The organism is Agreia sp. VKM Ac-1783 (assembly GCF_900177765.1).
Taxonomy (GTDB): Bacteria; Actinomycetota; Actinomycetes; order Actinomycetales; family Microbacteriaceae; genus Agreia.
This window is the reverse complement of the sequence record NZ_FXWI01000004.1, coordinates 282,246-326,477: the sequence shown is the minus strand read 5'-3', so window position 1 is coordinate 326,477 and position 44,232 is coordinate 282,246. Positions and strand designations below refer to the sequence as shown.

The window sequence follows — 44,232 nt, the reverse complement described above, 5'->3', positions numbered from 1 at the left end:
GGGGTGAGGCCGAGGCTGGTGAGAGCGGCGGCGAAGCCCGAGTCGAGGAGGACGGCGGTGTCGACACCGGAGAGGCTGGGGATCGACGCGACCGGAGTCGGGGTCGACTCGGCAGACGAGGTGGGCGACGACGAGGTCGACTCCGTCGACTCAGACGTCGTCGAGCAGGCGGCCAGGGAGAAGGCGAGGAGACCGGCAGCGGCGAGGCTGATCGAGGTCTTGGCGAGTGAGCGCATGAGGTGGGTTTCCTTTGCTGGGGAGTTGTTGCGGACACATGTAGTTCGCCACCCCTCGACAATCGGTTTGGTCGGTGCGCGCAGGCTCTAGGCGGGTTGCTTCGCGGCGAGCCAGTTCGTGATCGTGCTGGCGACGAGATCCAGGTCTGATTCGAGGAGGAAGTGCCCGCCATCGATGAGCTCGATCCGAGCATCCGGCGCGTCGCGGAGGAAAGCCTGGGCGCCGGCGGCGCCGAAGATCTCGTCGTTGCGTCCCCAGATCGCGAGCACGGGAACCTGCGAGGTGCGGAGCCATTCGTGGACGGCGGGGTAGAGATCCCTATTGGTCGCGTAGTCGCGGAAGAGCGTCAGCTGCACCTCGTCTTGGCCCACCCGGGCGAGGAGCGCGAGGTCGTGTTCCCACGCATCCGGATCGACGGTCGACGGATCGGGTACGCCGTGGGTGTACTGCCATTCGACGGCCGTCCGACCCAGGGCCGGACGAAGCGCATCACGCGTCTCGGCGGTGCGCTCCGCGGCATCGGCCCAGATCGGATCCCAGAAATCGGAGACGAATCCCTCTTCGTAGGCATTGCCGTTCTGCGTGATGACGCCGACGACCGCTGCGGGATCATTCAGTGCCAGGCGCCATCCGATGGGTGCGCCGTAGTCCTGCACGTAGATCGTGTATCGCGTGATGCCGAGGGCGCTCAGGAACCGGCCGGTCACCTCGGCCAGCGCGGCGAAGGTGTACTCGAAGTCGTCGACGGATGGCGCGGACGATCTACCGAAGCCGATGTGGTCGGGCGCGATGACGCGGTAATGCTCGGCCAGCCGGGGGATGAGGTGTCGGAACATGTGGGAGCTGCTCGGGTATCCGTGAAGAAGCACGAGCACGGGAGCGTCGGCAGGGCCGGCTTCGCGCCAGAAGACGTCGAGCCCGTCGAGAGAAATAGTGCGGTGATGGACGGTGACCATGACTAACCCCTTAAGTTTGTTTTACTGGTTAGTGAGACGGTAGCATGAACGGGAGCCGCCAGACGAAGCACGAGATCGAGGAGCCATGGACCGGGACGAGGAACTGCTGTTGGCTGTTTTGAACAGCGCGCCCGTGGTCGACGGACGACCGCTCGACGGCCTGGACGGCACAGCTGGGCACGAGCTCGCGCGCCGCTGGGGTGGAACCGGAACGGCAGAGGAGATCGCGCAGCTACGGCGCGCACGCGACGCGATCCAGTCGGTGATCCGCGAAAGCGACCCAGCGGCCCTCAACGAACTGGCCAGCCTCATCGACGGCACCGTGCGCACCCCGCGCGTGACCCGAGACGGCGTGGTGTGGGAGCTCGACTCCCCGACGGAAAGCAGTCTTCCCCTGCACACCGTTCTCGCGTGGTCGACCGTGACGACGCAGCTCGGTGACCGACTTCGTGCGTGCGCGAACGACGAGTGCAACCTGTTCCTCGTCGACCACAGCAGACCCGGCACGGCGAAATGGTGCTCGATGGCGACGTGCGGCAACCGCATGAAGGCGCGCACGCACGCGAGTCGGTCGCGCTCCTGAGGTGAGCCGCGGGCTAATCGATCGACGCGGAGGACGCCGGTGAGGATGCGCGGCGGCGACGCAGGTAGATGGCGCAGGCGGCCGCCGTGAGCAGCGCGACCGCGGCCCAGAAGAGAGCGAGATTGAGCCCGTAGTCGAGCGGCAGGATCGTGGGGTTCTTGGTGCCGATGGACTTCTTGTAGATCTCGGGTAGCACCAGCATGCTCATGATCGCGCCCACTACGACGCCGCCCTGGACGATGGCGAGCACGCCGAAGGGTATGCGGCGACCGGCGCGGCGCATCCAGACGTCGAGCAGCAGAAGCAGCGGCGACAGGATGCCGTCGTGCACGATGATGGCGGCGCCGATCCAGACGATCACGCCCAGGATCTGGTCGGGGCGCTCCTTCTGCACCATGATCAGGGCACCGAGGAACAGTCCGGCGAGGCCGATCACGATCAGGATGACGCGTGTGATCTTCATGCCTCGACCTCCAGCTTGCTCAGCCACTTGGTCTGCAGAACGCCCGGCCGGCCGGGAGCGATCATGCGCGCGGGGTAGCCGTGGTCGATGTCGAGGGTGTCGCCGTTGACCTCGAGCGCGACGAGGGTCGAGGCATCGAAGGCGTACTCCGGGCCCATCTGGGTGACCCGGTAGCCGCCCTTCTTCTCGAGGCTCGTGAGCTTGAGTCCCTGCGCGGTGTCGGCTCCGACCTTGTTCAGCAGCTCACGCAGACGTACGCCCTTCCAGGTGGCCATCTGGCTCCAGCCCTCGACGCACGAGATGGGAAGCTCGACGGTGGTCTGGGGCAGCGCCAGCAGTTCGGCGCGGGTCAGCGAGACCGTGCGCGGGCCGTTCGAGATGGTGAGTGCCCAGTCGGGAGACACCGCCGTGTCGAGAACCTGCGCGGCCTTCGCGGTGCGGTTCACCGGCAGGGCGTTCGGCCCGGTTCCCTTCACGCGCGGCGCGAAGATGTTGAACGGGCTGAGGGCCGCGAATGACTGGCCGGCCGTGAGCGCCACGACCGTGGCCGTGGAGACGCCGACCGCGGTCACGAATCCACGACGGCTCACCGCGGGCTCGGCTGACGGCGCGCCGTCGATCCAGCGGAAGATGCGACCCGTGATGCCGCCGACCGGAGCCGATTCGGCGACGGGAGCAGCGGCATCCGGAGCAGTTTCGCCCGATGTCTCGCCACCCGCTGTCTCGCCGCGCAACTCGCGCGTGCCCTCGGAATTGCGTGTCCAAAAGCGGGCGATCATGGGCAGCTTCACCGCGATGTGGATGGCCAGCGACCCGATGACGACGAACGAGAGCGCCCAGTGCACCTCGCGGAAGCCGAACTTCCACGGATACCACTGGTACGTGTTGAGCAGGCCGATGGTGATCTGCACGAGCGAGGCGCCCACGAACAGGGCGATGGATGCGCGCTCGAGCAGGTGCAGGGGGCTCTTCACCGGCGGCGTCTGGAACAGCTGCGGATAGATCGTGTAGAGCTTGCCGAGGATCAGTGGAAAGCAGGCGATTCCGGCGGCGATGTGGATGCCCTGGGTCACCTGATAGAGCTGAGCCGGCACCGTGGAGAATCGCATCCACGGCTCGGGCTCCTGCAGAAAGTGGCTGTAGAGGCCGGTGCCGAAGCAGAGCAGAAACGCGATCGCGAGAAGGCGGCCGATGACGACGGCCATGCGCGGGTTACGCGGGGGCGCGGAGAGAGCCTGCTGCGTGTACGCGAGAAGGCGTCTCACGGTGTCGGCCTAGGCTCGGCGGTCGAGCTGCAGGTCGCGCACGCCGGCTCTGACGCTGACGCGGTCGAAGACCTCGGCGAAGCGCCCGTCGGGGGCGATCGCGGCGACTTCGCGGGCGTCGTCGATGGAGTCGACATCGTTGATCTCGGCCAGCAGCTTGACCCGGAGTTCGGCCTCGAGCAGGCGCTCGAGCTGGTCGCGACCCGTCTCGGCCTCGGACATGGCCACTCCGCGGATCAGGGAGCCATCGGGCTCGCGCATGCCGAGAGCCCAGAATCCGCCATCGCTCGCGAAGCCGAACCACGCGTCGATGTCGTCGTGCCACCGGGTGAGCGCCGGCTCGAGCAGCTCGCGGGTGACCTGCGGTGTGTCCATGCCGATCATCAGCAGGGGGCCGTCGACCGAGTCGAACAGGTAGCCCAGTCGCTCGTCGAGCGTTCCCTCGTTCTGCTGCAGAACCTCGAAACCGTCGGCTTCGGCGGGCGGGTTCTGGCCGTCGAAGAACAGGATGCGCCGGTCGGCGGGGATGGCCGACACGACGTCGAGCGTGTCGCCCAGGCTCGCCGATGCGATCTCAGCGGCCTCCTCGAGCGAGAACGGCGGGTGCAACCGCGTCTTCACGCGCCCGGGTATGCACTCCTTGGCGATGACTGCGATGGTGAGCATGAGGCCTCCTGGCTTGGTCTCCGGTTGGTCTCTGTAGCGAGGCACGTTATCGAGCGACCCTTACTGGTCACTGTATGTACTTCGTCGCGAAGGCCCGATCGGATTCCTTTCGCCGATGATGTGCGCTATGTGGCGTCTCGGTCGTACTGCAGGTCGAGGAACGTCGGGCCGGGATCGTGCCGTGGTCTGACGCGGCTCGGATTCACGATTCGTAGAGTGACATCATGCCCGGAGACACCTCAACTCACCCGTCGACCACGCCCCGCACACCGGAAGACAGAGGGCGGCGTCGACGTCGCGCGGGGATCATCGTGGGCGTCGCCCTGGTCGGTGTGGCCGCCCTGGGAGTCGGGGGCATCGTCGCGGCCGCTCCTCTGCTGCGCACATACGGCATCTACGTCGCGCCGCCGTCGCCTCAGCAGTACGCGGAGTATGCGCTCGACGACATGCGCCACGGGCTCGAGGCGACGCCGGACCGGTATGACGCGGTGCGGGCCGAGACTCTTTCCGAGGTGGCGAACGCCACTGACTACGCAGACACCTACGACGCGCTCGCCACAGCGGCCACCGAGCTGGGCGGCCCGCACACGACGTTCGCCGATCCGGCGAAGGCCGCCGAGATGTTCGGCCCGTCGTCGGGCAGCACGTCGGCGAACCAGCTGCCGACGGTCTCGAGTGCCGACGGCGTCACGACCATTCGGCTTCCGACGCTGATCGGCGGCGGCACCGGGAGCGACTCCTTCGGCCAGAAGTACATCGACACCGTCGTCTCCGCGATCGGCACGGCGGCCCCGACCACCTCGGCCTGGGTCGTCGATCTGCGAGACAATCACGGCGGCAACGTCTGGCCGATGCTCGCTGCCGTGGCACCTCTTCTCGACGACGGCACCGTCGAGACGTTCGAATCCGTCGACGCCTCGACCGTCATCTCCGTCGACGGAGGCGCGGTCTCCTCCGGCGGCACACAGCAGAGCGAGGCGAGCGCCCCTCAACCGAAGGTCGACGGCCCGGTCGCGGTGGTGGTCAACGGCATGACCGGCAGCTCAGCGGAGGCGGTCGCGATCGCGTTCATCGGCCAGGCGAACGTGCGCGTCTTCGGGCAGCCGAGCTACGGCTTCAGCACGGCGAATCAGCCGTTCAGGCTCTACGACGGAGCGGTGGTGAACCTCACCGTGGCGGTCGACGCCGACCGCACCGGCAAGCGCTACGGCGTGCCCATCGAACCGGACGAGGCCGTCGACGACGATCAACTCGACGCCGCGATCGGCGCGTGGCTGGCGACGCGGGGGTAGTCCTCTGACGGAGCGTCAGCCTCGGCGTTTCACCTCGCGCAGCAACTTCGACATGTCCTTGACGGCGATGTAGGTTCCGCGGATCGTTCCCGTGACCTTCGATCGGCCGACCCGCGGGCTGTATGGGGTGTCGAACTCCTCGATGCGCCACCCTGCGGCGGATGCCTTCAGCAGCATCTCGAGCGGATAGCCGCTTCGCCGATCTGTCAGGTCGAGTGACAGAAGACCCTCGCGGCGTGCGGCACGCATGGGCCCGAGATCCTTGATCGCGATGTGCGCCCGACGCTTGATCAGAAACGAGAGCGCACGGTTGGCGAAGCGCGCGTGCAGGGGCCACGCCCCTGCGGTGGTCGGGATGCGGCGGCCGAGCACCAGGTCGGCTCGATCGGCCGTGATCCGCTCGACGAGGGTAGGCAGCTCCGCCGGATCCATGGATGCGTCGGCGTCGCAGAACGCGACGATCGGCGCGGTCGCGGCGAGCAGGCCGGTGTGCGCTGCGGCTCCGAAGCCGCGGCGGGACTCGGCGACCACCGTGGCGCCGGCCGCGCGCGCGATGTCGGCCGAGGCATCCGTCGAGCCGTTGTCGACGACGATCGCGCGATAGCCCTCCGGCAGCCGCGACAGCACCCAGGGCAGCGCCTCGGCCTCGTTGAGGCAGGGCAGCACCACATCGACGAGGGCGGTGTCGGTCACGAGCGGCCCGAGCGCAGCGGGGCGGTGGCGAACTCGGCCATGCCGGCGTCGAAGTCGACGGCCGCGCGCCAGCCGAGCTCGCGGGCGATCTTGTCGCTCGATGCGGTGATGTGACGCACATCGCCGAGGCGGAATTCGCCCGTGACGACGGGGTCGGCTCCACTGGAGGCGCGCGCGATGGCTGCGGCCATGTCGCCGATGGTGTGAACGACACCGCTGCCCACGTTGTAGGCCGCGAATGACGAAGACTCGACCGAGGCTGTTGCGTCGAGGGCCGCGAGGTTTGCCGCCGCCACGTCGCTCACGTGCACGAAGTCGCGCCGCTGGGCGCCGTCTTCGAAGACCCGGGGAGCCTCGCCGCGAGCGAGCGCTGAGCGGAACAGGGAGGCCACGCCGGCGTACGGGGTGTTCTGCGGCATCCCCGGCCCGTAGACGTTGTGATAGCGCAGCGCAATCGCCCTGCCGCCTGCCGAACGCGCCCACGATGAGGCGAGGTGTTCTTGGCCGAGCTTCGTCGACGCGTAGACGTTGCGCGGATCGAGCGGCGCATCCTCGGCGATGAGCTCGGGAATCAGAGCGGTACCGGTGGCCGGGTCGAGGGGCTCGAAGAACCCAGCCTCGAGATCGGTGACCCTCCGAGCGGGTGGACGCACCTTCTCGCCGGCCTCGTTTCGGTAGCTGCCCTCTCCGTAGACCACCATCGACGAGGCCACGACGAAGCGATCGATGCCCGCGCGGGTCATGGCGGCGAGCAGCACGGCGGTGCCCAGTTCGTTCGACGACACGTAGTCGGGGGCATCGTAGAAGTCGACGCCGAGCCCCACTTTGCCGGCCTGATGGCAGACGGCGTCGATGCCCTCGAGTGAGCGCGCCACTGTCTCCTCGTCGCGCACGTCGCCGAACGCGAACTCCGCACGATCGTCGAGCGTGGGGGCCGCCTCGTGCACATCGGCCCGCAGCGAATCGAGGATGCGCACCGACCATCCGGCATCCAGGGCCTGGCGCACGATCTCGCTGCCGATGAACCCGGCGCCGCCGGTGACGAGCAGATGCGGCATGTGGTGACCCCCAAAGACGTGGATGTTCAGCCTAACCGCCGGTATGCATCCAGGCGGTTCCTCGGGCGCGCAGGCCCAGGGTGAGGGCCCGCGCGCTCATGTAGCCGAAGCCGAAGGCGAGCCACAGCCAGACGAGGCCGGCAGTGCCATCGGGGCCGAACAGGGCGACGAGCAGCAGTAGCGGCGCGTAGACCACCACCGTCGCGAGCCCGGCGAGGGCGAGATAGCGGGCATCGCCCGCGCCGATCAACACACCATCGAGAACGAAGACGTAGCCGGCGAGGGGTACCCCGATCGCCATCACGAGTACGACCACAACGAGCGCTTGGTGCACATCGCGGCTCGACGAGAAGATCGGGCCGAGAAAGGGTGCGACGGCGGCGAGAACGATACCGAGCACGAGGCCGGACCCGATTCCCCACAGCACAAGGCGACGCATCACGCCTCGCACGCGCGAGACATCCTGTGCCCCGAGCCCGTGACCCACGAGAGCCTGCCCCGCGATCGCCAGGGCATCGAGAATGAACGCCAGAGTGAAGAAGAGTGTCGACGCGATCTGGAAGGTCGCGAGCTCGACGACGCCGAGATCGGATGCGACGACCACCGTCGCCAGCAGGGCCGCGCGCAGGCTCGCCGTGCGCAGAAAGAGCCAGCCGCCGGATGCCGCGGCGCCGGTGACGCCCGCCAGCCCGGGACGCAGGCTGACGCCGTTGCTTCGGGACGCTCGCACGGCGATCACGAGATACACGGCGGCCATCGCCCACTGGGCCACGACGGTTCCCGCGGCCGAACCCGCTATCCCGAACCCGAGGCCGTAGATGAAGAGGGCATTGAGCGCCGCGTTTGCTGCAAAGCCGCTCACCGCGACGATGAGCGGGGTCTTTGTGTCTTGCAATCCGCGCAGCAGCCCCGTGGCCGCGATCACGAGCAGCATGGCGGGCAGGCCAGCGAGTGAGACCGTCAGGTAGATGACGGCCTGCTCCTCGACCGCCGGTGTCGCTCCGAAGAGCTGCACGAGTGGCCTGGCTGCGACGGTGCCGACGGCCACGAGCACGACTCCGAGCAGCAGCGCAAGCCAGAGACCGTCGATGCCGGCACGGATGGCGCCGGGCCTGTCACCGGCGCCGAGTCGGCGCGCGACCGCCGGAGTCGTGGCGTAGGCGAGAAAGATGAGGAGGCCGATCGCGGTCTGGAGCATGGCGCTCGCGATGCTGAGACCGGCGAGCGGCGTCTCTCCCAGATGCCCGACGAGGGCGGTGTCTGTGAGCAGAAACAGCGGCTCGGCGACGAGGGCGCCGAGGGCCGGAATGGCGAGACGCAGAATGTCACGATCCAGAGCCTTCACCCTGCGAGCCTAGCTAGGCTTGCCCAATGACGACTTCCGGCATCGATCTGAACGAACTCGACCCCTCCATCCGCCCCCAGGACGACCTGTTCAGGCACGTCAACGGCAAGTGGATCGCCCGCACGGTCATTCCCGACGACCGAGCCAGAGACGGCTCGTTCTACCAGTTGCATGAAGAGGCCGAGAAGGCCGTGCGCGACATCATCATCGAGGCGCAAGATGCCGAGCCCGGCACCGAGGAGCGCACCTTCGGCGACCTCTACGCCAGCTTCCTCGATGAGGAGCGAGTCGAAGAGCTGGGCGCCACCCCGATCGAGGCCCAGCTCGCCGATGCCGCCCGCGTCTCGAGTGTGCGCGAGTTGCTCGAGACGGCCGCGCACCTCGAACGCCAGGGAGTGGGCGGGTTCTTCCGCCTCTTCGTCGACAACGACCCGGGCAACCCCGAGCGCTACCTCGTATTCCTCGAGCAGGGCGGCATCTCGCTGCCCGACGAGAGCTACTTCCGCGAAGAGAAGTTCGCCGACATCCGGGCCGCATACCTCAAGCACATCGAGCGGATGTTCGCGCTCGCGGGCCTCTCGGAGCCTGGCGTTCGCGCCCAGCGCGTGTTCGACCTCGAGACCGCGATCGCGGCCACCCACTGGGACAACGTGCGGACCCGAGACGCGCAGGCCACCTACAACCTCGTGTCGTGGAACGACTTCGCGTCGTCGGCCCCGTCCGTCGATCTCGAGCTGTGGCGCTCGGCACTCGGTGCCCCGGAGGGCGTCTTCGACGAGCTCGTTGTGCGCGAGCCCTCGTTCGTCTCCGGCATCGCCGAGCTGCTCACCGAAGACCGGCTCGACGCCTGGCGTGACTGGCTGTCGTGGCAGGTCGTGCACGGCGCAGCGGCCTACCTGCCCGCCGCCTTCGTCAACGAGAACTTCGACTTCTATGGCCGCACGCTCACGGGAACGCCGACGATGCGTGCCCGCTGGAAGCGCGGAGTCTCTCTCGTCGAGGGCGCCATGGGCGAGGCGGTCGGCCGCATCTATGTCGACCGTCACTTTCCGCCGACGGCCAAGGCGGCCATGGACGTGCTGGTCGCCAATCTCATCGAGGCGTATCGCGCATCCATCACCGACCTCGAGTGGATGACGCCCGAGACGCGCGAGCGCGCTCTCGACAAGCTCGACAAGTTCACGCCCAAGATCGGCTTCCCGGTGAAATGGAGGGACTACTCGACTCTTGCCATCGATGCGAAGGACCTGGCGGGCAACATCCGGGCCACGAGCGAGTTCGAGTTCCAGCGCGAGCTGGGCAAGATCGGCAAGCCCCTCGACCGCGACGAGTGGTTCATGACACCGCAGACCATTAACGCGTACTACAACCCCGGTTTCAACGAGATCGTCTTTCCGGCGGCCATCCTGCAGTACCCCTTCTTCGACGAGAGCCGGGATGCCGCGGCCAACTACGGCGCGATCGGCGCGGTCATCGGCCACGAGATCGGGCACGGATTCGACGACCAGGGCTCACGCTTCGATGGCGACGGCCGGCTCACCGATTGGTGGACCGAGGCCGACCGCGAGGCCTTCGAGAAGCGCACCTCGTCGCTGATCGATCAGTACAACGCTCTCGCCCCGGCGCAGGTTCCCGACCAGCACGTGAACGGTGCGCTGACGATCGGTGAGAACATCGGCGATCTGGGTGGCCTGAGCATCGCGTGGGACGCGTACTTGCTGTCGCTCGACGGCGAAGAGCCTCCGGTGATCGACGGACTGACCGGCGTTCAGCGCTTCTTCTTGTCGTGGGCGCAGGCCTGGCAGCAGAAGTCGCGCGACGAGGAGGTCATTCGCCTGCTCTCGATCGACCCGCACTCGCCGAACGAGTTCCGCTGCAACCAGATCGTGCGCAACATCGACGAGTTCTACGAGGCGTTCGGGGTGACCGAGTCGGATGCTCTGTGGCTGGCTCCCGAGGAGCGCGTCACGATCTGGTAGTTCGCACACGCTGGAAACGGCGGCGGAGCTCCACCGCGCCTCGAAGGCCACCCGGTGGCCGGTGCACGATCGAAAGAGTGATGCGCCGCGACGTACTCTATGGGATCCGCCGATTTCGGAGCACGAAGATCACCGTTGCGGGGCCGTTGGCAGATCGGTCCGGTCATCTCGTGGAGCGGCAGCTCACTGCGTCGGCACAGGAATATCTCTGGCTTGCGGACATCACCTATAGCGGCACTTTCGCCGCCTGGGTTTACGCCGCGTTCGATGATGGCGACGTCTGGTGTAAACGAATCAAATCGGCCCCGACTCGCACCTGAATCGGATCCCCTCCGAACGAAGCGCGTTTCGTGCGGCGACAATTGCAAGTCGCCCGCTCGAAGCTCGCCGAGTTGCTTGAAAAACCGTGCGGGAGGGCGCTGCGGGGGCGGTGATGACGTGGGTATCGACGAGTTTCTCGGACCTCATGATTAGGTCGGGCAGGATCGCCACAGCATGGCCCGTTGCGATTAATCGCTGGTGCACGACGAGGTCGTCAGATTCGAAGCGAACGAGTGGTTCAAAACCGTGCTGTCGGCATAATGATTCTGCCCACGCGCGGGCTGGCTTACCTGAAGGCTCCATTACCCAGGGCAGTCCCTCAAGGTCTTCGAAGTTCGCCGCGTCCGACTTCAGGCCGGACGGGCAGTAAGCGCGCATCTGGTCTTTCAAGAAGTCCAGACGGTCAACTGCAGGACTAAGGGAGAGTTCCTGGCCCTCGTATTCTTCTCCGAGGACAAGGTCGTAATCGTGAGCGAGCAATGCGTTGATAGCGAGATCGGGCTGCAGCACCCTGAACCTCACAATGAGTTCAGGATGAAGCCGCCTGAGATCTGCCAACAGAGCAGGTATTAAAGTAAGGGCCGCCGTCTGGAAAGTCGCTATCTTGATTTCACCTCGTACCTGATCTGCGCTTGCAAGGTCTGTCTCTGCTTCTTCGACAAGTCGGAGAATTCGCGCCGCATGAGCTGCGAGGACTTCACCTTGCGGAGTGAGTCGTATTCCTCGCCCTGCAGGCTCGAATAGGCGCGAACCGGCTTCGGTCTCGAGCTGCGCTAATTGTTGGCTGACGGCAGATGGGCTGTACGCGAGCGCTTCCGCCACTTGTGTGACGGTTCCCCGAAGTTTGAATTGGTTGAGCAGGTGCAGACGATGGGTACTCAGCACGCTTCTCCTTCGTTCAGTTTTCCTTACAGGATAAGCACATAACTGTGCGCTGGACGCAAATACACAACTGACTGAAACTGGATGAACGATCCCGCGGCCCCCGATTCATCGGACTGTGGGCTGGTCGTGAATCAGAGGAAGAGTCATGGATACCCAGTTTCGATACCTGTCCGAGGCTGATGTGACCGAATGCGGCGTATTGGACACGGCATCGTGCATAGACACGATCGAAGAGATATTTGGCCTTCTAAACAGTGGCGATTATTTGATGGGCGGCCCGCACGGAAATAGCCATGGGCTGGGCCTGCAATTTCCCGAACTATCAAAGTTCCCAGCGATGCCTCTGGCTGGACCTGACCGTCGCTTCGTTACGATGCCGGGGTATGTCGGCGGTCGTTTCAATGTAAGCGGCAATAAGTGGTACGGCTCCAATGCGGCAAATCGGACTCTTGGACTGCCGCGCTCCGTTCTGACGCTCATCTTGAATGACCCTGAAACTGGCGAGCCACTCGCTCTTCTGTCGGCTAACACGATTAGCGCAAGCCGCACCGGGGCAGTTCCGGGCGTTGCCGCCCGATATCTCGTCAGCAACGAGGCTGCCTCTCTGGCGGTTCTCGGTTGTGGGCCAATCAACCGCGCGTGTGTGGAGGCCCTCCTGTTAGAACTACCCCACGTAAGAACGGTGACCTGCATGGACATCGTCCCCTCCGTCAGCAAGGATCTTGCAACCTGGATTTCATCCACTTTCGGAATCGAGTCGAAAGTTGTGGATTCCGTCGAGCGCGCGGTGCTAGACGCTGATGTCGTGACGGTTGCTGCGTCCCGTCTTGCCCCGCTCGAGGTGGAAGCGACGTGGTTTAGGGAAGATGCGGTCATCATGCTCACGGGCCCAATGGCAGCGGATGACGAGCTGTGGACCACGTCCACTCTCGTTTATGACCACGTACCTCTGCACCAGGAATACATTTCTGAAGCCGCTGCGTCAGGCGATAGTTCTCATTTTTACGATGGCGTAATCGGCGGGCCTTTGTACAGGCTCATCGATGAGGGTCGCCTGCCGAAGCTCGAGGACTCGTCTAGCTTGGGCGACTTTGTCGCCAACCCTGCGCTCATGGTCAAGCAAGGGACGGGCCGAGTCGTATTTGTTGCCAGCGGAATGTCTGTTCTCGATATCGGCTGGGGATTCGATCTGTACAAACGCGCGATCCAACTGGGAGTCGGTCAAATGCTCTCGCTCTGGGAGTGATGACACTTTTCGAATTGCCACCGGCGTACATCCGAAAACCTCGCACCTCTACAAAGGGAAACAAGCAGCAATGACTAACATCGCGAAGATCGCTCCGAAGATCCAGAACGAGGCCGAGATTCTGGAGCACGGGGACAAGGTGTCCCGCGGACTCGTGCTGGATATCACGAATGACACGCTGCAAGGACTCGACTCCTACACTCGTATTCGTTCGATCGCTCACATGGTTGGCAGCATCCTGCACATAGGGGAGAAGAGCTGGGATCTCGCGCATCGATCGAACATCTATCTCGTTGGTGCAGGCAAGGCCTGCAACCACATGGCCTTGGCGATGGAAGACGTTCTTGGCGGCTACCTGACGCGCGGGATAGCCATTGTGAAGATCCGTGAATCTCGCGACGATGCGTTCGTGCGCACAGAACTGCACGTCGGTGGCCATCCTCTGCCCAATGATGAAGGACACCAAGCGTCATTGGAGATCCTTGAGCTTGTCGACTCCTGTGGGCCCGACGACCTCGTCATCGCCGTCATCTCAGGCGGTTCGTCCTCTTTGATGAGCTGCCCTGTGCCGGGGATAAGCCTCGACGACGAGAGGGCCACAACGGACACCCTTCTGAAGTCGGGGGCGGGAATCTATGAGATAAACGCCGTTCGCCGACACATCTCGCAAACAAACGGTGGCCGGCTCGCCCAGCGCATTGCCCAAACCGGCGCGGAACTCATCGGTATCGGTATTTCAGATGCCGTTGGCAAACCACCTACAGATAATATTCGTCAGCCTTCTCTGACCTACACATCGACACCGATCGGCCCTGATAAGACAACTCTTGAGGATGCTCGGCAGTGCATCGTCAAATATCAGCTCGCCGACCGACTACCCCGCACCGTCGTCGACTACCTCATGAATGCCGACGACTCTTCGGAAACCCCAAAGGCATTCCCGGACAACACGTACTTCGTCATCAACACGCTTCCAGATGCGAGTCTCCTGGCCGAGCGAGGCGCGTCGCAACGCGGCTACCCTGCCCTCACCCTGACCTACTACCTCGAAGGTGAGGCGAAAGAAGCCGGTCGATTCTTGGCCTCCGTGGCACGACAAATTCAGCAGCATGCCACACCGATTAGTGCACCATGCTTCATTCTGGCTGCGGGCGAGGTGACGACGACCATTGCCGAGTCGGATCCACTGGAGGGTACGGGCGGTCCTGGCCATGAGCTTGCGGTGGGGTTTGCCCTCGATGCCGCCGCCATTCCGGGAGCCTGTCTTATATCTATTGACACGGAGGGCACTGATGGCACAGCAGAGGCCGCCGGCGCCATTACGGACTCGACAACCGTTCAACGGGCAACAGCAAACGGTGTTGATCTACATCATTCACTTCGAACGCATGGCACTCACGAGGCGCTTGCCTCGATAGGCGATGTAGTCGTCACGGGAAACACCGGCACAAATCTTTGCGACCTTCACATCATTTATGTGCCGGCGCTATCGGAAAGTATGGGGAACTGAAATGAATATCACGGACGTTCACGCGCGGCAAATATTGGATTGCAAAGCCCGACCTATGGTCGAGGTGAAGGTCACCCTCGAAGACGGAACCGTGGGGAGAGGGGCCGGGCCCACCGGCACGACTGTCGGCGCACATGAAGCCTCTGTGCTTCGCGATCATGACTTCAGCCACTACAACGGCCTCGGCGTCCAGAAAGCCGTGGCGAACGTCAACGGTCCGATCGCCGACGCGCTGCGCACGATGCCCATCGAAGATCAGTCCGCACTCGACGAAGCAATGATCGCTCTCGATGGCAGTCCCGACAAAGGACGTCTCGGCGGCAACGCGATCTACTCAGCATCGATTGCGTGCTTCCGGGCGCAGGCCGCCTCTCAAAAGACACCACTGTATGCATTGATTGCGGGGGACACCGTCAACAGACTGCCGGTGCCGTGTTTCAACGTGGTAAACGGTGGCCGATACGATGAATTCACTCAGCCTTTCAATGAATTCCTCGTCGTCCCATCGGGCGCAGAATCCGTCGAGCACGCCATTGAAATCGGCGTACGTCTGTTTCATCAGATAGGTCTGGAGATGACGAAGGCGACAAAAGCCCCTCCGCGCGTAGCCACTTCCTACGGTCATGCGGCACCGTACGCAGACCCAGCGGCAGTGCTTGACCTCATGCGCACGGCCGCCGTCGCGTGCCAGGTAGACAATTACATTGCCTACGCCCTCGACTGCGCGTCAAGTGAAATGTACGATTCGAAATCCGCGACATACGAATTGAACGGCCGGCGCGTTTCCGCGGACGACCTCATCGAAAGCGTTGCTCACCTGTCGCAGGAGTTCGATCTCGTTTTCGTGGAGGACCTGCTAGACGAAGATGATTGGGAAGGATACGTTCGTGCTCGCCGCGAATTAAGCCGCACCCTGTTGCTCGGAGACGATCTCATCGTCTCTGATCGAAAGCGCCTGCAGCAGGCCATAGCCATGAAGGCGGTTGACGGCTTCGTCCTCAAGCCCAATCAGGTGGGTACGATCTCCGAGGCCCTCGATACACACGCTGAAGCAACCCAGCATGGCCTGATCTCGGTTCCGTCCGGCCGATCAGGTGGCGTGATCGATGACATCGTGATGGACCTCTCGGTAGGTCTGGGCGTCCCGTTTCAGAAAAACGGGGCACCGCGGTCAGGCGAACGAATCGAGAAGCTCAACTTTCTCCTCCGCGTGATCGACGAGAATCCAGGGTGCCGCATGACCGACCTGGCCGATGTCGTTCGCTACTGAAAACACATGAAATCGCACAGCCCCGAAGCAAGATCCGATTGAGTAGGACACACGATGATAACGACTGATGGAACACCGACTTACCGTTCCGTGAATCCCACCACAGGAGAGATTCAAGCGGAGTTCGCGGGAATCAACGATTCCGAATTGACTGACGCTATCGAACGCGGCGAGTCGGCCTACCAAAGCTGGCGATCAACTTCCGTTGAGGTTCGGGCTCGTATCGTGCGCCGTGTCGGGGTGTTGTTTGCGGAGCGCGCCGAGGAGTTGGCTGCAATTGCCACTTCCGAAATGGGGAAGCCGCGGATCGAAGCGAAAGGGGAGGCAGAGTTCTGCGGCGAGATCTTCGACTTCTACGCAGATCGCGGCCCCGCCCTTATCGAGGGAGAACCGCTTGAAGCAGCAAACGCCGAAGCTGTGATCCAGCGGCGTCCGATCGGGCTGTTACTCGGAATCATGCCCTGGAACTATCCCTTCTATCAAGTCGCGCGCTTCGTAGCGCCGAACCTGATGCTCGGAAACACTATGCTCCTCAAGCATGCAAATTCGGTCCCCCTTTCAGCACTGGCGATCGCGCGACTGATGACGGACGCCGGCGTTCCCGAGGGCGTCTATCAGAACGTCTTTGCCAGCCGGGAGCAGATCGCGACCATTATTGCGGACCCACGTGTTCAGGGTGTATCGCTGACCGGTTCGGAGCGGGCCGGTTCGGCAGTCGGTGAGACGGCTGGGAAACATCTGAAGAAGTGCGTGCTGGAGCTGGGTGGTTCCGACCCCTACATCGTCCTTGACACTGATGATGTCGACGTGAGCGCACGAAAGGCCTGGCGCACACGCCTTGCAAATACCGGTCAGGCCTGCAACTCGAATAAGCGCCTCATAGTGATGGATGGTATCTACGATTCGTTCGTCGAACGCCTCACTGAACTTGCGATCAACATCGCTCCCGGCGATCCTGCAAACTGGACCGACGGCCGCTATGCCCCGCTGTCGTCTCGTGCGGCGGCTGAGGGTCTGAGAGCCCAGGTAGAGGACGCAGTCGACAAGGGCGCGACTCTCCACGCGGGCGGCACACTCGGGCCAGAGCCCACGGCGTACTTCGCGCCCGCCGTACTAACAGGAGTAGTTCCAGGCATGCGCGCGTATGACGAAGAGCTCTTCGGTCCGGTCGCCGTCGTGTACAGGGTGCACGACGACGACGAGGCAGTGCGTCTAGCTAATGATTCTGTCTATGGCTTGGGCGGTGCTGTTTTCAGCACTCAGGTAGAACGCGCACAAAAAGTTGCGGAACGTCTTGAGGTTGGCATGGCGAACGTCAATACCCCGGGTGGCGAAGGAGCCAACATTCCGTTCGGCGGTGTCAAGCGGAGCGGGTTCGGGCGAGAGCTCGGTGTATTGGGTATGGACGAATTTGCGAATAAGCGCCTGTTTTACATCAAGAACTGAGGTCAGAAACATGGGTGACACTGCTATGGAGAACGGAAAGCGCGGCTATTGGCTCAATCAGGCCGACATCGAATGGCCCGACGTCGATGGCGTTGAGAACGATGAAGAATGCGATGTCGCAATAGTCGGCGGTGGATTGACCGGCTTGTGGACCGCGTGGGCGTTAAAGACCGCCGACCCTAAGCTGTCCGTCCATGTCTACGAAGCGGAGAGCTTTGGGTACGGCGCATCGGGCCGCAACGGCGGCTGGCTGTCGGCAAAAACGGTGGGCATCAGGTCCCAGTTAGCGAAAGGACCTGGGGGACGGCACGCCGTCATGGAGGTCGACGACCAGCTACGTTCGGGCATCGACGAAATCGTTGACCTGCTTGGTCGCGAGCGGATCAACGCTCGTAAAGGCGGGTGGCTACAGGTCGCACGAAGCGACAGCGAGCAAGCGCGAATAGAACATTACGTAGAAAAAAGCAGGTCGTGGGGGGTCGCAGAAAAAGACCTCAGGCTCCTGTCCGCCACCGAGGCGGAAGAGCACGTGCGAATCAGTCACACGACCGGGGCCATCTATTCGCAACACGGCTACACCGTTGATCCTGCGCGAATGATGTGCGAGCTGATGATGCTCGCCATCTCTGCTGGTGTAGTGCTGCGCGCTCCAGCGCGCGCTAGCGAGATTGGTCCTGGCCAGCTTCGAGTTGGCCGGCACACGATAAGAGCCCGATGGATCGTCGTTGCCACCGAGGGCTACACGGCGCGTGAGCGCGGCCAGCGACGCGCAATGCTGCCGCTGAACAGCTCATTGCTCGTCACAGAGCCCCTTACTCCGCGGGAGTGGGAGAGTATCGGATGGGGCGGGCATGCAGGGGCCTCGGGAAGTGCCCATACATACTTCTACGCGCGGCCCACGGTCGACCGGCGAATCGCGTTGGGCGGTCGAGGGAAGCCATACCAATTTGCCAGTTCATTCGACCCTTCGGGCAAGCTCGATGAGGGAACCGTGCAGGCACTTCTCAAGGTTGTGCACGATCTATTCCCTGAGATCGCTGCCAAACCGGCTCATGCCTGGAGCGGCATCCTCGGTGTGCACCGCGATTGGTCACCCACCATCGCAGTCGATGAAAACGCAAAGATTCTTCGCGTTGGAGGCTACGCAGGCTCGGGTGTTACGGCAGCGTACCTAGCGGGCAAAATTGCGGCCGATATTGTGCTTGATCGACGGACATCACTGAGCAGATCACCATGGGTCCGGCAACTTCCCGCTAAATGGGAGCCTGAACCGCTGCGGTGGCTTGGGGCAAATGCGCTTTATGCAATTTACGGCGTCGCTGACGGCGTGGAGGCGCGTCGCGGAGGCGCTAAGACGTCATCGCTAGCGCTGCTCGCTGACAAGCTGGCGCGACGCGGGTGACGATTGACGGTGCGTTGTATTCGTTGCCGCTCTGGGCTTCTCGGCGTGGAGGTTTCTTGTGCCGGCGGCCGGGCCCGGGTGGCTAGTTTCTGTTCCTCTGCTTGGTGTTGCAACTGCTGAGTTTATGTTCTGGCGCGGTCTGCGCGTCGTGGAGCACACCAAGGCTGGCAGGCTTGCCATGTAAAAGTCAGAAGAGCCCTCGAGCGATCGAACCGCAGGTGGGCGCTCATCAGGCTCACACGAAATAGCCGCCGAGTCACTCGGTGATCCCGAGACCGACAACGTGTCACCCGATGAGGGCATCTCAGGAATACTACTGATTCCCTTTTCAGGGTGTCATTGGTTGGGGAGGAGGGTGTATTTCGTAGAGAGGTATTCGTGAATACCTTCGGTGCCGCCCTCGCGTCCGATTCCCGATTGCTTGACGCCACCGAAAGGGGCAGCGGCATTAGAGATCACGCCGACGTTCAAGCCCATCATGCCCGTATCGAGTTGGTCAATCATCCGATTGCCTCGCGCAAGCGATTCGGTGAATACGTACGCGACAAGTCCATATTCAGTGTCGTTCGCTAAGTGCACTGCCTCTGCTTCGTCAATAAATTCGACGACGACGACGACTGGTCCGAAGATTTCGTCTCGCAAGATCTCACTTTCCAGTGGGACCCCCGTTATCACCGTCGGTTCGTAGAAGGCACCTGGGCCAGCAATCCTGTGCCCACCAGCGACGAGTTTTGCGCCTCGTGAAATAGCATCTCGTACTAGCTCGTCGACCTTATCTACTGCTTTGTCGGAGATCAGCGGGCCGATATTGACGCCGTCCTCGGTACCGCGGCCGACATGCATTGCTCGTACGCGGGCGGAGAGCTTGGAGGCGAACTCTTCAGCAACAGAGGAGTGCACGATGAATCGGTTTGCGGCGGTGCAGGCTTGGCCCATGTTGCGGAATTTCGCAGCCAGCGCGCCGTCCACGGCCTTATCGACGTTTGCGTCATCGAAAACAATGAAGGGTGCGTTCCCGCCGAGTTCCATCGAGGTGCGGAGTATATTCTGCGCAGCCTGCCTGATGAGTTCGCGGCCGACCGGTGTGGAACCGGTAAAGGAAAGCTTCCGTAGTCGCGGATCAGCGATGATTGGGCCGGAGACGGTGCTCGTGGTGGAGGTGGTGATGACGTTGAGTACACCTCGAGGTAGTCCAGCTTCCTCGAGCAGTCCCGCGACGAACAGTGTCGTTAGCGGTGTGAGTGCGGCTGGTTTGATCACGGCAGTGCAACCGGCGGCAAGAGCCGGAGCGATCTTGCGGGTGGCCATTGCGAGCGGGAAATTCCAGGGCGTGATGAGGTAGCTCGGGCCTACCGGACGTTGCGACACGACCATGCGCCCCGTGCCTTCAGGATTTTCTCCGAAACGACCTGAGATGCGGACAGCCTCTTCGCTGTACCAGCGCAAGAACTCGCCGCCATATGCGACCTCTCCTCGCGCCTCAACGATTGGCTTGCCCATCTCCAAAGTCATGAGCAGTGCAGCGTCCTCTTTTCGCTCCTGAAGCAAGTCGAAGGCGCGGCGGAGGATTTCTCCTCGTACACGAGGGGCGGTCGCTGCCCATGATTCTTGGGCCGCTACTGCGGCGTCAAGGGCCCGCATGCCGTCCGCAGGACTCGCATCAGCGATCTCCGCAATGACGTCACCTGTCGCGGGATCGTAGACATTGAGGGTCTTGTTGTTTTCGCCAGCAATCCAGTCGCCGTCAATAAATAGGCGCTTGGGGATGCCTGCGAGGAGATCTGTTTCTCTGGCGGCGGTCATATTGTTTGTCCTTCGTCTGTCCGATATGGGGCGAATCACGGGTACAACCGGCCAGCATGCGTTCGTCGAGTCGTGATTCGACCTCGTTCAGACTCAACCGAGAGGCTTGGTCGGCGAAGGGGAATGCATACGTTGAGTTCTCGACGAGCCTTGGGGCTCAACTGTGTAGGCGAGCTGTGCGTGCACGTCCTTGAGGGCTTGGTTACATTGAAGCGACAATGGGCCGTGGTGCACGCGATTCGCTCGCACCACGACCCTGTGCAGCATCAAAATCGACACGAGCGCCTTGTAGGCGTTGGTCCTTAATACAGCTTGCTCATTCCACCATCGATGATGAATTCTTCCCCGGTCGTGAAAGTGTTGTCGGACGAAAGCAGGTAGAGGATCAGAGCCGATACTTCTTCGGGCTGTCCTCGTCGGGCGAGTGGGGTTTTGCCGACATAGTGCTCAAGGACGTCGGGCGCTATGCCTGCGTCCATTTCCGTTTCGATGAACCCGGGGCAGATTGCATTGACGAGAATGTTGTCCGCTGCGAATTCAACGGCGGCAACTCGGTTCATCCCAAGAACTGCAGCTTTTGATGCGCAGTAAGCGATTCCCTCCGCCATTCCAAACATGCCGGCGGTTGAACTGACATTGACAATTCCTCCACCACCCGCGCGAACGAGAGCGGGATGTACCGCTCGCAGGCCCAGGAAGACACCGATCTGATTTACACTAATTACCTTCTGATAGTCGGCAACAGAAAAATCATCGATCGGTCTTTCCAAATTGATTCCTGCGTTGTTCACCAGGCCGTTGACAGTCCCGAAGACCTCCTCCGCCTCGTCGATAACTCGGGCCCACCCGTCCTCGTTACTCACGTCGTGATGGACAAAATGTGCACGCTCGCCTAGCGCTTGGGCATTCTTTTCGCCACGCTCGGCATTGATATCGGTCAGTACGACGTTCGCCCCTTCACGGTGCAATCGACTGGCGTGAGCGGCACCCATTCCGCTACCCGCGCCGGTAACAATGATCGTTTTGTCTTTCATACGCATGGGTTCTTAAGCTCCTACTGTGAGTGTGGCGGGTGTGGGTGCGTCTGCAATAAGTCTGCCGCTGTCAGCGGCAACAATGTTGAATGGTCGATGCCAGGTAATGTGGTCCGGGTCCTGGAATGCGGCGGGAATAAGACCACGAAGCTCGGCTGCGATGCGCATCGCGACAAGCGGCGAATGCCAGCGGGCCATCGGAAGGCTTCCCATGAGGATCCACAACCCTCGTTGAGCGGTCGGTTTGCACACGTTCCTCATCTCGCCATCAGAATCGAAACCCCAGACGTCTCCGAGTTTCTCTGCGACATGATCTCCCAGAAGTTGCGCGACGCCCACAATCGGTGGCTGGCTACCGGTGGCGAAGACTACGGCATCGAACTTCCTGGTGGTTCCGTCGTGGAGGCTGACTCCGCTTTCGTTGAACTGCAATAGATCTTCGCTTTGGAGGATGGAGATGTCTCCGCGGATGATGGCATCTGAAGCCCCAACGTTGATGTAGAAACCGCCTAGCGACCGCAAGAATGAGTAGTAGAAACCGGTGTCATCTTGCCCAGCCCAGAGTCGCATTCCGGCACGCTCGAGACCCGCCCGCAGTTCAGCGTCCTCGACATCGGCGACAGTTCTTTGGAAGGCGAGAAAGCCTTCTCGAAGCTGCGGGTATACCGCTCCCGCCAAGAAACGTGCGTCCACGAGGTCGGTCGAAACGGATCGGTCGACGAAGTCTCCATACATTTTGTTTGCGGTCGGAAGATCAACGACGATCAACGGACTGCGCTGAAGCAGCGTCGCATGTCCTCCCGCGGCAGTGACGTCGAGGGCGATATCGTGCGCCGTAGTTCCCACACCGACGATCAGGACGTTCTTGTCGGTGTGCGGAGTGGCATCCACATACTGACTCGCATGAGTAATGCTCCCCTGAAAGTCATTCAGTCCAGGCAGATCTGGCCATTCCGGAACGCTGAGGCCACCGGCTGCGAGGACAAGATGCTTTGGCCGCATCGTTCTCGACGTGCCGTCGGAAACCTTCAGCGAAACGTTCCAGACTTCGTCGACGTCATCGTAGTCCGCGGTCTCGAACGTCGTGGAGGTCCAAAAATTCAGGTCCAGCGCGCGCACGTAAATTTCAAACCAATCCGCAAACTTGTCCTTCGGGATGTACTCGGGAAAGTTTTCCGGGAACTTCAAAAATGGGAACTGCACGACGCCATAGGGCTGGTGGAGTTGGAGAGCCTCGTAGCGGGTGCGCCAGACGTCACCTACCCGGGGGAGCCTGTCGATGACAAGCGCCTCAATACCTTGCCGCGCAAGGTGAGCAGCTGTCATGACCCCGAACTGTCCGCCTCCGACGATCAGTACCTCTGGATCGTCATCGACGAAGGCAGCCTTTTGTGCAATGTGATCGCGCCAGCGAGTAGCGGGGTGTTCGTCATCGAAACGGCCGACTTTTGGCCAGACTGGTGTCACTTCGGCAAGCTCGGTGAGCTGGGTCATGAGCGTAACCGCATGGCCTGCCTCGGTCAGATAAGCAAGAGCTCGCACATGTCCGAGCTCGATATCGAATTCAAAGAAAAGCTCGATTTGAGGCGGAGTCGTCGCAGTTCGGCTGGGACCGGGGCGTTCGTCGTCGAGACGAAATGCCTGAGGCTTCATATCTGGAGCGACAGCCAGAAGTAGGTCAATGATCTCTGCTTTCGTGTGAGCCTGGCGCAGATTTCCGGTGAGGGCCATCAAGTCGCGCCATCCGGCATTTTCTTCGAAGATGTCATTGAGTTGAGCGGCATCCGTCTGCTGGACTGCTTGCGCGAATCGGTGGAGCCAGCTCAGCGCGATAGCTGAGGCTGACTCTTCGTCGTGGTTAGTCATTGAAAGTGCCTTTCGTCTTGATTTTTACTGCGAGCTAGCGTTTGTCGTCGAACGTCCGGGTCAGTTGTTCACCCTCGATGGCTCATTGAGATGCGCTTCGTCAGCAGCATCGGTCGCCAACTTCTGGTTACCGATCGTTTGGTAGACCGCTGGCCGCTTACGGCGGAGCCACAACGCGATAACGACCCCCAGAGCGGCGACCACGGCGACGACGAGCAGGAGCAGCATCGAACCTTCCCCCGAAAGACCCACAATTGACTCGAAGTTGATTGTGGCAAAGACAACGACGGTGCCGAGGCCGAGGCATGCGGCAGCCGGTGCCACGATCACGCGCCATACACTCGCACTGCCCCGCCGGACAGAGAAGTACGCGATTACCGAAATGCTGGTAAGGAACCAGAGTCCGATCAATACGTAGGCTCCAATACCGCTGAGAGTGACGTAGGTGGCCAAGGGGGTGAAGTTCGCAATTGCTGGCGCAATGAAGACAAGGAGAACTACACCGCCGACTACCGCTGCTGCTGCCATCGGGGAGCCCTGCTTAGCGTGGGCCTTCCCGAGCCGTGCCGGCAATATACCGTCCCGGCCGAAGGCGAAGACGTAGCGGGCGAGGATATTCTGAATGGCAAGGCAAGAGGCAAAGGTGCTTGTCACGAACAAGACATTGGCCAGGTCGGCAAAGGTCGAGTTGAGATAGGTCGTGATGCTCGACAGGAGGGCTGCAGTGGGGTCGGCCCCCGCGGCGACAGCCTGGCTCGGACCGAACCCGATGATGTAGCTGTAAGCGCAGAGGCTGTACAACACAGTCAGGCCGATCACCGAGATGTATGTCGCACGCGGGACGGTTTTGGAGGGATTGCGGGTCTCCGACCGGAATACCTGCAGAGATTCAAAACCGGTGAGGCACAGAGCTGCGAAAACTAGAGCGAGCGCTGGTGATCCAGAAAATATGGCTGAGCCGGCATCGAACGTACGACTTTCAGGACCGCCGTTTACGTTGACCGCCACATTCCAGATCAGTACAACCGCCAGTTCCACCAGCGACAACACGCCAAGAACCTTCGCTGAGATTTCAATATTGAAAAGACTGAGCACCGTAACAAGTACCCACCCGAGCAACGCGAATACCCACCACGGGGCGATCTCGGAGCCAATCAGGCTGGTACCAAGTTTTTGAATCCCGACCGCAAAATATGCATATGTGCCAGATCCAAGAGTTACGTAAGTGAGGATGGCGAGCAGGCCGGCGGCAAGCCCGAGGGGTCGTCCGAGTCCAGCGACGACGTAGGTATAGAACGCGCCTGGTTGTGTCATTCGAGTCGCCATCGCGTTGAGGCCCACCGCAAAGACGAGAACGAGGCTTCCTACGAACAGAAAGGTCAAGGGCGCGGCGAGCCCATTGCCGCTGGAGACGATCACTGCCACGAGTCCCAGAAGGACGATCATCGGGCCGTTGAAGGCGATGACAGTAAAGAGCAGAGACGGAATGCCTAGGTTGCCGCGTAAGCCATCATTCGGTGTTGCAACTTTTGGGGCCTCTTCCAGTGACCCCGTTATCGTTTTACTACGCATGCGCTGACTCCTAAAGAGAGTAGATGCTCGGTCGTTGAGCATCGGGTTTGAACAAACGAGAGTTCACCAGACCGGAACGAATGGTCTCCGGGACCCTTCGATAGTTGATCATCGTCAGGCCTTCGATCGTTGTAGTCTGTCTGCGCCTCAACCTGCGGTCAAGCGAGAGAATCTGAGCGTTTCTGATTAGAAAAACTGCAAGGACAGGGAGGGCTCACATGACTCTTCGATAAACACGGAGGGTCACATGAAGATATGTTCGCTGGTCCGCGCAGAGAACTTGCTGGAGAGTTCCTACTGGGTCTTCACCGCCCGAGAAGGAGCCAGGCCATGTTTACCGAGTTTCTGTATTTATCGGATGCGGACATGAGATTGAGCGGCGTCGACAACGCCGCCAGCTGCGTGGACGTTGCGGACGAGGTCTTTCGCATCTTGCACGCTCAGGACTATGTCATGGGTGGGCCGAAGCGCTCTAGCCATGGAATGGGACTCCCGCTGCCCGAGACCTCCTCCTTTTCACATATGCCGACTGCGGGTCCGGATCGTCGCTTCGTCACGATGCCCGCTTACGTGGGCGGTCGCTTCGATATATGCGGCAATAAATGGTATGGATCGAATCCACGCAACGTAGAGCGCGGTTTGCCGCGCTCAGTTCTGACCCTGATGTTGAACGACAAGCACACGGGAGAGCCGCTGGCCTTTATGTCTGCGAATCGGCTCAGTGCCGCCCGTACTGGGGCCGTTCCCGCTGTCGCCAGCCGTTATCTTGTGCGAAGCATTGCTACCACTCTTGCTGTGGTGGGTTGCGGTGTCGTGAACCGTGCTGTCGTTCGAGCGCTACTGACTCAACAGCCATCGATTTCCTCAATCGTCTGCCACAATCGGAGCAGAGAAAAAGCCGAGGATTTCGTTGCCTGGCTTCGAGCCGAATTTCACATCAGCGCGCGTTTAGCTAATGACGCCCAGGATTGTGTTCGTGACGCGGACATCGTATCCGTCGCCGCCTCGCGTACAGCACCACTCTTCATTCCGGCTGATGCCTTTGCCCCGAACGCGGTGATACTGCTCAGCGGGCCAATGCAGTCTGACTCCGAACTGTGGACAGAGAGTGAGATCGTCTACGACCACATCCCCCTTCACCAGGACTACGTCGAAGACTCGCGAGCGGCAGGTAGTCTAGAGCCGGATTACGGATCCCTGATGGGGGCACCGTTGTATGAACTTATTGACAAGGAATTCCTTCCGCCGCTGGACGAATCTCGAGATCTCGGCGCCGTGATTGCTGGAGGCCAGTCGATGAAGGACGACAAACGTGTCGTTTTCCTCGCTTGCGGAATGGCTGTCTTTGACGTCGCCTGGGGATTTGACGTTCTTCAGACAGCACGACGGGAAGGGATTGGGAAGCCCATGGAACTTTGGGGGACGTCGGATCGATTCGCTCGAGATGGTGAAAAGGCGGCTCGATCAACTCACGTTCTTACAGGTCACGGAACCCGTGCAGCCGACCAAGCGGTAGCGCGCTGATGCGTGATCCTCTGGTCGCTGATGTCCTGGTGGACGGCGGTACGGGAGGCATATTCCTGTGATCGGACTACTTCACCTTCACCATGCGCATTGTAAAACACTGCGTGTGCCAGATTCGTCCAAGATCACATTACGCCGGCGACCAAAACGCGCTGACAATGCACTCGATAGATTCTGGCGGCTAGTTCGTTCATTCCACTGATGAAGCGTTTAGGGGGCGCCTCGTGGAAGCGGGTCCAATGGTCGGCGAATGCCGCCTTATATGCCCGCTGACACTGGCTAGCCGACCTTCAGCTCGCACGTGTTGTCGGTGAAGTAGTTGTCGACGAGAAGCGAGCCGGAGTCCGCACCCGAGGTGGGCACGAACACCGCGATGTTTCCGGTGACCGAGTCGCCCTGCGAGAGGTCGGGGGCGAAGAGCAGCTCGGGTTCGGGCAGCACCGCGTAGTCGGCAGGCGACGCGATGTCTTCGGCGACGCCCTTGAAGATGCCGCGGCTGGCGCCCGCGGGGAACGACTCGGTTCCCAGCTGCTTGATCGTCAGTGAGATGAGCGCGTACTGGTAGCCGTCGGGCGGTGTCTCGTTGAGGGAGTTATCGGCGAGCACCGTGTCGGTGGCATCCAGCTGAACATCCGCGATCGTGACCTCGGCCTGGTTCTCGCCGTCATACGTGAGGATGCCCGCCTTGCCGAGCGCGATCGCGGTTCCGTCGGCGCAGACCGTCGCACCGGCCGAGGGGGTGGCATCGCCGGGCACGACCGTCGGGTCGCCGGGGGCGGCCGTGGGCTCGTCGGGCGAGTCGGACTCAGTCGGATCGTCGGAGGGGCTCGAGGTGTACGGGGTGTCGGTGTAGTCGGGGCCGGAACCGGCCGTGACGAAGGCGAGCGTGTAGATGACTATGAAGACGACGGTCAGGAGGAAGGCGACACCCGAGACGATCGTTCCCGTCAGCGACAGGGCCCGTGAACCGAACTTGCGGAACAGGGCAATGAGGCCGAAGACCAGACCGGCGATCGCACCGAAGACCGTCAAATAGTTCAGGAACGGAATCCAGCACACGAACAGGGCCAGGCCACCGAGCACGATGCTCAGGATGCCCATCCAGCCGCCCTTGTTGCGCGGCGGAAGCTGCCCGGGCGCGTAGGGGGTCGTGTACGGCAGCCCGCCCGCGGGCGGTGCGCCGGCGGGCGTCGGGCCCGATCCGTAGGGCGAGCTGTACGAGGGCGTCGGTGCTGACGGGCCGGTGGATGCCGGGGTCCCGTAGACGGGCGGCGCCCCATAGGAGGGCGCGGGCGACGAGGCCCCACCGCTGGGCGGGCCGTAGCTCGGGGCGGCAGGTGCCGACGGTGCAGTGGGCGGCGTCGGCGGCGTCTGCACCGGGGGAAGAGACATGGATGCCGGCGGCAGCGGAGCCGTGGGCGGCGCGAACGAGGGCGCGGGCGGAGTGGAGGGAACGGGCGGAGTCGGAGGAGTCGGTGGCGCGGGCGGCGCGGACGGCGCGGCCGGAGTGCCCCCGGGGAACGGCGGCGTACTCGGCGTCGACGGCGCGGCAGGTGTCGGCTCGCTTGGAGTCGGCTCGCTCGGAGTGGGCTCCGCGGGCGTCGCGGGGGTGTTCTCGGTGGACTCGGGCTCGGAGGGCTCGCGGGGATCGGACATGCGTCGATTCTGTCAAAGGGCCCCCAGCCGAATCGAGGCTGGTGCATATCCGGCGCATGTGACACTCGATGGCCGATCACAGGTGGATGTGGCACGATACCCGTTATCCCTCACGCGAGTTTCGGCCATGCGATCGTGCGACGAGGGGGTCCGAAGAATGGGGGCGAGATGGCGGAGTCCACCAGGCGGCGCAACAGACGGGGCGATTCCCCTGATTCGCCCACGGCCCGGCGTGCCCGCTCGGGAGCAGCCACCGCGGGAGACGACGCCTTTCGCCGAGGCTTCGCGAGCCTCACCCAGCTCGCCCTCTCCGGAGTTCAGATCACCGCCTGCGTCATCGACGTCAAGACCGATCGTCTGCTCTTCTCCGTCGACGATCACCTCTCTGTTCCGACAGCGTCGATCGGCAAGGTCCTCTTGCTCATCGAGATCGCGGCTCGGCTGAGCGACGGCGACAAATCGGCCCACGGCATCCTGAATCGCACGGCGCAAGACTCGGTGGCTGACTCGGGGCTCTGGCAGCACCTGCAGGTGCCCGCGTTGCCCGTCGGGGACGTCGCAGCCCTCGTGGGCGCGGCCAGCGACAATCTCGCGACCAACGTGCTCATCCGCCGCATCGGCCTAGACGCGGTGCGCGCCCGCGGCGAAGCGCTCGGCCTCACCCGCACGTTCCTGCTCGACACGGTTCGCGACTACCGCGGGCCGGATGACGCGCCCCAGCTCTCCGTCGGATCGGCACGCGAGCTGGCCACCCTGTTCGCAGGCCTCTCGCGCGGCGAGGTCGTGAACGTCGCTACGAGCCAGCAGGTCATGGAGTGGCTCGCCCTCGGCTCGGATCTCTCGATGGTCGCCAGCGCCTTCGGCCTCGACCCTCTGGCGCACCGTACGAGCGACCACGGCCTCTTGCTCACGAACAAGACCGGCACCGACGTCGGAGTGCGCAGCGAGGCCGGCGTTCTGCGCGGGCCGAGCGGTTCGGTCGCCTACGCGGTCACCATGCGCTTCAACGACACCGACCTCACCGGCAGACTCGCCGTGCTCGAGGGCATGCGCACTCTCGGCACAGACATCTTGGAGTACGTCTTCTAGCTCGCCGCGCCGGATCGCAGCGCTCGTCGGGGCACCCTGACGATAAGTCCGTGGTGCCGCACCGTGAGCGATGCCGCCGAGACCGGTCCGTGCGTGTCGCCGTCGAGCTGGATCTCCTGGGCCTCGGAGAAACGCACGCGCATCTGCGAGGCCTGCGCCCAGCGGATCGCCCGCGGTTTCGGGGTGAGACTGGCGACCAGGCGGCCGAACCGCGTGCGGTGCAGCATCCGGTTGAAGGCGAGGCGATAGCCGATGTTGGTCCAGCCCGAACCGCGACCCGGGCGAAAGATCACGGCGTCGAGGAGCCCGTCGTCGATGACGGCCCCCGGGAGCAGCAGAAGACCACCCGTGAGCATGCCCGAGTTGCCCACGATCACGGTGTGCGCCCGCGTCGCGACCTCGGGTCGGTCGTCGAGCCGGTAGCTCAGGTCGAACTGCCGGTTGCTGAAGATGCTGCGCGCGATGGGGTCGGAGTACGCGAGCCAGCCGATGCGTTTCTTCAGACGTTCGTTCGTATGCCCGGCCATGTGGGCGTCGAGGCCGATGCCGGCCATGACGAGAAACGCATGCTCCGACTCGCGCCCATCCGCTCGCTCGAGAAGCGCATGGCCGGCGTCGACCGGGCGGTCGGCGCCGCGAAACGCCGTAGCGATGGATGCCGTCAGGTCGTTGAGAGGCAGGCTCAGCTCGCGGGCGAACAGGTTGCCCGTTCCTGACGGCACCAGTCCGAGCGGGATGCCGCTGCCGGTGAGCGCCTCGGCCGCCGCCCGCAGAGTGCCATCGCCGCCGGCCACCACGATGAGATCTGGACCCGACCGCACGGCGTCTTCTGCCGCCGACCTTCCGTCGTCGCTGGCGCTCGTCTCGAACCACGTCGACGACGCCCAGCCCGCGAGGGCCTCCTCTCGAGCCACGGCGGCTCTGAGCAGCTTGACCGAGACCTTCGCGGGATTGACGACGATCGCGGCCGTCCTCCGAAGAGGCTGCTCAGTGGAATCTCCTGAATCTCCGTTCACGCCAGCCAAGAATAGTGCCGCGCACCGTGCCCGAGGCTGTGTGCGGCGGGTGTCAGTCCTCGGGCGAGAGCGATCGGGGCCAGGTGCCGTAGCGAGCCTCGAGATCGTCGCCCAGCATCGACAATGAGGACTTGGTGTACGGCAGCCAGCCGATGTCGAGCTCCGTCAGTGCGGACGCCACTGCGGGTACCGTCCGACCCGCGCCGGTCACTCGGATGACCGCATACCGTTCTGGAGCGACCTCGGTCTGCGACCAGACCTGCCTGAGCACAAGATCGAGCAGGTCGCGGTCGGAGCCCGCGAAGTCGTCGGAGAGCTCGATGTTGATGCTCATGTACGTCTGAAAACCGTCTTTGGTGGGGCCTATGCGAGCGTCGTAGACACCCGGGATCGCCTCCAGCGTCGCCTCGGCCTCGTCGGCGCTGCGCTCGACCGAGTGGGAGGGCGTCGTGCAGCCCGCGAGCCCGAGTCCGAGAGTGCAGGCCAGCAGTGACGCCGCGAGGGCGACGCGAACTCGGGAGGCCATGTCTCGACCCTATCGTCGGCCGTGTGCCACTCTCGATTCATGAGTCCTGTGCGTCTGACCGGCCTGCTCGTCTGCGGCACCGCGGAACAGCGTCGAGCGGTCGAGAAGAATCTGCCGCTGCACGTCGAACTCACCCGCTCAGAACCGGGCTGCGTCACGTTCGAGGTGGCGCACACCGAGGATCCGCTCGTCTGGCAGGTTGACGAGCTCTTTCGGGATGCGGAGTCGTTTGCGGCGCACCAGCGACGCGTCGCCGCCAGCGAGTGGGGCCGCGCGACGGCCGGCATCGAGCGTCGCTACGAGGTCGACGGCGCGTAAGCCGCGTGCTGCGCTGGTCGAGTAGGCCGCCCGCGGCCGTACCGAGACCGACCGATCATGGTCTCGATAGCACGGTTCGTGCCTCGCTACTCGACCAGCGAAGCGGCTCAGTTCTGAGACTCGAGGCCCCAGGCGGCGGCATCCAATGACCGGATCGCGGCGATCGTCGCGCCGATCGCCGGCACGGCCGCCGAGCCTTGTGCCGTGACGAGATGAACGGTGCGATAGTCGGCGGCGCTCGGCGGCCGGGTCGCGACTCCCGCGGGCAGCGGCGTCGCCGCGAGGGCCAGCGAGGGCAGCAGCGCGACGCCGAGTCCCGCCGCGACCATGGCCAGCACGGCCTGCACATTGTCGGTCTCGTAGCCGAGGGCGGGGGTGAATCCGGATGCCTCGCACAGCTCGACGAGGTGCCCGCGGCACCGCGGGCATCCCGCGATCCATCCTGAGTCGGCGAGGCTCGCCAGCTCGATCGACCCGTCGCCGAGCCCAGGAGCATCCGGAACCACGAGCAGCATCTGCTCGCGCCACAGCGGCAGGGTGACGAGTCCCGACGCGCTCGCGCGGTGAGGATCGTCGGGGTCGCCCGGGTAGCTGAAGGTGAGGGCGATGTCGGCGGCGTGGTCGCGCACGGCCTGCACGGCCTCGGGCGGCTCAGCCTCGAGATAGCTGAAACGCACTCCCGGATGCCGGCCGGTGATCTCGCCGAGGAGCCGCGGCACGACGGTCGACGACGCAGAGGGGAAGCCCGCGATGCGCACCAGTCCCGAGCGCAATCCAGACAGGTCGGCGAGTTCGTCGGCCGCCGAGTCGATGGCGCGCAGCACCGTGGCCGCGTGTCGGGCGAGCACCTCTCCGGCCTCGGTCAGCTCGACTCCGCGGGCGACGCGCGTGAGCACGGGCATGCCCAGTTTCTCTTCGAGGCGCTTGATGCTCTGGCTGATCGCGGGTTGGCTGTAGCCGAGCGCTGCGGCCGCCGCCGTGATCGATCCCCGGTCGGCGACAGCCCTGATCACGCGCAGGGTCTGCGAGTCGAGGTCTGCTGCGACGGCGGATCGTGGAGGAGGGGAGAGGGGCACGCGCTTAGCATAATCGACAGTTATGTCAGGAATGCTGAACCTGCCGTTGTCGAATGGCTTGCGAGCGATCACTCTGGATGCATGACAACACTCGCCGAGGCCCGTTCGCAGTTCGTCGGTGGCCGACGCTACCTCGGCGCCTGCTCGCTCGGGCTGGCCGGCACGGCGACGCTCGCGGCGATGCAGGCTGATCAGGCGGACTGGGCGGCCGGGCTCTGCTCGCCCGCCACATACGACGCGACGATCGACCGTACCCGCGCATCCTTCGCCCGCATGATGAATGTCGACGCCAGCCGGGTCGCCATCGGGTCGCAGACCTCGGCCATGGTCAGCGTGCTGGCGGCCGCGGTGCCCGACGGTGCCGAGGTGCTCTGCGTCGACGGCGACTTCAGCTCGATGGTGTTCCCCTTCGTGGTGGCTGAGAAGCGGGGCGTCGTGGTGCGACACGTACCGCTCGAGGCGCTCGCGGCATCCATCACCCCGACCACCCACCTCGTGGCCTTCTCGCTCGTGCAGTCGGCCTCGGGCAAGGTCGCCGACGTCGACACCATCGTGTCGGCAGCCCGCGAGAACGGTGCGCTCACCGTCTGCGACACCACGCAGGCGGCGGGCGCGATGCCCGTCGACGCTTCGCTTTTCGACGCCACCGTGTGCCACGCCTACAAGTGGCTGTGCGCCCCGCGCGGAGCCGCCTTCATGACCCTCTCCGAGGAGTACCAGCGCACGCTGTCACCGATCCAGGCCAACTGGTACGCCGGCGAAGAGATCTGGGGATCCTGCTACGGCCCCACCATGAACCTCGCCGCCGACGCCCGCAGCTTCGACGTATCGCCGGCCTGGCCTGTGTGGGTGGGAGCGGAGCCCGCCATCGAGCTCTTCGCCTCGCTCGACCTCGCCGAGGTGCACGCGCACAACGTCGCCCTCGGCGATGCGCTCTGCGAGGGGCTGGGCATTCCCCGGCGCGGTCAGGCGATCGTCACATGGCCGGATGCCGATGGCCGGCACCTCAAGGCGCTGATCGCTGCCGGCATCGTCGCCTCGGGCCGGGCCGGATGCGCGCGGGTGGCATTCCACCTGTGGAACGACGAGCAGGACGTGGCCGATGTGCTCGCTGCCCTCGCCATGGCCCCGACGTCGAGTTGACGCTATAGGCGCCCCGGAGGTCTCGTGTTGCCAGTTCCGTTGGTCTGAACTGGCAACACCCGGGACTCCTTGGCGATCGAATCGGCAACTCGCGAACGACCGACGAGGCGCTACCCGTCGATTCGGCGCCGCACGCGCACGATCGCCGCTCCCACGGCCCAGCCGAGGACTGTTCCCGTGGTGTTCGTGAGCAGATCGTTGACGTCTGCGGTGCGCCCGACCTGAGCGAGGTACTGACTCAGCTCGATGCCCACCGACAGCAGCAGCCCGATCAGCAGAGTCACTGGGAAACGCAAGCCCCCGGCGACGAGCAGCAGCCCGAGCGGAACGAACACGCCCACGTTGAGCACTGCGTCGACGACCGCTCCCGGGCCTTGGAAGGACAACGGCACGAGGTTGAGCAGCGTGCCCTGTCCAGAACTCGGGCGCATCGTCATGAAGAGCAGCGCCGCCAGCCACACCGCGAGGCAGAGGGCAATCGCGATGCGCTCCGCGAGTGAGCGCTGCTGCGGCGTGCTGCGCGCACGTCGCAGCACGAGCACGGCACCCGCGATGCTCACAACGGCGAGCAGTGCCGCGAATGCGAGCTCGAAGGGAAAGCTTCTCACGCGGTGATGCGCAGGCTCACGCGCTTCTTCTTGCCCTTTTTGCCGAGGCGTTCGATGAACATGAAGATGCGATATTCGAGTCGATACTTCGCCAGAAAGACGCGCTCCTGGCTGACGCGGGCCTCGTCGGTGTCGACGATCTCTGCGCGCGCGGCGATGATCGGCGCGTCGTCGGCCACCTTGCCCATGCGGTCGGATGGGCGCAGCTCGACGCGGTCGTCGTTGCGCAGCCGCTTCACCTTGCCGGTTCCATCCGGCGTCGTGACGATGAGGGCATCGCTGTCTCGGGCGATCCACACGGGCGTGGGCACGCCCTCGCCGGTCTTGCGAAAGGTGGTGAGCGAGACGAACCGCTCGTCGGCGATCGAGGCGAGCTTGGCATCCAGAGTCATGCGCCAACCCTAACCGTCCTGACATGTACCGAAGCGGACAGTCGGTACAGGCGCACCGGGCGCTCCTGTCCGTGCCAGCACCTATTAGCCGCGGTCAGTCGATCAGGTCTAGAGCGGCCAGTCGGGCCAGGGTCTCGCGGCCCGCGGGCGGGCAGCGGTCGGCGTCGGCGGTGGTCACCCAGTGCACGGCGTCTACCTCGGCGGATGCGATGGGATCGTCGTTCGTGGACCCGGCGAAGACGCGCATCTCGACGAGCCGGCCATCCGGTTCGCCGTGCGCCTGCACGGTCACCGTGAAGAGCTCGGCGACAGACGCGGAGTCGAGTTCGACCGAGACCTCCTCGCGCGCCTCACGGATCGCCGCGTCGAACGCCGTCTCGCCCGCATCGATCTTGCCGCCCGGCATGTAGATGACATCGCGACCGCGCGCCGTGACCATAAGAACGCGGCGATCACGAACCAGCGCCACAGCCGCGACGAGGATCGTCGACAGCTCAGCCATCTCAGGCTCAGCCATCGAGCGCGTTCCGGGCATTCCACTCCACGTCGAGGATCGCGTAGACGGCGAGGTCGCCCCACTCGCCCTTGAAGATCTCGCTGTGCACGAAATGGGCCTCGAGGCGCATGCCCAGCCGCGCACAGAGCGCAGCCGACGCGGTGTTGCGCGGGTCGAGCTCGGCGACGACGCGGTGCGAACCGAGGTCGTCGAAGGCGAGGGTCAGAACGCGGGATGCGGCCTCGGTCGCGTAGCCCTTGCTCTCGTAGGCCGGGTTCAACACCCAGCCGATCGTGGCTTGACGGTGTTCGACGCTCGAGAGAACGAGAGTCATGTCGCCGATGATGCGGGGGCGCCCGCTCGGGTCGTCGGCCGATGGGGGCAGCTCGATACCGAGAACGATCACATCGCCGTCAGCGGCCAGGGTGGTGTTGAGCCTGCGTGCCAGGTGCTCGGCGACCTCGTCGCGATTGCGCTTGGGCCATGGCAGGTAGCGGATCACGTCGTCCCGCCCTGCGTAGGCGAAGACGTCGTCGAGATCGTCAGGAGTGAGCGTTCGCAAGACGAGGCGCTCGGTGCGGAGAGGCTCCACCACGCGCAGCACGGCCTCGCTGCTCACTCAGGCTCCGGGCGCGCGATGCGTGAGGGGCAGGGTGGATGCGACAACAGCCTCTGCGACGGCAGGAGAGGCCTGCAGTCCGAAGAGTGCTTCGACGGCCGCGAATACGGTCTCTGTTCCGCCGGTGCGCGCGAGCTCGCGGGCTCTGACCGAGGGGGTGTGCAGGATCACGCCGACCAGGTGGCGGAGTGCTCGCTCGGTCTCGTCTGACGAGTTTCCGCGCGATCGTGCTCGTTCGATCTCGGCGTCGAGCAGGTCGAAGAGGTGCGAGCGCAGGGCGACGACGGCCGGGGCGACGTCGGCCTCGGCGCGGGATGCGCGATACTCGGCCGCCGCCTCGCCGACCAGCGCGCGGGCGTGCGACTCGGCATTCAATTCTTCAAGGGGAGCGTGCAGGCTGACCGTCTCGAGGTCGAGCAGTTCGGTGCCCGGAACGGTCGAGACCGCCGGGTCGACGTTGCGCGGCAGTCCGAGGTCGATCACGAGGCGGCGTTCGACGGCGCCCTCTATGTCTGCTGCAGCGACGAGCTGCTCGGCGGTGAGTACGACGGTGGGCGCGGTGCTGCAGGTGACGATCACGTCGGATGCCGCAATCGCCTCGACCAGCTCGGCCTTGGCAACGGCCTGCAGCTGGTGCGAGGCGGCGAAGTTCGCGGCGCGGCCTGATGGCGAGTAGACCCGTACGTTGGTGACGCCGCGGTCGCGGAGGGCGGCGAGGCTGGCGCGGGCGTAGCGGCCCGTGCCCACGAGGAGAACCGTAGTGCCGGCCCAGTCGGTGACGCGGCTCTCGGCCAGATCGAGGGCGAGGCGCACGAGGCTGCGGCCCGCTCCGCCGAGGCCGGTCTTGGTCTTGACGCCGCGCGAGGTCTTCGATGCGCGCTGGAACAGCCGCTCGAGGTCGCCCGAGGTGGTGTGCTCGACACGAGCGGTGGTGAGGGCGCGGCGAACCTGTCCGGCGATCTCGTCTTCGCCGATGGCGACCGACTCGAGGCCGCTCGACACCGAGAAGAGGTGCTCGGCCACGGTGTCTCCGCAGAGAACGGTGAGGGTGTTGCGCACATCGTCGACATCGACGACGGATGCTTCGGCCAGCACCTCGATGGCCTGCTCGGCTGCCAGGGCGGCGGCTGCGGTGAGCGGCTCGTCGACGTCGAGGTAGGCCTCGAAGCGGTTGCAGGTGGCCAGAACCACGGCGCCCTGAATGAAGTCGCTCTCGGTGACGAGCGAGGTGGCGAGGGAGGGTGCGCCGATCGACAGCTTCTCGAGAAGATCGAAGCTGGCGTTGCGATGGTTCGCAGTCAGGCAGAGCAGCACCTGATAAGTCTACGTTGCGTAGAACACCGCTCAGGTAGCGCAGCTAAAATCGCCCGGTGACTTCGACAACCGACGCGCCCACCCTGCCCGCCGAGCATCCCCTGGTAGACGGGCGCACGGCATCCAGCGCTCTCGTCACGACCTACAGGGGTCAACGCGGCGACGTGACGCCCGTCTGGTTCATGCGGCAGGCCGGTCGCTCGCTGCCCGAGTACCGCGAGTTGCGTGTCGGAACGCAGATGCTCGACGCCTGCCTCGACCCCGAGCTCAGCAGCGAGATCACGCTGCAGCCCGTGCGCAGGCACGGAGTCGACGCGGGCATCTTCTTCAGCGACATCGTGATTCCCCTCAAGTTGGCGGGAGTCGACGTCGACATCGTTCCCGGCCGAGGACCGGTGCTCGGCAAGCCCGTTCGCACCGCCGCCGATGTGGCTGCGCTGCCGACCCTCGACCCCTCTGCCCTCGCACCCGTCGCTGCGGGAGTCGCCCGAACAGTCGCGCAGCTCGGCACCACCCCGCTCATCGGGTTCGCCGGAGCGCCCTTCACTCTCGCCGCCTATCTCGTCGAGGGCGGTCCGTCGAAAGACCACCTGCGGGCGCGCACGCTCATGCACGCCGATCCGGATGCCTGGGCCGGCCTGCTCGATTGGGCCGCCACGGTCACGGGCCAGTTCTTGCGCGCGCAGGTGCTGGCCGGCGCCTCGGCGGCTCAGCTGTTCGACTCGTGGGTGGGATCTCTGTCACTCGCCGACTACACCGCGCACGTGCAGCGGCACTCGGCCAAGGCGCTCTCCTACGTGGCCGACCTCGGGGTTCCCCGCGTGCACTTCGGAGTGGGCAGCGGCGAGGTTCTCGAGGCCATGCACGACATCGGCGCCGATGTTGTGGGCGTCGACTGGCGCATCCCGCTGGCCGAGGCGAGCCGTCGTCTCGGCGGGGGAGTCCCGCTGCAGGGCAACGTCGACCCCGCGCTGCTCGCCGCGCCCTGGCCCGTGCTCGAGAAGCACGTGCTCGAGGTTCTCGAGAGCGGAAAGGCCGCGCCAGCCCACGTGCTCAACCTCGGCCACGGTGTTCCGCCCGAAACCGACCCCGACGTGCTCACCCGCATCGTCGAACTCGTTCACTCGCGATGACTGTCTTCGCTGAGCGAGCTGCTTCGACGCCAAGTCAGCACGAATCGCGCAACACCCCGTTTGAGGGAACGAGTGGGCGGCGTGTCGACACACACGTGCTGACATGGAGCTTCGAATGACCGAACACGGGGCCGTCGACGTCGACGTCGTCGTCATAGGTGCCGGCGTCGCCGGGCTCGTCGCGGCGCGAGAGTGCGCCCGCAAGGGACTCACGGTCGTGGTGTTCGACGCGGCCGAGACCCCGGGCGGTTTCGTGGCGACGCACGACGTAGCCGGCATCCGGCTCGACAGTGGGGCGGAGAGCTTCGCCACCCGCGGAGGAGAGAAGGGCAAGCCCGGACCGGTTGCGACGCTGATCGCCGACCTCGGGCTGGGCGACGACATCGCCACTCCCAACTCCCGCGGGGCCTGGGTGCAGTTGCCCGATGGGGCCGCTCCGCTGCCCAAGCTCAGCCTCCTCGGAATCCCGGGCGCCCCGCTCGCCGACGACGTGCGTCGCATCCTCGGCTGGAAGGGCGCGTTGCGGGCGCAGCTCGACCGCTACATTCCTCTTCTGCGCGTGCGGCCCGAGACCGACCTCGGTGGCATCGTGCGTCGCCGCATGGGTCGGGCGGTGCTCGATCGCCTGGTGACACCGATCGTCGGAGGGGTGCACTCGGCGTCGCCGAACGTCATCGACGTGCACGCCGTGGCCCCCGGACTCACGAAGGCCATGACCAATCAGGGCTCGCTCTCGGGCGCCGTGCTCGCGCTGCTCGAGGAGCGTGGCACCAAGGTCGCCGCCGGCTCCGCGGTCGCGGGCCTCGACGGCGGCATGTATCGGCTGGTCGAGGCGCTGGTCGCCGACTGCGAGAAGTTCGGCGTCGAGTTCCGGATGTCCACCGCGGTCCGAAGCACCGGCCCGCTCCATGAGCCTGTCGAAGGGAACGGCGTCTGGACCACGACGGCCGCGTCCGTCGACGACGAGTCCGAGCCGATCGAACTCACCTCCCGAGCTGTGGTCGTCGCTACGTCGTTCCGCACGGGCCTCGCACTTCTCGATGGGCTCGGCATCGACACGGGAGCCCCCGAAGCCTGGCCCGAGCCCGCCTCGGTAGAGCTCGCCACCCTCGTGGTCGACGACACCCGCCTCGACGCGGCCCCCCGTGGAACCGGTGTTCTCGTCGCGACCGGCGTTCCCGGCATCCAGGCCAAGGCGCTCACCCACGCGACCGCCAAATGGAACTGGCTTGCCCAGACTGCTGGTTCCGGCAGGCACGTGCTCCGGCTCTCGTACGATCTCGACGCCGTCACACCGCCGCCCACGAAAGCCCAGGCGCTGTCTGATGCGTCGGCGCTGCTGGGCCTCACCCTGGATGAGAGTTCGGTGCGCGGCTTCGCCCTCACGCGATGGAATGACTCCCTGGCCTTTGCCACCGTCGGCCACCGGGCGCGGGTCGAGGCGTTGCGCTCCCAGGCGGATGCTGTTCCCGGGCTCCTCGTGGTCGGCGCCTGGATGGCGGGCACCGGCCTGGCCGCCACGGTCGCGCAGTCGCGCACCGCGGCATCCGATTTCGCCTTCGAGCTGCGCACCGGCGCCGTCTGACCCCGGCCGTTCGACCGATGAAGCAGTGGGCTCAGCGGGCCTTCCGCAGCTCGCGCAGGTAGTGCGCCTCCGACTCGTAGTACGCGGCCTCGTCGAGAAGGTGCGGCTTCGACAGCTCGTCGGCTTTCTCGATCGACATCTGCGCCAGATCGACGAGCCGGATGATCGCGACGCGAAGCACATCGTCCCAACTCGCATCGGAGCCGTAGGCCTCGAGGATGATGCTCACTCGGCGCCGTGCCTCCTCCATGCCGGGTGCCCCCTCGGGTGTCGATCCGGTCAGAGGAACGATGCGGGTCGCGAAGTAGGCGATGTCCCAGAGACGCGGTCCGGGCGAGCACATGTCGAAATCGATAGCGCCCATGAAGTGCCCCTCGCGGAAGGCCAGATTGTGCGGTGAGAAGTCGTTATGACAGATCACCTCGGCCGGAACCTTGCTGCGCGACTGCCAGACGGCGTCGTCGAGGCCGAAGCCGATGCTCGCGTCGTGCAGTTCGCGCAGTCGGGAGGCGCACTCGGCGAGCAGCGACTCGCTCCACACCCACTCCGGGAGCGGGTACAGGGGCACATCGCCGTCGATGAACGACAGGCGCTCGCGTTCGCCCTCGATGCCGAGCGGCTGAGGTGCCCAATCGATCCCTGCGAGGGAGAGGTGGTCGAGGTATCGATGCACGGTGGGCGTCCAGGGTCCGGCCTGTCGAAGGACCGTGTCGCCACTGCGCTCCACGACGTTCATGTTGCCGCCCGAAAGAAGTCCGTCCATAGCGCCAGCATAGAAGTCTGCGAGTCGGCCGCTGCTGCCCGAGCTGCAGTCGGCGTCTAACACACCCGCGGAGCGAAAGGCATCCCATTCGCAGCACAGGCGGCAAGGTCTACGCTAATAGCTCACGCCAACTCTCTAGGGATCGGAGTCGTTATGCGCGGCAAGTTGATTTTGGTGGTCGGTCTGGCCACAGGCTACGTTCTCGGCTCGCGTGCCGGCAGGCCGCGGTACGAGCAGATCAAGTCGGGGGCCGACAAGGTGTGGAATCTCGCACCCGTGCAGCAGGTCGCCGGGGCGGTCAGGGAGTTCGCCGGCCAGCGTGTCGACACCGTGCAGGTGAAGGCGGGAAACGCGACGAAGAAGGCAGTGCGTTCGCTGCTGCACCTCGACGACACCCCCACGAAGGCTGCAGGCTCGAAGTCCGCCGGCTCGGCGAAGAAGAAGGCCTCCACCACGAAGACCTCGACGATGAAGCCGGCTGCGCCCGCTCCAGCCGCGGCCGACGACGAGTAGGGCCCGTCTGATGACGAACCTTCCCAACCCGGCTCGCAAGAAGTCGCTCGGCGAACTTCTCGGCGAACTTCCGGGCCTGCTCACGAAGCTCGTCAAAGATGAGATCGAGGGTCTGAAGCGCGAGATCACATCGCGTCTCGCCAAGCTCGGAGTAGGCGCAGCGCTGTTCGTCGTCGCCGCGCTTCTCGGCTTCTTCGCGCTCGCGGTGCTCATCGCCGCCGCCGTGCTCGGCCTCGCCACAGTCTTCGAACCGTGGGCCGCGGCTCTGATCGTGGCCGGTGGCCTCCTCATCATCGTCGCGATTCTCGTGCTCGTCGGTGTGCGCTCGATCAAGAAGGGCATCCCGCCGGTTCCAGAGAACTCGGTCGACAGCCTCAAGAAAGACGTCAACGCGATCAAGGGACTCGGCCGATGAGCACCGATAAGAAAGACGCACCCGTCGATGGCGCAGCAGTTCGCGCGACGACCCAGATGGCCAAGACCGCCCTGCAGGGCGATGGAAAGCCAGAGGCGCCGAAGCGCAGCTCCGCGGAGCTCGCCGCAGACATCGTGAAGAACAGGGAGGCGATCGCCGCCAACCTCGACGCCCTCGAGTACAAGCTCAATGTGCCGAAGCAGGCCAAGCTCGCCGCGGCCGAGATCTCCAACAAGATCCGCGTGCTGCGCGACGAGAACCCCGTCGCCCTTGCTGCGGGTGTCGGTGGCCTCGCGGTCGCCGTGGGCGGGGCGGTCTTCCTCGTCGTCCGGGCTATTTCCAGGCGCTGAGCGCATGATTTCGTGGCGCGCCAACGCCACTGACTACTCACACGAAATGAATGAGGAACATGACTGACCCGACAGTCGATCAGACCGCCACGCCCGCCGATGAGGTCATCGGCTACACGCTGTGGGCGGTCTTCCGACGTAACCCCGACCGAGCGACCGCACTCGATGGGCACGACGTCGCGAACGCCGTAGGCCAGCTCGACGACGCCATCGCGATCGTCGAGGCCGAGGGCGTCGTCGTGCGCGGCCTCTACGACGTGTCCGGTCTCCGAGCGGATGCCGATGTCATGTTCTGGCTGCACGGCGCCGTTCCTGAGACGCTCCAGTGGGCGCTCCGCGAGCTCCGTCGCACGGGCCTCATCCAGCCGCTCCTTCCGACGTGGAACGCCATGGGCGTGCACCGCGACGCGGAGTTCAGCTCGAACCACCTTCCCGCATTCATGCGGGGCAAAGAGCCGGCCGCATGGCTCACCGTGTACCCGTTCGTGCGCAGCTACGAGTGGTACCTGCTGCCCGATGAGGAACGTCGTGCGATGCTCGGCGAACACGGTCGCAAGGGCAGCCAGTTCCGCAGCGTGCTCGCCAACACGGTCGCGTCGTTCGCGCTCGGCGACTACGAGTGGATCCTCGGCCTCGAAGACGACAACCTGCTGAACTTGGTCGACCTCATGCGCGATCTGCGCCAGACGGATGCCCGACGACACGTGAGAGAAGAGATCCCCTTCTACACCGGCCGACGAATCACGACCGCCGAGATCATCGAGGTTCTCCAGTGAGCGACCTGGTACGCAACGCGACGCCGGCAGCTGCCGACGGTCCCGAGCACGTCACAGAGCCCACGCAATACGACGCCATTCTGCTGGCCTCGTTCGGCGGCCCTGAGGGTCAAGACGACGTCATCCCGTTTCTCCGCAACGTCACGCGCGGCCGGGGCATCCCCGAGGAGCGGCTCGAAGAGGTCGCCCACCACTACCGCGCCTTCGACGGCATCAGCCCCATCAACGCGCAGAACCGCGCTCTGCAGATCGCTCTGCAGGCCGAGGTCGACCGCCGCGGACTGAACCTGCCGGTGATCTGGGGCAACCGAAACTGGGACCCGTACCTCGCCGACGCGCTGCGCGAGGCATCCGATGCGGGCCACAAGAAGCTGATCGCCATCGCGACCAGCGCCTACAGCTCGTATTCGAGCTGCCGCCAGTACCGCGAAGACTTCGCCATGGCCCTCGAGGAGTCCGGTCTCGGCGACGTACTCGAGATCGACAAGGTGCGTCAGTTCTTCGACCACCCCGGCTTCGTTGAGCCGTTTATCGAGGGTGTGCGCGAGGGCTTCGCCCAGCTCGCCGCCGAGGTGCCCGATCTCAACCTCGAGACAGAGGTCGAGGTCCTGTTCTCGACGCACTCGATCCCGTCGACGGATGCCGCCCGCTCCGGCCCCGAGGCCCGTGGCTTCGGCGAGGGTGGCGCCTATCAGGCCCAGCACCTCGCGGTCGCCGAGGCCGTTATGCTCGCCGCGGAGTCCAGCGCGCCGTGGCAGCTCGTGTTCCAGTCGCGCAGCGGCCCGCCCTCGATGCCATGGCTCGAGCCCGACATCAACGATGCGATCGCCGAATTGCCGGCCCGCGGCATCCGCGCTGTCATCATCGTGCCCCTCGGTTTCGTCAGCGACCACATGGAGGTGAAGTGGGACCTCGACAACGAGGCCCTCACCTCGGCCTCCGACGCCGGACTCGCCGCCGTGAGGGTGCCGACCCCGGGTATCCACCCCGCCTACGTCTCAGGGCTCGTCGATCTCGTTCTCGAACGGGTGCAGGCGACGCCCGCGGCGGAGCGTCCTGCGGTCACGAAGCTCGGCCCCTGGTACGACGTGTGCCGCCCGGGCTGCTGCGAGAACGTACGCTTGGGGTTCAAGCCCGCGATCTCCGGACTCGCGCCCTGATCCCTCGTTCCATCCTGAAAGCCCTTTTGTCTTGACCCGAATACTTCGCATCGCCACCCGCGGCAGCGCGCTCGCGCGCGCCCAGACGGGCATGGTCGCCGACCAGATCACCGCGGCGACGGGCGTTCCGACCGAACTCGTGATCATCAAGACAGAGGGCGACACCTCGAAGGAGTCGCTGGCGTCGCTGGGCGGAACGGGTGTGTTCGCGAGTGCTCTGCGCGAGGCCCTGGTCCGCGGCGAGGTCGATCTGATCGTGCACTCGCTCAAGGATCTGCCCACGGCGACCTACCCCGGCCTCGTGATCGGCGGTGTTCCCGCGAGAGAAGACGCGCGCGACGTCCTCTGCACGCAGGGTGGAGTGTCGCTCGCGGATCTTCCCGAGGGTGCTCGCGTCGGAACCGGTTCTCCGCGCCGCCGTGCCCAATTGTTATCACTTCGTCCTGATCTGGAGGTCGTAGATATTCGAGGGAATGTCGACACACGACTACGATCGGTTGAACGGGGAGACCTTCACGGCGTCGTGTTGGCTGCAGCCGGACTCGAACGACTGGGTCGGCTGGCGGAGGCGTCGGAGTTCTTTGATCTTGAGCTGTGGCCGACCGCGCCCGGCCAAGGCGCTCTCGCCATCGAGGCGCGAGAAGGAGACGACATCACTGAGCTGTTGAGCATCGAGCACGGGCTGACACGCACCGCTGTTCGAGCCGAAAGATCTGTTCTCGCCACCCTCGAAGCCGGATGCGCCGCGCCGATCGGCGCGCACGCGACACTCGACGGCGACCTGCTCGTTCTCACCGCTGTGGTCTACGACCCGTCTGGCGAGGCGGAGCTCGGATGCACGCGCAGCGCAACGCTCACCGGAGTCGAT

General features: G+C 64.4%; 42 protein-coding genes and 1 pseudogene (1 of these 43 cut by a window edge). 20 read left to right on the top strand and 23 right to left on the bottom strand.

Going from position 1 to position 44,232, the window contains the following annotated elements:
- Positions 1-236 (bottom strand): annotated as a pseudogene (locus CCK87_RS15680) (hypothetical protein); the annotation flags it as partial.
- Between the two features lie 87 nt (positions 237-323).
- Complete coding sequence (locus tag CCK87_RS15675; RefSeq protein ID WP_086462341.1) at positions 324-1,193, bottom strand: alpha/beta hydrolase; 870 nt, start codon at positions 1,191-1,193, stop codon at positions 324-326.
- A gap of 85 nt (positions 1,194-1,278) precedes the next feature.
- On the opposite strand from CCK87_RS15675, the gene CCK87_RS15670 reads away from it, so the two are divergent.
- Positions 1,279-1,776: a CGNR zinc finger domain-containing protein gene (locus tag CCK87_RS15670; protein WP_086462340.1), complete on the top strand. Its 498-nt coding sequence runs from the start codon at positions 1,279-1,281 to the stop codon at positions 1,774-1,776.
- A gap of 13 nt (positions 1,777-1,789) precedes the next feature.
- On the opposite strand, the gene CCK87_RS15665 is transcribed toward CCK87_RS15670, so the two are convergent.
- The 3 genes from CCK87_RS15665 to CCK87_RS15655 are packed head-to-tail and all read right to left on the bottom strand — an operon-like array spanning position 1,790 to position 4,170.
- Entirely contained in the window at positions 1,790-2,239 is a 450-nt protein-coding gene (locus tag CCK87_RS15665) for a hypothetical protein (protein ID WP_086462339.1), read from the bottom strand.
- Positions 2,236-3,504 carry a molybdopterin-dependent oxidoreductase gene (locus CCK87_RS15660; protein WP_086462338.1) on the bottom strand — a complete coding sequence of 423 codons (1,269 nt, stop codon included), beginning with the start codon at positions 3,502-3,504 and terminating at the stop codon, positions 2,236-2,238. The genes CCK87_RS15665 and CCK87_RS15660 overlap by 4 nt, the downstream gene beginning before the upstream one ends.
- Before the next feature lie 9 nt (positions 3,505-3,513).
- Positions 3,514-4,170, bottom strand: coding sequence for a DUF2064 domain-containing protein (locus CCK87_RS15655; RefSeq protein WP_086462337.1), 657 nt, complete (start codon positions 4,168-4,170; stop codon positions 3,514-3,516).
- A 224-nt stretch (positions 4,171-4,394) separates the two neighbouring features.
- Between CCK87_RS15655 and CCK87_RS15650 the strand changes: the two genes are divergently transcribed.
- The gene (locus CCK87_RS15650) at positions 4,395-5,462 is read left to right on the top strand and encodes a S41 family peptidase (RefSeq protein WP_086462336.1); all 1,068 of its coding nucleotides are present in this window, start codon (positions 4,395-4,397) and stop codon (positions 5,460-5,462) included.
- Between the two features lie 15 nt (positions 5,463-5,477).
- Here CCK87_RS15650 and CCK87_RS15645 read toward each other — a convergent pair whose 3' ends face one another.
- Genes CCK87_RS15645 through CCK87_RS15635 form a run of 3 tightly spaced genes read right to left on the bottom strand, consistent with a single transcriptional unit; the run spans position 5,478 to position 8,558 of the window.
- Entirely contained in the window at positions 5,478-6,155 is a 678-nt protein-coding gene (locus tag CCK87_RS15645; RefSeq protein ID WP_086462335.1) for a glycosyltransferase family 2 protein, read from the bottom strand.
- Entirely contained in the window at positions 6,152-7,213 is a 1,062-nt protein-coding gene (locus CCK87_RS15640; protein ID WP_086462334.1) for an NAD-dependent epimerase/dehydratase family protein, read from the bottom strand. The genes CCK87_RS15645 and CCK87_RS15640 overlap by 4 nt, the downstream gene beginning before the upstream one ends.
- A gap of 31 nt (positions 7,214-7,244) precedes the next feature.
- Entirely contained in the window at positions 7,245-8,558 is a 1,314-nt protein-coding gene (locus CCK87_RS15635) for an MATE family efflux transporter (RefSeq protein WP_249273935.1), read from the bottom strand.
- A 26-nt stretch (positions 8,559-8,584) separates the two neighbouring features.
- On the opposite strand from CCK87_RS15635, the gene CCK87_RS15630 reads away from it, so the two are divergent.
- Complete coding sequence (locus tag CCK87_RS15630; RefSeq protein ID WP_086462333.1) at positions 8,585-10,537, top strand: M13-type metalloendopeptidase; 1,953 nt, start codon at positions 8,585-8,587, stop codon at positions 10,535-10,537.
- A 294-nt stretch (positions 10,538-10,831) separates the two neighbouring features.
- Here the strand turns inward: CCK87_RS15630 and CCK87_RS15620 are convergent, their stop codons facing one another.
- Positions 10,832-11,743 (bottom strand): LysR family transcriptional regulator, encoded by a 912-nt coding sequence (locus CCK87_RS15620; RefSeq protein ID WP_086462331.1) that lies wholly within the window; start codon positions 11,741-11,743, stop codon positions 10,832-10,834.
- A gap of 145 nt (positions 11,744-11,888) precedes the next feature.
- Between CCK87_RS15620 and CCK87_RS15615 the strand changes: the two genes are divergently transcribed.
- From CCK87_RS15615 to CCK87_RS15595, 5 genes are all read left to right on the top strand, one after another.
- Positions 11,889-12,989: a tyramine oxidase subunit B gene (locus CCK87_RS15615; protein WP_086462330.1), complete on the top strand. Its 1,101-nt coding sequence runs from the start codon at positions 11,889-11,891 to the stop codon at positions 12,987-12,989.
- A gap of 70 nt (positions 12,990-13,059) precedes the next feature.
- The gene (locus CCK87_RS15610; protein WP_086462329.1) at positions 13,060-14,499 is read left to right on the top strand and encodes a DUF4147 domain-containing protein; all 1,440 of its coding nucleotides are present in this window, start codon (positions 13,060-13,062) and stop codon (positions 14,497-14,499) included.
- Positions 14,465-15,769, top strand: coding sequence for an enolase C-terminal domain-like protein (locus tag CCK87_RS15605; RefSeq protein WP_349289999.1), 1,305 nt, complete (start codon positions 14,465-14,467; stop codon positions 15,767-15,769). The genes CCK87_RS15610 and CCK87_RS15605 overlap by 35 nt, the downstream gene beginning before the upstream one ends.
- A gap of 54 nt (positions 15,770-15,823) precedes the next feature.
- The gene (locus tag CCK87_RS15600) at positions 15,824-17,215 is read left to right on the top strand and encodes an NAD-dependent succinate-semialdehyde dehydrogenase (RefSeq protein ID WP_086462327.1); all 1,392 of its coding nucleotides are present in this window, start codon (positions 15,824-15,826) and stop codon (positions 17,213-17,215) included.
- 10 nt (positions 17,216-17,225) lie between these two features.
- Positions 17,226-18,617: an FAD-dependent oxidoreductase gene (locus CCK87_RS15595; protein ID WP_212638248.1), complete on the top strand. Its 1,392-nt coding sequence runs from the start codon at positions 17,226-17,228 to the stop codon at positions 18,615-18,617.
- Between the two features lie 336 nt (positions 18,618-18,953).
- On the opposite strand, the gene CCK87_RS15590 is transcribed toward CCK87_RS15595, so the two are convergent.
- The 4 genes from CCK87_RS15590 to CCK87_RS15575 all read right to left on the bottom strand — a co-directional run bounded on the left by CCK87_RS15590 (position 18,954) and on the right by CCK87_RS15575 (position 24,892).
- A complete protein-coding gene (locus CCK87_RS15590; RefSeq protein ID WP_086462326.1) occupies positions 18,954-20,420 on the bottom strand; it encodes an NAD-dependent succinate-semialdehyde dehydrogenase in 1,467 nt (488 codons plus the stop codon).
- A 302-nt stretch (positions 20,421-20,722) separates the two neighbouring features.
- On the bottom strand, positions 20,723-21,460 hold the full coding sequence (locus CCK87_RS15585; protein WP_086462325.1) for a glucose 1-dehydrogenase: 738 nt from the start codon (positions 21,458-21,460) through the stop codon (positions 20,723-20,725).
- A gap of 6 nt (positions 21,461-21,466) precedes the next feature.
- Positions 21,467-23,320 carry an NAD(P)/FAD-dependent oxidoreductase gene (locus tag CCK87_RS15580; RefSeq protein WP_086462324.1) on the bottom strand — a complete coding sequence of 618 codons (1,854 nt, stop codon included), beginning with the start codon at positions 23,318-23,320 and terminating at the stop codon, positions 21,467-21,469.
- Between the two features lie 60 nt (positions 23,321-23,380).
- The gene (locus tag CCK87_RS15575) at positions 23,381-24,892 is read right to left on the bottom strand and encodes an APC family permease (RefSeq protein ID WP_170927317.1); all 1,512 of its coding nucleotides are present in this window, start codon (positions 24,890-24,892) and stop codon (positions 23,381-23,383) included.
- A gap of 330 nt (positions 24,893-25,222) precedes the next feature.
- Between CCK87_RS15575 and CCK87_RS15570 the strand changes: the two genes are divergently transcribed.
- On the top strand, positions 25,223-26,416 hold the full coding sequence (locus CCK87_RS15570) for a hypothetical protein (RefSeq protein WP_086462369.1): 1,194 nt from the start codon (positions 25,223-25,225) through the stop codon (positions 26,414-26,416).
- Positions 26,417-26,695: 279 nt separating this feature from the next.
- Here the strand turns inward: CCK87_RS15570 and CCK87_RS18135 are convergent, their stop codons facing one another.
- Positions 26,696-28,072 (bottom strand): DUF308 domain-containing protein, encoded by a 1,377-nt coding sequence (locus CCK87_RS18135; RefSeq protein WP_140162890.1) that lies wholly within the window; start codon positions 28,070-28,072, stop codon positions 26,696-26,698.
- Between the two features lie 168 nt (positions 28,073-28,240).
- Between CCK87_RS18135 and CCK87_RS15560 the strand changes: the two genes are divergently transcribed.
- Complete coding sequence (locus CCK87_RS15560; RefSeq protein ID WP_086462321.1) at positions 28,241-29,161, top strand: serine hydrolase; 921 nt, start codon at positions 28,241-28,243, stop codon at positions 29,159-29,161.
- Here the strand turns inward: CCK87_RS15560 and CCK87_RS15555 are convergent.
- Both CCK87_RS15555 and CCK87_RS15550 read right to left on the bottom strand, forming a co-directional pair.
- Positions 29,158-30,177, bottom strand: a complete 1,020-nt coding sequence (locus CCK87_RS15555; protein ID WP_249273933.1) for a diacylglycerol kinase family protein — start codon at positions 30,175-30,177, stop codon at positions 29,158-29,160. The genes CCK87_RS15560 and CCK87_RS15555 overlap by 4 nt on opposite strands.
- A gap of 52 nt (positions 30,178-30,229) precedes the next feature.
- Positions 30,230-30,703 (bottom strand): hypothetical protein, encoded by a 474-nt coding sequence (locus CCK87_RS15550; RefSeq protein WP_086462320.1) that lies wholly within the window; start codon positions 30,701-30,703, stop codon positions 30,230-30,232.
- A 39-nt stretch (positions 30,704-30,742) separates the two neighbouring features.
- Between CCK87_RS15550 and CCK87_RS15545 the strand changes: the two genes are divergently transcribed.
- On the top strand, positions 30,743-31,021 hold the full coding sequence (locus CCK87_RS15545; RefSeq protein ID WP_086462319.1) for an antibiotic biosynthesis monooxygenase: 279 nt from the start codon (positions 30,743-30,745) through the stop codon (positions 31,019-31,021).
- 107 nt (positions 31,022-31,128) lie between these two features.
- On the opposite strand, the gene CCK87_RS15540 is transcribed toward CCK87_RS15545, so the two are convergent.
- The gene (locus CCK87_RS15540; protein WP_086462318.1) at positions 31,129-32,097 is read right to left on the bottom strand and encodes a LysR family transcriptional regulator; all 969 of its coding nucleotides are present in this window, start codon (positions 32,095-32,097) and stop codon (positions 31,129-31,131) included.
- A gap of 81 nt (positions 32,098-32,178) precedes the next feature.
- Between CCK87_RS15540 and CCK87_RS15535 the strand changes: the two genes are divergently transcribed.
- Positions 32,179-33,240 (top strand): aminotransferase class V-fold PLP-dependent enzyme, encoded by a 1,062-nt coding sequence (locus CCK87_RS15535; RefSeq protein ID WP_086462317.1) that lies wholly within the window; start codon positions 32,179-32,181, stop codon positions 33,238-33,240.
- Positions 33,241-33,350: 110 nt separating this feature from the next.
- Here CCK87_RS15535 and CCK87_RS15530 read toward each other — a convergent pair whose 3' ends face one another.
- The 5 genes from CCK87_RS15530 to CCK87_RS15510 all read right to left on the bottom strand — a co-directional run bounded on the left by CCK87_RS15530 (position 33,351) and on the right by CCK87_RS15510 (position 36,669).
- Positions 33,351-33,848 carry a VanZ family protein gene (locus CCK87_RS15530; protein ID WP_249273932.1) on the bottom strand — a complete coding sequence of 166 codons (498 nt, stop codon included), beginning with the start codon at positions 33,846-33,848 and terminating at the stop codon, positions 33,351-33,353.
- A complete protein-coding gene (locus tag CCK87_RS15525) occupies positions 33,845-34,240 on the bottom strand; it encodes a PPOX class F420-dependent oxidoreductase (protein WP_086462316.1) in 396 nt (131 codons plus the stop codon). Before CCK87_RS15525 ends, CCK87_RS15530 begins: the two co-directional genes overlap by 4 nt.
- Before the next feature lie 94 nt (positions 34,241-34,334).
- Entirely contained in the window at positions 34,335-34,757 is a 423-nt protein-coding gene (locus CCK87_RS15520) for an NUDIX domain-containing protein (protein WP_249273931.1), read from the bottom strand.
- Positions 34,750-35,355, bottom strand: a complete 606-nt coding sequence (locus CCK87_RS15515) for a GNAT family protein (protein ID WP_086462315.1) — start codon at positions 35,353-35,355, stop codon at positions 34,750-34,752. The genes CCK87_RS15520 and CCK87_RS15515 overlap by 8 nt, the downstream gene beginning before the upstream one ends.
- Positions 35,356-36,669 carry a glutamyl-tRNA reductase gene (locus tag CCK87_RS15510; RefSeq protein ID WP_086462314.1) on the bottom strand — a complete coding sequence of 438 codons (1,314 nt, stop codon included), beginning with the start codon at positions 36,667-36,669 and terminating at the stop codon, positions 35,356-35,358. It lies immediately after the preceding gene.
- Positions 36,670-36,725: 56 nt separating this feature from the next.
- On the opposite strand from CCK87_RS15510, the gene hemE reads away from it, so the two are divergent.
- A complete protein-coding gene (gene hemE, locus CCK87_RS15505) occupies positions 36,726-37,802 on the top strand; it encodes a uroporphyrinogen decarboxylase (RefSeq protein ID WP_086462313.1) in 1,077 nt (358 codons plus the stop codon).
- A gap of 115 nt (positions 37,803-37,917) precedes the next feature.
- Positions 37,918-39,387 carry an FAD-dependent oxidoreductase gene (locus CCK87_RS15500; RefSeq protein WP_086462365.1) on the top strand — a complete coding sequence of 490 codons (1,470 nt, stop codon included), beginning with the start codon at positions 37,918-37,920 and terminating at the stop codon, positions 39,385-39,387.
- Between the two features lie 31 nt (positions 39,388-39,418).
- On the opposite strand, the gene CCK87_RS15495 is transcribed toward CCK87_RS15500, so the two are convergent.
- The gene (locus CCK87_RS15495) at positions 39,419-40,150 is read right to left on the bottom strand and encodes a phosphotransferase (RefSeq protein ID WP_086462312.1); all 732 of its coding nucleotides are present in this window, start codon (positions 40,148-40,150) and stop codon (positions 39,419-39,421) included.
- Positions 40,151-40,303: 153 nt separating this feature from the next.
- Here CCK87_RS15495 and CCK87_RS15490 point away from each other — a divergent pair, with 153 nt between their 5' ends.
- The 6 genes in view from CCK87_RS15490 to hemC are tightly spaced (at most 50 nt apart) and all read left to right on the top strand, a layout consistent with a single transcriptional unit that may run on beyond the window.
- Positions 40,304-40,663, top strand: a complete 360-nt coding sequence (locus CCK87_RS15490) for a YtxH domain-containing protein (protein ID WP_140162889.1) — start codon at positions 40,304-40,306, stop codon at positions 40,661-40,663.
- A 10-nt stretch (positions 40,664-40,673) separates the two neighbouring features.
- Positions 40,674-41,078, top strand: coding sequence for a phage holin family protein (locus CCK87_RS15485; RefSeq protein ID WP_086462310.1), 405 nt, complete (start codon positions 40,674-40,676; stop codon positions 41,076-41,078).
- On the top strand, positions 41,075-41,428 hold the full coding sequence (locus CCK87_RS15480; RefSeq protein WP_086462309.1) for a DUF3618 domain-containing protein: 354 nt from the start codon (positions 41,075-41,077) through the stop codon (positions 41,426-41,428). The genes CCK87_RS15485 and CCK87_RS15480 overlap by 4 nt, the downstream gene beginning before the upstream one ends.
- 50 nt (positions 41,429-41,478) lie before the next feature.
- Entirely contained in the window at positions 41,479-42,204 is a 726-nt protein-coding gene (hemQ, locus tag CCK87_RS15475) for a hydrogen peroxide-dependent heme synthase (protein ID WP_086462308.1), read from the top strand.
- On the top strand, positions 42,201-43,364 hold the full coding sequence (locus CCK87_RS15470) for a ferrochelatase (RefSeq protein ID WP_086462307.1): 1,164 nt from the start codon (positions 42,201-42,203) through the stop codon (positions 43,362-43,364). Before hemQ ends, CCK87_RS15470 begins: the two co-directional genes overlap by 4 nt.
- 31 nt (positions 43,365-43,395) lie before the next feature.
- Positions 43,396-44,232, top strand: the 5' portion of a protein-coding gene (gene hemC / locus CCK87_RS15465; protein WP_086462306.1) for a hydroxymethylbilane synthase. 96 nt of this gene lie beyond the right edge of the window; 837 of the gene's 933 nt are visible here — the first part of the coding sequence; it begins with the start codon at positions 43,396-43,398; its stop codon lies off the right edge, out of view.

What these genes read in the sequence shown, in the direction of transcription:
- CCK87_RS15675 (WP_086462341.1), bottom strand. Translation starts at nt 1,193, where the DNA reads ATGGTCACCGTCCATCACCGCACTATTTCTCTCGACGGGCTCGACGTC.
- CCK87_RS15670 (WP_086462340.1), top strand. Translation starts at nt 1,279, where the DNA reads ATGGACCGGGACGAGGAACTGCTGTTGGCTGTTTTGAACAGCGCGCCC.
- CCK87_RS15665 (WP_086462339.1), bottom strand. Translation starts at nt 2,239, where the DNA reads ATGAAGATCACACGCGTCATCCTGATCGTGATCGGCCTCGCCGGACTG.
- CCK87_RS15655 (WP_086462337.1), bottom strand. Translation starts at nt 4,170, where the DNA reads ATGCTCACCATCGCAGTCATCGCCAAGGAGTGCATACCCGGGCGCGTG.
- CCK87_RS15650 (WP_086462336.1), top strand. Translation starts at nt 4,395, where the DNA reads ATGCCCGGAGACACCTCAACTCACCCGTCGACCACGCCCCGCACACCG.
- CCK87_RS15640 (WP_086462334.1), bottom strand. Translation starts at nt 7,213, where the DNA reads ATGCCGCATCTGCTCGTCACCGGCGGCGCCGGGTTCATCGGCAGCGAG.
- CCK87_RS15630 (WP_086462333.1), top strand. Translation starts at nt 8,585, where the DNA reads ATGACGACTTCCGGCATCGATCTGAACGAACTCGACCCCTCCATCCGC.
- CCK87_RS15615 (WP_086462330.1), top strand. Translation starts at nt 11,889, where the DNA reads ATGGATACCCAGTTTCGATACCTGTCCGAGGCTGATGTGACCGAATGC.
- CCK87_RS15610 (WP_086462329.1), top strand. Translation starts at nt 13,060, where the DNA reads ATGACTAACATCGCGAAGATCGCTCCGAAGATCCAGAACGAGGCCGAG.
- CCK87_RS15605 (WP_349289999.1), top strand. Translation starts at nt 14,465, where the DNA reads ATGTGCCGGCGCTATCGGAAAGTATGGGGAACTGAAATGAATATCACG.
- CCK87_RS15600 (WP_086462327.1), top strand. Translation starts at nt 15,824, where the DNA reads ATGATAACGACTGATGGAACACCGACTTACCGTTCCGTGAATCCCACC.
- CCK87_RS15595 (WP_212638248.1), top strand. Translation starts at nt 17,226, where the DNA reads ATGGGTGACACTGCTATGGAGAACGGAAAGCGCGGCTATTGGCTCAAT.
- CCK87_RS15590 (WP_086462326.1), bottom strand. Translation starts at nt 20,420, where the DNA reads ATGACCGCCGCCAGAGAAACAGATCTCCTCGCAGGCATCCCCAAGCGC.
- CCK87_RS15585 (WP_086462325.1), bottom strand. Translation starts at nt 21,460, where the DNA reads ATGCGTATGAAAGACAAAACGATCATTGTTACCGGCGCGGGTAGCGGA.
- CCK87_RS15580 (WP_086462324.1), bottom strand. Translation starts at nt 23,320, where the DNA reads ATGACTAACCACGACGAAGAGTCAGCCTCAGCTATCGCGCTGAGCTGG.
- CCK87_RS15575 (WP_170927317.1), bottom strand. Translation starts at nt 24,892, where the DNA reads ATGCGTAGTAAAACGATAACGGGGTCACTGGAAGAGGCCCCAAAAGTT.
- CCK87_RS15570 (WP_086462369.1), top strand. Translation starts at nt 25,223, where the DNA reads ATGTTTACCGAGTTTCTGTATTTATCGGATGCGGACATGAGATTGAGC.
- CCK87_RS18135 (WP_140162890.1), bottom strand. Translation starts at nt 28,072, where the DNA reads ATGTCCGATCCCCGCGAGCCCTCCGAGCCCGAGTCCACCGAGAACACC.
- CCK87_RS15560 (WP_086462321.1), top strand. Translation starts at nt 28,241, where the DNA reads ATGGCGGAGTCCACCAGGCGGCGCAACAGACGGGGCGATTCCCCTGAT.
- CCK87_RS15550 (WP_086462320.1), bottom strand. Translation starts at nt 30,703, where the DNA reads ATGGCCTCCCGAGTTCGCGTCGCCCTCGCGGCGTCACTGCTGGCCTGC.
- CCK87_RS15545 (WP_086462319.1), top strand. Translation starts at nt 30,743, where the DNA reads ATGAGTCCTGTGCGTCTGACCGGCCTGCTCGTCTGCGGCACCGCGGAA.
- CCK87_RS15535 (WP_086462317.1), top strand. Translation starts at nt 32,179, where the DNA reads ATGACAACACTCGCCGAGGCCCGTTCGCAGTTCGTCGGTGGCCGACGC.
- CCK87_RS15525 (WP_086462316.1), bottom strand. Translation starts at nt 34,240, where the DNA reads ATGACTCTGGATGCCAAGCTCGCCTCGATCGCCGACGAGCGGTTCGTC.
- CCK87_RS15520 (WP_249273931.1), bottom strand. Translation starts at nt 34,757, where the DNA reads ATGGCTGAGCCTGAGATGGCTGAGCTGTCGACGATCCTCGTCGCGGCT.
- CCK87_RS15500 (WP_086462365.1), top strand. Translation starts at nt 37,918, where the DNA reads ATGACCGAACACGGGGCCGTCGACGTCGACGTCGTCGTCATAGGTGCC.
- CCK87_RS15495 (WP_086462312.1), bottom strand. Translation starts at nt 40,150, where the DNA reads ATGGACGGACTTCTTTCGGGCGGCAACATGAACGTCGTGGAGCGCAGT.
- CCK87_RS15490 (WP_140162889.1), top strand. Translation starts at nt 40,304, where the DNA reads ATGCGCGGCAAGTTGATTTTGGTGGTCGGTCTGGCCACAGGCTACGTT.
- CCK87_RS15485 (WP_086462310.1), top strand. Translation starts at nt 40,674, where the DNA reads ATGACGAACCTTCCCAACCCGGCTCGCAAGAAGTCGCTCGGCGAACTT.
- CCK87_RS15480 (WP_086462309.1), top strand. Translation starts at nt 41,075, where the DNA reads ATGAGCACCGATAAGAAAGACGCACCCGTCGATGGCGCAGCAGTTCGC.
- hemQ (WP_086462308.1), top strand. Translation starts at nt 41,479, where the DNA reads ATGAGGAACATGACTGACCCGACAGTCGATCAGACCGCCACGCCCGCC.